Genomic DNA, 57,671 nt, shown 5'->3' with positions numbered 1-57,671 from the left:
GGGCAGCAGCACCGGGGAGGCCCGACAGCACCGGATCCTCAGCAAAGGGAGACAGCCGCACCCTGCCGTCGGCCCCCACCGACCCGGCACGAATCTGTCCGCCATCGCTGTCGGACGCCTCAAAGATGAGCCGGCCACCTTGTCGCGGCCACGCCCGGTGAATGGTCAACTGCCGACCGGCACGGTCAGTCACCGTCTCAGGAATTGTTGTCACCACAGGATGTCCTCCATCAGATCAAGCCGGTCCGCCATGTCCTGCCGCCAGGTAGGGGAACAGGACCGGAACGGGTCACTCAGACGACTGAGTAGGTGAAAAATGGTCCACGCCAACACTTCGGAATCTGTCGCACCAGACGGTCCGGCACTGTACCCATCGAGCATCGCCGCTGTGCGGGGAAGCGACAGGACATCGGTACCGGTCGACAGGGGGAGACTGTGTAGGACTTCCACCGCAGCGAAACTGCCCAAATCGGACGCTCCAGCTCCGTAGGTGCAGCGTTCAAGGTCGGTCAGCCGTATATCGCTGCCGTCGACCAGCACCTGATCCGCTGAGAAATCGCCATGCATGAGCGCTGCCCGTCCCGGACGACGCAACAGCGGTTCCAACCCGGCACGCAAACGCTCCAGCCGACGCGCAAGCTCCGGACACAGCAACGAATTCTCCTCGACCAGGTCCAGCAGCGAACCTGCCGGCGCCCTCCACCGATGAGTACCAAAGGCGGGAGGCTGCGCATGGAGGAGCGCCAACGCCACCCCAGCGGCATACGAGGCTGCCCCTGCGGACCACGGCTCCACGGTGCTGAGATCACCCGAACCGAACCAGCCGAAGTACTGGGCATGGCGGGAGCGGGGGAGCCCCGACGGCTCAACGGCTTCCAGGACGGGCACCCCACTACTGGTCAGCGCCGCCAACAGGTGCCCATCAGCGTGCGGCTTGCCAGTCCCCACCTTGCACACCAACCGGTCACCGTCGTGGCGCAGCTCGAACACCACCCTGCGCTGCGGGTTGTAGTTGAGCACCGTCACCGTACGGTCAGCAAAGATCTGTCCCAACCCCGCCTCGCGAAAAGGTTTGAGCGGTTTATACAGACGATGGTCCAGTTCAATAGGTCCGGCCACCAGGTGATGGTCCGGGTGGTCCGGCACAGCGACGCGTTCAATCTCCAGGCCGCTGGCAGCCGCCCGGCTGTCCGCCTTCTCGAGCTTCACCGCTGCCGCTGGACTGTACGTCGCCAGCCAGCTGATACCGCCGTCGTCCTCCCGCAGCCGCGCGATCGCCGACGTGCCCGGCTTATGCCGCAGCCGGTCGACGTGCACAGGACGACCCAGCAGGCCGCTCAACCGCTCCCTGTCGAAAAACTCGACCAGACCCGGAAGCGTGGGATCCACGGCAGTCACCGGATCAACCGTTGCCGCCCTCACGCGGCACCTCCGGCAGCCTTCTCCGCCAGGTGCGCCTCATCGGCCGCCTGCTGCTGACGCACCCAGGTGGCAAACATCTGATGCTCCATCAGGTCGGATGGGGAGCCATCCAACAGGATCCTGCCGTCCTGCAACCAGACCACCCGATCATGGGTCAACGCCACCGACGCCTCATGGGTGATGGTGATGGTGGTGCGTCCTTCGGTCAGGGTGGCAAGACCCGCCAGCACCTCGGACCGCGACTCCTGGTCCAGCCCCGTGGTCACCTCATCAAGGATCACCACCGGCGAATCCCGCAGCAACGCCCTGGCGATGGTGATGCGCTGGCGCTGCCCACCGGACAACGTGCCACCGCGCTCGCCGACCAGCGTGTCGTAGCCCTCAGGGAACCCCGAGATGAAGGTGTGAGCATTAGCCAACTGGGCAGCGCGCTCCACCTCATCGTCAGACGCGTCAGCCCTGCCGTAGCGAATGTTCTCGCGGATGGTGCCGGTAAACAGCACAGCATCCTGGAGGACCAGGCTGATATTCGACCTCAACGATTCAAGGGTGACATTGCGCAGATCATGGCCATCAACGTGCGCCGACCCGGACACCGGATCCATCATCCTCACCATCAACGACACCAGCGTCGACTTCCCGGAGCCCGACGGCCCCACAATCGCCGTCTTCCGTCCTCCCACCAACGCCAGATTCAGGTTCTTCAGCACCGGCTGACCATCACCGTACGCTGCCGTCATGTTGCGGAATTCGACGTCGCCCCAGGCCTTCCCCAACGACACGGCACCCGGTGCATCGACAATATCCACCCGCTCGTCGAGCAGGTCAGCCACGCGCTCGCCCGACGCCGTCGCCCGGGCAATCCGCCCGGTGTACTTGGCCAGATCGCGCAACGGCTTCATCGAGGTCTTCAGGTACATCAGGAACAACACCAGGTCGCCCGGGGTCATCGCACCCTGCACCACCCGCCATCCGCCGCCCGCCAGCACGACGGCGGTAGCGACGCCGACAATGACGTCGGTCCGACGCTCCAGGGCAGCAGCCAGCCGACGGGACTGCACACCGTCCCTCAGCGTCTTCTGGTTGCTGCTGCCAAACCGGTCCGACAGGGTCTTCTCCAGTCCGTAGGTCTGCACCACCCGAATGGCGCCGAGGCTCTCCTGGGCGGTGTTGGCCAGCGATCCCTCACCCTTACGGGTTTTGCGCGCGGCAACAGTGATCTTCCCGGTGCTGAGCCGCGACAACAGCAGAAAGCTGGCACACGCGATCACCACCACCAGGGCCAGCAGCGGATCCAGCCAGAACATCACCCCGCCCATGACCACCAGCGTGATGCAGTTGGCAATTAACGGCAGTCCGGCACTCACCGCTACTTCCTGAAGCCGGCCGACGTCGCCCACCAGCCGTTGAATGGTGTCACCGGTCCGCGACGACGAGTGATACCGGGTGGACAACGACTGAACATGTTCAAAGACGCGACCCCGTAACTCGGTGGCCACCCGCGACCCGGCGAGGGCGAAAGCCACGGTCGCCAGATAGTTACACAGCGCCCGCATCCCGATGATCACCATCAGGCCTACCCCGCACGCCAGCAGCAACCCTTCGGTGGCTAGCGGACCCGTGCCGGCCAGGTTGGCGCCCAGGCTGCGGGAGATAGCGTCCACCACAAACTTCACCGGCCACGGCTCGAGTACCCGGAAGATGACCTCGAACAGCAACGCCACCACGCCGCCGCTCATCAGCATCCGATGCTTGCGCAGATGCGGTTTGGCGATATTGAGGGTCCGGCGTAGCGGGCTGCGCGCCATCTTCGGCCCGATCGTCGGCAGCGAGGACGGTTTGGGGGTCCTGACGATTTCCGGCGCACTGACAACATCAGGTGCATGGATGATGGGTGGAACGCCGACCGGCTTCGGGGCTGGGGGAGTCTTGGAGATGGTCATGACAGGATCCCTTCGGTGATGCGATCCAGAACGATGTCCCAGCTGTGATGATCGTTGGCCATAGTGCGTGCTGCGTCGGACATCGCTGCCCTGGCGAGCGGGGCTCCGGCCAGATCGTCGATCGCCGCCGCCAGAGCAGCGGGACTTGAGGGCTCCACCAGCAACCCGGTGACGCCGTCGTCAATGATGGACGGCACCTGCCCCACCCGTGACGCCACCACCGGCAACCCTGCGGCACAGTATTCGTAGATCTTCAGCGGCGAAAAATACTGGTCGTTGGCGTCGTCCATCACCGGGTACGGAGCCGTAGCGACGGCACAGCCCGCCAGGGCCGCGGGGATGAGCTCAGGGGTGATGGCGCCAGTGAATTCGACACTGGTCCCACGGGTTGCGGCTAGCTCGCGAAGCCGTGGACCCTCCGGCCCGTCACCGACAATCCTCAACGCCCAGTCAGTCGATGCGGCAGCTTTAGCCTCAATGAGGGTCTCGACGCCGTGCCACGGCTTCAGCGTCCCGACAAACACCACCACCGGGATGCCAGCCGATTCGGGAGTCGGCTGAATCCGATTCACGTTGACGCCGTTGGGCACCACCGCGACCTTTGAGTGATGGTCGTCGGCTACCCGTTCCTTCACCCAGGCGGCCACCGGCTCGGACACGCACACTGTCCGGGCGGCCGCGGCCACCTGGTGCTTCAGCGCGTCCAGTGCAGCGTCCTCCCCGATCAGGGAACGGTGGATCCGCTGCTCATCAATCAGCGGCGCGTTGACCTCAAGGAAACCGGGAATGTCCAGGGCTTTCGTGACGCGCGCCAGAGCGTCGCTGAACAGTGAATAGCGTTCGTAAACCACTGTCGCACCGTCGGCGATGACCCGTTCGGCAAGCGTCACAGCGGCAGCAGCCTGGGCGTGTTCGCGCTCAACACCGTTGCCCTGGGGGATGTGCTGTACCACCACCGGAACATCGGCGAGGTCGGCAGGAATGTCAGTGCCCGGTCGGGTGCAGTAAATGGTCACCTCGGCGCCACGCGCACGCCAACTGCGAATGATCTCCTGCACATGGACCGAGGCACCCTTGGAACCGAACACCGGAACCCCGGGGTCGAGGCAAAGATAGGCAACCCGCATCATGAGAGAGCCCCCGCGTCCGCCAGAACCCGGGCTGTTGGTACGCTCGCGTCGAGTTCCTGCAGCCTGACCGACTGGCGGTGCGAGTCGAAGTTCTGTTCGATCACGCGGCGCGCCGCACGGGCAACTGCCTGCCGATCGAAGGATGACGACGCAACGGTGACCAGGGCGCCGACCAGTTCACTGACCTCGCCACTGCGAACCAGGATGCCCGTCTGCGACCCGTCACCCGGTCCGGCGTCCGGGGCAGACCCGCTGTCAGCATTGGTGATCACCTCGGGAATCCCCGTCACATCACTGGCGATGCACGGCACCCCCATCGCCATCGCCTCCAACAGCACCGTGGGCAGACCGTCGGCGTTGCCGTCCTGCCCCACCACACACGGCGCCGTAAAGACATCGGCCCACCGCAACAGCTCCACCACCTCGGCCTGGGTCCGCGGACCCAGCAGGGTGATGGTCGATCCCAGATGGTGCCGGCCAATCTGTTGGGCCAACTCGTCCTGAAGTTCCCCGCCACCGGCGATCCGGACCTCAACTGCCACCCCGCGGCGCACCAGCTCCGCCACGGCGTCGATTAACAGGCTGAAGCCTTTCTTCTCGACCAGCCGGCCGACCGCTGCAACCCGCAGCACCGGTCCGGGGGCTGCCGGTGCAATGAAGGGAAACCGGTCCAGTTCGAGGCCGTTGTAGACGAGGTGAACCTGGCCCAGCTGATCCGGGAAAAGCCGTTCAAGGTAGGCCAGGTTGAAATCGCTGACCGTCACCACATGATGCGCTGACCCGATGAGGTTCCGCAACACCTCCAGGTCCACCTCCTCATGGAAGATGTCCTTGGCATGGGCGGTGAACGAGAACGGAATCCCGGTCAGGTCTGACGCAATCTTCGCGGTGCGCGCAGCCAAGGACCCAAAATGGGCGTGTACGTGGGTGATGCCCCGCTGGGAAAGGAGGGTTGCGAGTTCAACGCCCTGGTGGACCTCCACCGGGTCCAGTCCGGCGAGGCCGGGGAGCAGTTGGGCAAACCGTTCGCCGAAGTGGGGAATCACGCCGTCGGCGGCAGCCATGATGGCCCAGCCTTCAGCGATTTTGGTCGGCTTGGAGACATACGTGACCGGCGCCTGCACCCGGGCCAGCTCAGGGTGAAACCGCGGGTCGATGGGAGGCCTGAGCGAAAAGATCTCCAGGTCGTCACCGGCTGCTTCGCGGGCCAGGATCTCGGTGACGATGAAGGTCTCGGAAAACCGGGGATAGATCTTCAGGATGTACCCGGTGCGGGAGGGGCTAGACGGCTGCAAGGGTCTGCCAATCGTTGAGGTGGTCGGTGTGGGGGGCGGGAACAGTGAAGCCGAGCAGCTCTGCCGCATAGCCGCCCACCGTCTGGAGGCCGTTCAGGTCCACGTTGACGCGCTGCGACGGTGTCCCCACCACGGTAATGAACCAGTCGGTCAGGACCTGGGGAGTGAGCTGATCGGGATGGCACATATCGGTCAGTTCATGGCGGGCCAACGACTCGGCGCGAATCAGCTGTTCGCGGCGCGGACTGACCCGGGGGACCACCAGTGCCGGGGTGTTGGTGCTCATGATCTCGCACACCGAGTTGTAACCGCCCATCGACACAATCGCTGCGGCTTCCCTCATCTCCGCCAGACCGTCACGCACCATCGAGATCACCCGGGTCCCCGGCGCAGCCGATTGCTCGATCAGTACCCGATCCTCCTTGGGCATCTGGGGTCCGGTGACAATCAGGTGTTCGTAGCCGTGGGGGACTGTTGCCTTGGCTGCGGTCAGCAGAACAGCCTTGCCATCGGAACCGCCGCCGGCCATCGTCAGGATGTAGGGTTTCCCGGTCGATCCGGTCCGACGCCGTGACTGCCGGCCGGCAGCCAGATACCCGGTATACCGGACCATGGGGGCCAGCTTGCCGGGAATCTCGCCCGACTTCACCGGATCGTGAATTGTCGGATCCCCGTAGACCCACAGCTCATCGAAGTATTCGCGCAGGCGATCCAGGTCGCCGAGAGCCTTCCATTCGCGCCGTGCCACCTTGGGAGTATCGAGGATCTCCCGCAGCCCCAACACCACCTTGCAACCAGGGCGTGCCTTCTTCAGCTCAGAGAGGGCGGCGATGAGTTCCTGGTCGACGCCGAACGCGTGACGGTCCACCACCACCAGATGCGGCCGGAACTCCGACAGCACAGCATCCATGATCTGCGCTCGCAGGCGGATGAGTTTGGACTGGTCAATTGCCAGGTTGCGTGGCGCATAGCCGTCGCTGCCCTTGGAAATGCCGGGAAGCACTACCCAGTCCCAGTCGTCGGGGCTATCAAACCGGGTAGCCTGGGATTCGCCGGTCACCAAGAGCCCGGTCACCGTGCGGCCGGTCAGTCCCGGAAGATTCGCTGCCAGGGAGTGCGCCAGCGCCAGGTTCCTGCGGGTATGTCCCAGGCCCTGCGAGTCATGGGAGTACAACACCACCCGGAGCTCTTTCGAAGACTGTTCTGTCGACGGCTGTTCGTTCGACGACAGTTTCCTGCCTGAGTGCTGAGGCGAATGCATTTCCATGACGGTGACCAATCTTTCCCTGCGGTGATGTACCTGCTGCAGGTTCCCTATCTAGTCAGTCACCTATGAGACGTTCGTGAGGCGCTCATGAGAGAGTTCTCATCCAAGGTGATTCGGCCCGGCCTTTTGGCGCGCAAAAACCCGGCCGTCACTATGACTGCCGGGCTCGTGGCGCTGAAGGATCAGCGAAAAAGAATTGGTGCTCTATTGGCGCTGGTATGACAGGCAGTCGGCGGCGTCAGCGCCGGAGCCGATCTTGACATCGGCCTTGCCGCACATGAGATGGTCGTTGAAAACGCACTCGATCCGCTGGCAGGCGCCCACATGAGCCAATACCACCGGCAAGCCACCGGTGGCCGACGTGTCAATGAAGGTGGCGCATGACGCATGGTCCTGACTACCGCCGACGGTGATGGCATAGGCGGTACAACCGTCGTGATTGAAAGAGCAGGAATTTACCGTGCAGTCTGAAACTGTTGCAACCTCGGTGGTCATGATTCCTCCAGTGATAGCCAGTGGGCCGTTGTGGTTTAGATCAACGGTACTGCTGGCGGGAAGAAAATACATCAGGTAAATGCCCTTTGATAGCGCATGATTAATTAGCGCATTTATTGGTGCTCTATTGAATTGACAGCCTATTGCTGAGCCGTGCAGAAGGATGCCAGCTCAGGGCCGGTGACCACCACACCCGGATGTGGACCGGCCGCCACCAGCTTTGGGGTCCAATCGGCTGGCCACAGGCGATCAGTCCCCACCAGCACCACGTTCCCTGCCATCCGACCGCTGACCATCCCCGCATCAGCCAGCAGCGCGACGTCGTCGGCCGCTTCCCGTAACAGCCGAGCCTGGGCGCGGGCAAAGGTCAACGGTGGATCGTCGCCCACATTGACCAGCACGACGCCGCCCGGCGCCGTAAGCGCTGTCAGGGCGCGGTAGAACGCATCCTCGGTGAGATGGGCCGGAGCGTCGGCGCCGGCAAAGACGTCGAGCACCACGGCGTCAAAGGATTCGGGTTCGAAGCGGTCGAGGGCGGCGCGGGCGTCGTCGATCACCAACGAACACCTGGTGCCGGCCGGCAGCGGCAGATGCTCCAGCACAAAGTCCAGCAGCTCGCGTTCCAGCTCCACCGCTACCTGATCCGAGCCCGGCCGTTTCGCCTGCACATACCTGGCCAGGGTCAACGCCCCCGCACCCAGATGAAGGACCCGAATTGGCTTGCCGGCGGGTTTGAAGATATCCAGCACATTGGCAATACGCCGCAGATACTCATAAAAGACGTTGCCCGGGTTTACCAAATCCACGTGCGATTGTTGGGCACCGCCAATACTGAGAATGAAAGCACCGTCGGTGAATGCATCCTCGTCGATTTCAGCGAGCTGGCCGATACCCGCCAGTCGGAGGGTGGGGACCGACCCGTCCTCCTCGGGGCCGACCTCGACGCCCTTCATCTGTCCGGAGCCTCGTTCGCCGCTCACAGCCGGGACCGCAGGGTGGCCAGGCGCTCGGCCGCCTCTTCGAGCACCTCGAACTTCTTGCAGAACGCAAACCTCAGCAGTGAGCTGGTGCGGGCAGCGCCGTCGGGATGGCAAAACACTGCCACCGGGATGGCGGCGACACCCAGCAGCTCAGGCAGCCGTCTGGCCAACGCTGTGGCATCGGAGATTCCCAGCGGTGCCGTATCGACATTCACAAAGTAGGTGCCCTGCGGCGAAAAGACGTCGAATCCCGCAGCCTTCAGGCCTGCACTGAGGATGTCCCGTTTCCGCTGCAGCGTGGCGGCGGTCGATGCGTAGAAGTCATCACCCAGACCCAGCCCGTGGGCAACGGCGCTCTGAAACGGAGTGCCGGAGCTATAGGTAAGGAAGGTTTTGACCGTCCGGACCGCCGAGATGAGTTCCCTGGGGCCGGTGATCCACCCGATCTTCCAGCCGGTGACCGAAAAGGTTTTGCCGGCGGAGGAGATGGTGAGAGTCCGTTCCGCGGCGCCCGGCAGTGTCGCGATAGGTACGTGCGCGACGCCGAACGTCAGGTGCTCGTACACCTCGTCGGTGACGATCACCGCGTCATGCTGGACCGCCAGATCGACGATCTTCTGCAACACCGCCCGCGTAAACACCGTCCCGGTGGGGTTGTGCGGGTTGTTGAGCAGGATGATCCGTGTGTTGGGAGTGACTGCCCGCTCCAGCGCAACAAGGTCGGGCTGGAAATCGGGAGCCGACAACCCCACGGTCGTGTGGGTGGCACCGCTCAGACCGATCACCGCACCGTAGGAGTCATAGAACGGCTCGAAGGTGAGGACCTCATCACCCGGGCCCGCCAGCGCCAGCACCGCCGACGCGATGCCCTCGGTGGCGCCGGTGCTGACGATCGTCTCGGTGTCGGGATCGGGAGTCAGCCCGTAGAACCGTTCCTGGTGGGCAGCGATCGCTTCCCTCAGCACCGGCAGCCCCTGACCGGGCGCATACTGGTTGGCGCCGGCCGCGATGGCTGCCCGGGCAGCGTCAAGGATCTCTGCGGGGCCGTCCTCGTCGGGGAAACCCTGCCCCAGGTTGATCGCGCCATGCCGCGTCGCCAACACGGTGATTTCCTCGAAGATAGTCACGCCCAGCCGCCCGTCGGATGCCAGCAGGTTGGCACCCGACGCCGTCCGTTGCCACGGCGTGGGGGTTGATGCCGTGCCTGTCGCCAGTGAAGAAGTAGGTGAGCTCATGCACTCCAGTATTGCGGTTGTGGCGCCGTGTCGTGGGGACCGGGTGTGCCAAACCGTAGTTCACTGTAGATTCGAAGCATGCGTCGCGCTGTCTGCCCCGGATCCTTTGACCCCATTCACAACGGTCACGTGGAGGTCATTGCCCGCGCCGCAAGCCTCTTCGACGAGGTGATCGTGGCGGTGTCGACCAACCCCGCGAAAAAGTACCGATTCGACCTTGACGAACGCCTCGACAGCGCCCGGGAAACGCTCAGGTATCTCCGGGGTGTGTCGGTGCTGCCGATGAGCGAAGGCCTGCTGGCTGACTTTTGCCGTTCCCAGGGTGCCAACCTCATCGTCAAGGGCCTGCGTTCCAGCCAGGACTTCGACTACGAGCTGCCGATGGCCACCATGAACCGTCAGCTCACCGGCGTCGAAACCGTTTTCATTCCCGCCGAGAACAGTTACACGCACCTGTCGTCGACCCTCCTCAAGGAGGTCGCAGCCCTGGGTGGCGACATTTCTCCCTTTGTTCCCAAGGGCGTGCTGAAACGGCTCAACCGGCCCATCGCCGAGTAGCTGAGGGGCGGGGCTGAAAAAGGCCGATGCAGTAGGGTATTGGCTATGAAAGATAAGACGCGCCTAGCGCCCGAAGATCCCTTTCCCAAGGATCTCGACTCCTTGGCCGACGGCGAAGTGGAAGTGCTGAACAGCAAGGTTCACCGCCAGATCGACGAGGAGTACGTCGAGGAAGGCCAGCCCGACCCGGAGACCGAATTCCGGAAGGAAGAGCTGGACGAAGAACTCGACGAGCGCGACGACGAGGACAACTCGTCCGGCGAGAAGGATTCCGCCGCACACTAACCTCGATCTTTCATGAGGCGGTCTCGTCGGTGTGATCGGGGCTTACTGGCTGCCTGATGGTGTTGATTCTGGCATGTGGGTACGACATTGTTGCCGCTGACCGGTGGCGGTGGTCGGTGATGGTTCCACGTCCATCACGTCGAGACTGCTTTTCCTGCTCGGGGTCGGTCGGCGATGGTGGCTTTTACGGCGGGTCCAGGGCTCTGATGCGGGTGAGGGCTTTGATGAGCAGCGGCGTGTCAGGGGCTCTGGCGGCGAGATGCACGGTCAGGCGTCGGGCGTGCCAGCTGGTCGTCCCGGCGATCTCGAAGATCCTCGCCCGGAGCCTTTTTGGCTCCCAGCGTCTGGCTTTCGTGCCGTGGAGGCCGAGCATCTGTGCCCAGGCCATGATTTCGGCGGCGAGCATGACCAGATGACACCAGAGCGTGTTTCCCGCGAAGGAGTGCAGGGGCAGGTTCGCCAGGCCGGTGTCTTTGGCGTTACGGATCCTGTCCTCGCACCGGGCCCGTAACCGGTGGCGGACCTCGAGGTCCGCGAGCTGGCCATGGTCCTGGTTCGTGGCCAGGGCCGTGTAGCGCATCCCGTCGACATCAGTGATCCTTAATTGCGCGCCGACATGGGGTACTTCCTTGCGGACGATGACCCGCATCCCGGCCGGCCAGGAAGATAGATCCAGCATCCCGGTAATATCGGCGACCCATGCCCCGTCGCGTTCGATCCCGTCACTGTTATAGGCGCGGGTCCACGCGGTCTTCGGGACCTGGGGCAGGACCGCTTCGACGGCCCCGTGGAGCGGGAACCCCACCGAATAGGCGAGGTTCCGGCGTGGGTGGGTGAGCCAGTCAAGGTATTCGTGGGTGCCGCCGGCGGAATCGGTGCGGATCATCACCTTCCGGCCTGACCGGAATCCTGCCGGCAACTGCTTCAGGGCGTCCCTGGTGACCTGGATGTGATCGGAGGCGGTGTTGGATCCGGCGTTCCCCGGGCGGAGTAGTACCGCCAACGGTTCCCCGGTGCCCTCGGCCCCGTGATCCACGAACGCAGCCAGCGGGTGGAAGCCGAAGCCTTTCTTCCAGGTCGGGCGGGCGTCCTCCTTCTCCGAATGCGAGCTCAGCAGCGTCGCGTCCAGATCCACTACCAACGGCGCGTCCCTGCTCACCCCGTGCAACGGTGACTGGTCACCGGCTAAACCCCACACCTGCGCCCTGGCTGCGGAACGGGTCGTGTTGATCGCCGCCAACGCCTTCTTCGGGGCCGTGGTGGATAAGGCCGTTACCAGCCGGCTTACCGTCGGGTCGGAGGCGACGCGGCCGTAAACCTGTGGTTGGGCGCGGAGCCTGTCCACATCGGATAAGCAGTCGCCGCCGGTGGCCAGGGACAAGCCCAGGTCGGTGAGGATCTTCCCCGGATCGTGCACCGCGAAAGGCTTACGCCACAGCGATAAGGCCTCCGACAAGCCCGACCCGATCCCGGACACCCGGACCGTATCCGTCAGGATCAACCCGCCGGCCTGGGACACCACCCCGGTCCCTACCGAATCAACACGGACGGACGGGTAGAAACCGGTAAAGTTACTCACCAGAAAGGTGCTCCTTTTGACGCGGTACAAATGATGCCTAGACAACACCATTTTCCCACGTCAGGAGCACCTTTCGCCGTTCAACGCACCGCTCTGAGACCACCTTCATGAAAGCCCGAGGCTAAGTGTTAACTGAAAGAGGGAGCGGACCTTTGGTCCGCTCCCTCTTTCAGTGAGTCCCGGATGTTACCGGGGTTGGATGGACGCAGACCGGGCCGAATAGGAACCCGTCCCGATCGCATTGAACGCCGCAACTTCAAACCGGTACGTCCCCGCCGGAAGCGTGAACGACCAGGTACGAGCGGCTGACCCGGCTGTCGCTGTGACCGGCGTGCCGGTCGGTGTGACGCCGTCTGCGGACATCCTCAACGCCCTGACCCGGTAGCCCGTGATGGGTGAACCCCCGGTTGCTGTTGGGGCGTTCCAGTTGGCATTGGCCGTCAGTGTTCCGCCCGCAGCACCCTGGGTGGGAGCCAGGATGGCCGGTGTCCCCGGAGGCCCGACAGGTGTCACAGTTGCCGAAGCCGCTGAGAAGGCTCCCGCGCCCAGGAGATTGACCGCCTGGACCCGGAAGTTGTAGCCCACCCCGTTGGACAGCCCTGTCACTACGCGACCCGTTGTTGCAGTTCCGGTGAAGGTCACTGTGCGAATCACCGTGGTGCCGGTCCGCACCTCGACCCGGTACCCGGTGATGGCCGTTCCGCCGTTGGCCGGCGGAGCGGTCCAGGACAGGGTGACCGACGCGTTGCCGCGGACGCCCACCACATTCGTGGGGGCTGCCGGGACCACATTCGGTGTCACCGCTGCTGACAGGGCCGAGTAGGCTCCTGCCCCCGAGGCGTTGACCGCCTGCACCTGGAACCGGTACGCCTGACCGTTGGTCAGCCCGGTCACCACAACACTGGTCGCTGTACCGGCAGCTGGCCGCAAAGCGCCCACCTGTGTCCCGGCGGCATTGACTACCCGCACGTTGTAGCTCGTGGCTCCTGCGACTGCACTCCACCTGACTGTTGCAGACGCATTCCCTGCCGTGGCAGTCCCGATGACCGGAGCCGCCGGGAGGGCAACTCCCGGAACCACCGGTGCCGACGCCGTAGACAGCGCTCCTGCGCCCAACGCGTTGACCGCCTGGACCCTGAAGGTGTAGGCGGTGCCGTTGGTCAGGCCGGTCACAACCCGGCCCGTCGTTGCGGTGCCGGCAAAGGTCACCGTCCGGAGGACGGTGGTGCCGGTCAGCACCTGCACCTGGTATTCGGTGATCGGCGTTCCACCGTTTGCCGGTGGGGCAGTCCAGGACAGGGTAGCCGAGGTGTTTCCGCTGACTCCCACCACATTCGTGGGAGCTGCAGGAACCACATTCGGTGTCACCGCTGTGGAAAGGGCCGAGAGCGGACCTGTTCCCACCGCGTTGATTGCTTCGACCTGGAACCGATACGCCTCGCCGTTAGTCAGCCCGGTGACGACCAGGCTCGTCGCAGCGCCGTCAGCTGGCCGCAAAGCGCCGACCTGTGTTCCGGCTGCGTCAACTACCCGTACATTGAAGCTGGTCACGGTACCTGCCGGCGCCGTCCAGTTGACGGTCGCAGATGCGTCGCCGGCTGTGGCTGTTCCGATCACCGGTGCGGCTGGCCGTCCGGAGTCGGAGAACCGCAGCTCTTCGACATTCCTGACGGTATCCGTGCCGTCCGCCTGGGTGCCACGGGCGTGAACCACTGTGGTGGTCGAACCCGGTGAACCTACCGCGGCTCCCGCCGGGGAGGTGGTCACATCGTAGTTCGCCTCAAGGTCGGAGAACTGTGCAATGTCCACCGAGGTTCCGTTGGCTGGGGTGAGGATCTCCCGTACAGCGAAGATGTTCCCCGGATCAACCACTCCAGCGAAGACATCCTGCTGCAGGGTGGGCCCGGTGAGGTTACCGTTGACATCGCGCAGGTACTGGGAAGCCATGGCGCTTTGGCCCGCTCCCTCCACACCGGCGCTGCCGATTTCCTCTCCCGCTGCGGTGCGGACGCTGAGCCGCACACTGAGGAACGCGTCGCCGTCCAGGAGATCGTCAGCTCCACGACCCTCCAACAGGTCACTTCCGGCGCCGCCGAGCAGAATGTTGCCGGCACCCCAGACTGGCCCTTCCAGCCCCGGACATTCACCCGGGCCGATCACCGAGTTGGCAGCTACATCAGCCAGCGGGGTGGTCAGTGCCGACGCGGGGAGCAGGCTACTGAGTCCATTGATCCGATCAACGCCCGCCTGGTCGAGGACGTCGCAGCCGATGAAGCCGCCGCCGCCCACATCACTGGGGACAATATCGTCGCCACGGATCTTGTCGTTGAATTTCCATCCCGACAAGGCCTCCATCTCGTTGTGTTTGTCCCTCACACCGACCGTCAAGACATCCAGCGCTGGAACAGGAAGGTCAAGGTCCCCGTCCATGGGCTGTGGATCACCCTGGCTGATGGACCAGTCGTAGCCGGCCGCGCCAACGTTCTTCTCGATTCCGGGACCGGCGACGCCGATGTCGTCTCCGCCTTCCATGTCATAGTCATCGTCACCGCCTTGGCCGATGGCGACGTCGTGCCCCGGCTTGTTGTCGTCGGTGAAGAAGAGGTTCGAGCTGTCGCCGATCAGCCCGTCAGGCTGGTCACCGCCCTCCAGCCAGTCGTCGCCGCCGTCGCCAATGCCGCCATCGATGCCTTCGCCGAGGATCAGGAAGTCGTCTCCCTCACCGGCGAAGGTGGTGTTGGCGTTGCCGCCGCCGTTGGTGAAGTCCTTGCCGTCGCCGCCCATGATCAGGTCAAGACCTGGACCGGCGTCGATGGCGTCGTTGCCCGGACCGCCCTTGAGGACGTCGTCGCCAGCGAGGTCGGTGATGGAGTCGTTGCCGGCCCCACCCAGGGCCACATCGGCTCCGTCGCCGCCCTCGATGATGTCCCTCGAGGCGTTGCCCCAGAAGGTGTCGCTGTCATTGCCGCCGAACATCCGATCGGTTCCCGACGTGCCGTTGTAAACGCTCTGGCCGTTGATCCCGGCTGGATCAACAGTGTTGCGTGAACGGTACTTGATGGTCCCGTCCGGCATGCGGATCAGCAGTGCAGCCTCGTCGCATTCGCTGTTCGGATCATCGGCAACGGTATTGCCGAAGGTGGTGAATCCGGCCGGGGTTCCAGCGAGATTTTTCAGTTCAAACTTGCAGTCAGACGTGGCAAACGGATCAGCCTTGAGGCTCTTCGCGTTCGTGTTGCGCATGACCATCTCCGAGAAGGAATTGCCTTCCAGCTGCGTCCGCAGGTTCATGCCGGGTGTCCGAGCGAGGTAGTACAGCCGGTCCCCGTTCTGCAGATCGGTCAATTGGCTTTCGAACACGTAATTGAACGTGCTGCCCAGCAGTCCACCAAAAACGTTCGTCTGTTCGGCCAGTCCACCAATCCACAGATCAACGTTGTCCAGCCCGGTGATCGACGCGGTGCCATTGTTGGCCCATGCCCCCGTGCTGTTCATGAAATCAGCTGCATCCTCTGGAGGTACGTCACCTGCTGCTACGTTGGGGTTGACGATCTCCCGAGCCGCGTTGCGCTTGGCCTTCAGGGTGGTCGCACCGGTAATGGTGGGGTGCAACCCATACGCTGCTACGAAGTTCACCAGGGACTCAGGGTGCTTGATGCTGTCCCCGAAGTCGATCCAGTTGACGTACGGCCGCAACTGGCCGTCATTGGTCTGGGCGTGAATGGTGCGCCGCAGCACGTTGAGCCGGGGGATGCCCTCAGACCGCGCCCGGGTGATGTTGATTGCCGCCAGGTCAAGTGGCAGACCCAGCAGATTGTTCCGGAGGGTGTCGGTGACGAACTCATCGAGCTCGTTGCCCACCTGATCGGACATGCCCATGATCACCGAGCCTGCAGCCTCCTCGGAGGTGAGGTCGCCGGCGGGACCGCCGTCGGTGTAGGCCGGGGGATTAAGGAATCCTTCCAGCAGGGAGATGTCATTTTGGGATCCCGCAATGTCATCTGAGGTACCGAATTCGCCGTCGGGACCTGGCCGGTCCTCGTTTCGGCGGGAAATGGTCTCCGTCAGCATTGAATGACCGAAACGGTAGACCGCGTGGGCAAATTCAGCGGTGACCGCCGGATCCAGTTCGGTCTGGGTGAAGGCGAATGGCTCGAAGGGGTTGATCGCTGGCTGAACCTTGCGGGCAAACTCTTCAAAGACCAGGTGCTGGTACTCCATCTCGGTCACGAAGCGGGCCGCCTGGAACAGCCTTTCACCGTTCCAGCCGTCGGCACCAAGCGCTGTCTTCCACTCGGTCAGGGCTCTGACGCCCGCAGCCGAGGTGTCGGCGGTGAGGGTGTTCTTGATATCGGTGACCATCCGGTCGTGCTCCGAATGGAACACCTGGTGGATGGCGGTCAGGCCAATGTTTTCGTTGACCCTGCCATCACCCGCGGCGAAATGCATGTCGAGGATTTCGTCGTCGTACTGGTTGACGCAGCCAACGGGGAAACCTGGTCGCGCACAGGGCGTCAGCGATGGCGTGACAACGTCATCAGGATCCGGGGTGAAGCCCGGATTAGGGACCGCGTTGTTGGCGATGTCTGTCAGGAACGGGGTTTCGAAGTACCTGACATTTTCGGGAACGGGCACTGGTGATGCGGTGTCGCCTTCCACCAGTCCGGTGAGAGTGACGTACTGCGGCAGTCCGCGGGCTGGACCCGGGATGAACTTGCCGTAGGGATCTGCGGCGATCATCGGGACATCAAGCGCGTCCTTGTCCTCGAGTTGCAGGCCAAGCAGTGTTGCAGCCTGGCTTTTGACTGTGGCCCAGGTGGCCATGCCGTTCTCGGTCGGACCCGCTGGCCCACCCAGCAGCTTGCCCGTCGATACCGGACGTCCATTGGCGTTATTGACGTACTCACGCACGAACACCTGGTGGGAGGCATGGGAGGTGTAGGTCTGGCTCTGGTCAACCCAGGGGGTGTCAGTGTTGAGGGCGTCGCGGATGTCGTCAGCGGTGCCCAGTTGTCCGTCCGGGCCGACCTGGTTCTTGCCCCGTGTCAGGACCATGAACCGCAGGTTCGGGTTCAGGTCGTCGGCAGTGTCGAACTTGTGGTCCGGTCCGGCGATCAAAGGGTCGTCGGCCTTCAGCGGAACAAAGACCGTGCCACCGCCCTTGACCGTCTGGTCAATCCCGTGGTCGAAGAACTGCCCGAAGAGGGTGAACAGCGAGTTGTAGGGCGGGGAGAGTCCCACGTCGGTAGTGACATTCGGAATGAACAGGGTCTGGAAGGACGGGGTGCAGCCGAGGGGGAATGCGTCCACTGCCGGGACGGCCAAGGGGTCCGGATCTGTCGTGCAGGGAGTGACGCCCGTGCTGTTCTGGCTTCTGATGGGTAGTCCTGCCGCAGCGACGGCGGCGGGATTGGTGGAGGTCTGATCAACGATCAGGTTGCTGATGGTGCGCGGCTGCGAATCGAACACGTTGCCTGAGGTCTGTTCGTAGCTGGTTGCCGACGGTGGCCCGCCGAGGGAGCCCGCTTCGGCAGCACCGAACTTGGCTGGCGCCAGCCGTGGGAACACCTCATCAGCTGCACCGAAGGTCTCCTGTCCTGGCTGCAGGTTGTTGCAGGAACCGTCAACTGTCCTCAGCCCGTGGGAGATGAGGGGAGTCGCGATTTGGTTCGGGCCCGTACCCACCAGCGCGCCACACGGGCCTGTTTCGGAGGTGGTGTTGGCTACGTGAGCTTCGGCAATCTTGATCTGCTTGAGGATAAAGGCGAGATCCGAGGGATTCACGGTGAACCCTTGCCCGGTGGGGGCCACCACAGCGGTGGCAGCGGATACCGGGAACAACATGCCCACGGGGAAGAGCAGAGCGGTGGCGATTGCTGCTATTCGTACTGGCAGTCTCTGCCCATAACTGGGTGACTGGGCAGAGTGAAGGGTTCGGTGGACAGCGCCCCGCGCCCCCTGTGCTGACTGACGTCTTTCTGTTGCCGGTTTCCTGCCGAAGATATTCATGACACACGCCCTGGTGCTCGAAGGGATCAAGTGGCCCCATGCTGCTGGACGCGTGCTATGAAAATCTTGTGATTGTTCAGAGGCCGATCGTGACGGCCGCTACCGGGGGTAGAGCGTGACCTCGGTGGACTTGACCACAAAGAACACCCGCATGCCGGGTATCAGGTCGAGGTCCGCCGCCGCGGCAGCGGTGATGTCCGCGCTCAGATGCTCCGCCCGAACGCTCACCAGCTCACCGCGTTGATCCAGGTCACTGACCACCACGGGTACCACATTCCGCGGGCTTCCCGACGGTTCGTCAACAAACACGGACACCGCCCGCGGGCTGAAGACCGCCGCCGCTTCCAGCCCTACGCCGAGCGGCTGGTCGGCTAGTGCCGACACCCGAAGCCCCTCCGCGGTCACCAGACCGCCCTCAACGCTGGTCCCGGTCAGCAGATTCAGACCGGCCAGCCCCGCCCCGAAGGCGCTACGGGGGCGTTCGAGGACGTCGCGGGTGGGTCCAGCCTCCACCACCCCACCGGTCTCGACGATGATCGTCCGGTCGGCGAGCATCAACGCATCGAGCACGTTGTGGGTCACGATGATGGCGCTGCGACCCGTCAGGACCCGCCGTAGCGTCCTCCTCATCGCCGGGGTGACGGCGATGTCCAGGGCGGCCATCGGCTCGTCGAGGAGGAGCAGTCTCGGGTGGGTGGCCAGCGCCCTGGCGACCGCCACCCGCTGCGCCTGGCCGCCGGAGAGCTCGGCCGGCCGACGGTGAGCGAAGTCTTCGGCCTCGACCTCGCGAAGCCAGCGCATCGCCTCGGTACGTGATGCCGCCCGGCCGGCGCCCTGGCTGCGCGGGCCGAAGGCCACATTGTCCAACACGCTCAGGTGGGGGAACAGCAGCGGTTCCTGCGCCAGAAGGGAGACACCCCTGTCGTAGGGCGGACGCCAGGACGTGTGATCGAACAGGACAGTGTCGCCCAGGGTGGCGCTGCCGCCGTCGGGACGCAGCAGGCCCGCAAGCACAGCGAGGAGCGTCGACTTGCCGGCACCGTTGGGGCCCAGGATGGCGACCGTTTCGCCGTCGGCCACCGTGAGCTGAAGGTTCAGCCCGCGGGAGGCCACCCGGACATCAGCGATCAGGCTCACAGTGCACCACCCGGTGTGCGAGACCGGTGGGCCAGGGCAACCACCAACACCGCCACCACCACCAGCACCAGGGACAGTGCGACGGCGGCATCCGGGTCGGTCTCACGCTGCAGGTAGATTTCCAGGGGCAGTGTCCGGGTGGTGCCCTGCAGGCTGCCGGCAAAGGTCAGAGTGGCACCGAACTCTCCCAGCGCACGGGCGAAGGACAGCACCATGCCCGAAATCAGTCCCGGGAGCACCAGGGGGAGGGTGATCCGCCGCAAGACGGTCCCGGGATGGGCTCCGAGGGTCGCGGCCACCGCCTCGTACCTGCTGCCCGCCGAGCGGATGGCACCCTCAAGGCTCAACACCAGGAACGGGAGTGCGACGAAGGTCTGGGCTATCACGACGGCGGTGGTGGAGAAGGCGATGTCGATGCCGAGGACCTGCAGGCTACTGCCCAGCAGGCCCTGCCGTCCGAAGGTGTGCAGCAGGGCGATGCCCCCGACCACCGGGGGCAGTACGAGTGGCAGCAGCACCAGGGCGCGGAGCAGTTGTTGGCCGGGAAAGTCGGTGCGGGCCAACACCAGGGCCATCGGGACCCCGAAGAGCACGCAGAGCGCCGTGCTGACCAGCGAGGTGCGCAGGCTCAGTCCCAATGCCGCCAGCGACGACTCGGACGTGATGAGCGAGAAGAACTGGGGCCAGTTCACCTGCGAAATCATGGCGGCGAGGGGCACCATGACAAAGAGTGCGCCAGCGCCGGCGACCACGAAGACCCACCGGGGGATCCCGTGGCGAATCGATTGAGGTCTTCTGGCGAGACGACCTTGTCGCGGGGACTGATGTGCCGCGTGCTCGCTGTTGGGGTGAGCGCTCATGGGGAGCCGAAACCGGCTTCCGTCAGCACTTCCTGTCCAGCCGGACTCGTCAGCAGGTCGAGGAAGGCGGACGCGAGGTCGGTGTTGCCGTCCGTCACTGCCCCGGCGGGGTAAGTGTTGACGGCGCCGGCTGCCTCGTCGAAGGGGATACCCTCCACATCTCCTTCTTCAGCAGCTGCTTGCACATCGGTGACATAGACCAGCCCGGCATCGGCTTCGCCGGAGCGCACCTTCCCCAGCACATCGGTCACCGAGGACTCCTCGCTGACGGCGTTCACCGTGACCCCCGCCGCTTCCTGTATCTGGGTGGCTGCGGCGCCGCAGGGCACCTGGGGAGCACAGAGCACCACCCTCGTCCCGGGGTCGGCCAGGTCGCTGAACTGCTCAACACCCGCAGGGTTGCCCGCGGGGACGGCGATGATAAGGGTGTTCGTGGCGAAGGGCACCGGGTCGCCGTGGACCAGGCCCTCGTCGACCAGCCGGTCCAGGGTGGCGGTGTCGGCCGACGCGAACACGTCGGCGGGGGCACCAGCAGAGAGCTGGGTGGCGAGATCGGACGAACCGGCGAAGCTCAGCGTGACCGTCACACCGGGGTGTGCTGCCTCGAAGTCATCGGCGAGTTCGGTGAAGGTTGACTGCAGCGATGCTGCGGCGAAGACGGTCAGCGTTTGGTCGTCAGAGGACGTGGAGTCGCAGGCCGTGCCGCAGGCTGTGGCCGACAGCAAAACGGCGATGCCAAATCCGGCCGCCAATTTGCGGGAGGTGCGCGCCATGTCAGGTTTTCCTTCCCGGCGTCTCCACAATCACGGTCGTCGACTTCACCACTGCGACGGCCACCGAACCAGGCTCCAGCCCGAGGTCGCGGACGGCTTCGGCGCTCATCAGCGACACCACGCGATGCGGTCCGCACTGCAGCTCCACCTGGGCCATGACCTTGTCCGACACCACCCGCGTCACCAGGCCAACGAACCGGTTGCGTGCCGAACTGGCCATTCCTGACGGGTCATCAGGGAGCACAGCGCGCTCGCGGGCGAGGTGTGCCAGTTCGAGCCCGTCCACCGTGGTGACTCCGGACTCTGACTTCGCACCGGATAAGGTGCCATCCTCCACCCAGCGGCGTACCGTATCGGTGCTGACCCCAAGATAGTGGGCAGCATCCTTAATCCGTATCTGCGACATAAACTGCACTCTATCGCAGCAGATGCGGCCGTGCAGGGCTTCTTCACTAAATCCTGTTGGCACACACCGGCCGCAGGTGGGTAGCCGCCAACGCTGCGCTTTCCTCGACAAACCGGGGGAGCCAGCCCAGTAGCCCGTGGTCAGGCTCGGAGGGGACCATGATGAGCGTCGACGTTGAGCACTGGCTCAGATTCGTGAAGGCCCGCAGCGCGTGGTAATCCGAGGTCACCACAATCATCGTGTCCCACCCCCGGTCCGCAGCGAGCCGGGCCAGGGCTCTGGCCTCGCCGCGGGTGGTGCGCGGATCCGGCTCAAAGCACACCCGGGATACGTGGGCTGGACGCCTGCATAACTTGTCGGCGTCGACGTTCCCCGGAGTGTCAGTGTTGGACATGACCAGAACCGGTGCGAGTTCGGCCGCCACCAGCTCCTGCCCCACCGGGAGGCGTTCAGAACTGTCACCGGCCAGCACCACGACGGCGTCCGCTTGGACACCCGCCACATAGTCGGCATCGAAAACCGGAGGATTGGTGAACAGGGAGTAGCAGGCAAGAAGCCAGACACACAGAAGGGCGGCCACTGCCGTCACTGATCGCCGCAGCCACGGCCAGAAGGCACTGGTGGCTGGGGGGATCTTCACTGGACAAAGCTTACGGGCAGGCCAGCCAGAGATGGGGGACCAGCAGCGGCCGGAGCGCCGATCCACCCGTTGATACCCGCGTGGCGCGTTTGGAACTGCACCCAATCCGTGGTGAGGTGGGGCATGAGCGGCACTCGCCGTCGTCGTCGGCGTATGCCGCATGCCGGGCCCGCGGGCCCTGGTTTGAGCCGGGCGGGCTTATCAGGCTAAGATGATACGTCGGTCATATGTTCTACAGGAGTTCCCATTAAGAGCGATCTCAGTTCGCCTTTGATATTCAATGTCAAGGACCTCGGGCGCAGCCCGGGCAGCATGCGAACAATCGAAGAACATGTACCCGCACCAAAGGATTTCGGTGTGGTTCTCATTGGTGTTCAGGAAGGTTCCCCTGTGGAACTGGATCTGAGACTTGAGGCAGTACATGAAGGCATTCTGGTATCAGGTACCGCAGACGTCGAGATAGTGGGCGAGTGCGGCCGGTGCCTTGATCCCATCAGGTACGGCAGCAGCATCGATGTGCAAGAGCTTTTCTACTACGACGACGTCGAGTTGTCCGAGGGAGATGAACTTGTTGAAGAGCACCGGGTTGATCGGGATTCAATTGATCTTGAGCCGGTGCTTCGGGACGCAGTGGTAACGTCGCTGCCGTTCCAGCCGGTATGCCGGGAAGACTGTGAGGGTCTGTGTTCTGAATGTGGAGCACGCCTCGCGGATGACCCCGATCATCAGCACGAAATTTTGGATCCCCGTTGGTCCGCCCTTACCGGGCTGACTGGCACTGCAGCGTCAAGCGACGCGGCAACAAGTACAGAGTCTGTCGAGAGAGAAGAGAGTTAGTCGTGGCTGTTCCTAAGCGGAAAATGTCCCGCTCGAATACCCGTGCACGTCGGTCCCAGTGGAAGGCAACTGCCCCCAAACTGGTGAAGACCGTGGAGAACGGCCGCGTTACCTACAGCCTGGCTCACCAGGCCAAGGTAGTAACCGACTCCGCCGGCACTGCACTGTTCCTTGAGTACAAGGGACGCAAAGTAGCCGACGTATAACGACCGCTGCGTGCCTCGGCAACGGGGTTCCCGCAGCGTTCTTATGCGAATGCGTAAGTAAACGTGGCTAATACTGAAGACCTTTTGAAGCGTCTCGGTGTCTCTATTGACGCCGGGACGCTTCGTCTTGCCCTGACGCACCGTTCGTTTGCCTACGAGCAGGGGGGCATCCCCACGAACGAGCGCCTTGAGTTCCTGGGCGATTCGGTGCTGGGGCTTGCTGTCACTGACGCGCTGTACCGCGACAACCCCGACCTGTCCGAGGGTGACCTCGCCAAGCGGCGGTCCGCCGTCGTCAGCACCCGTGCGCTGGCGGGAATAGCACGCGAGCTTGACCTGGGTCAGCATGTCCTGCTGGGTCAGGGGGAGAAGCTCACTGACGGCAAAAACAAGTCGTCAATCCTGGCCGACACCATGGAAGCCGTCATCGGCGCCACCTACCTCAGCAACGGCATCGAGGTCGCCCGCGCCATGGTGATGCGGCTGGTTGCACCACTTCTCGGCAGCGCCGCGGCAATGGGCGCCGGCACCGACTGGAAGACCAGCATCCAGGAGATCGCCGCCGCACGCCGGCTCGGCGTCATCGACTACAAGGTGACCGGCTCCGGACCCGACCACGCCCGCACCTTCGAGGCACTCCTCACCGTGGGTGGGCTGCCGTATGGCTCAGGATCCGGCCCGTCGAAGAAGGAAGCCGAGCAGGAAGCGGCCGCCGCGTCGTGGAAGATGCTGCGGGTCATTGCGGCGGAACCCAAGTCGTCCGCCTACTCGGTGACGGTCCCCGCCGCCGCTTCGTCGGCTGAGGAATTCTCCGAACCCGACCCGGCTACCACAGCTTCCACCGAGTCAGCCTAAGCTTCACCATGCCCGAACTTCCCGAGGTCGAGGTGGTGCGCCGCGGCCTGGCCCGCTGGGTGCTGGGGCGAACCATTGACGACGTCGACATCCTCGACTCCCGGTCCATCCGCCGTCACGGGCTCGGCGCGGAGGACTTCGCCGGCAACCTCGGGGGAGCCCGGGTGCTTGACGTGGTGCGGCGCGGGAAGTTCCTGTGGCTGCCGTTGGCCGCTCCGGATGAGGGCGGTTCCCCCGGGGTGGCCTCCGCTGATTGTGTAGTTCCAGTTGCTCTGATGGCGCACCTGGGGATGAGCGGGCAGTTGCTGGTCAAAGACGCGGGCTCGCCCGAGGAGAAGCACCTCCGGGTCAGGTTGACCCTGTCGGCTGCAGAGGATCCCTCCACCGGACCCTTGCCAGCGGAGCTGCGGTTTGTCGACCAAAGGATTTTTGGCGGCCTCTTTGTGACATCGATGGTGTCGACCGATGATGGCCAGCCGGGTGGGCTGGGCGAGAGCCCGCTGCCTCTGATTCCGGTTGAGGCGTCCCACATTGCCCGCGATCCGCTGGATCCGGCGTTCTCCTTTGACTCCTTCTTCGCGAAGCTGCGGCGGCGCAAGACGGGCATCAAGCGCGCATTGCTCGATCAGGGCCTGATCTCCGGGATCGGCAACATCTACGCCGATGAAGCGCTGTGGGCGGCCAGGGTCCATTACGCCCGACCGACCGACACCATGCGCCGCGCCGACGCGCTGCGGCTGGTGGACGCCAGTCGCGACGTGATGGCACGGGCGCTCGAAGCCGGCGGCACCAGCTTCGACTCGCTCTACGTGAACGTCAATGGAACCTCCGGCTACTTTGAGCGGTCCCTCAACGCCTACGGCAGGGAGGGTGAACCCTGCACCCGCTGTGCCGCGGACCCGTCCTTCCAGGGTTTTTCCCTGATCCGGCGGGAGATGTTTATGAACCGGTCGTCCTTCAGCTGCCCGCGGTGCCAGCCCAGACCCCGCAACGGCCGCTGGTAGACCTGCCCCTGGCCCACCCGGTACCTGCCCCTGACCTTTGGCCCTGCCCCTGCCCTTTGCCCACTGGATGGCCGGATTCGCTGGGCATGTCCGGAACTCTCCACCGAATCGGCCCCTACACTGGGCAAACTCCTCTGAGAATGGCTTGGGCGGCTCCCGCAGCGGGTCTACCGCCCGGGCTCACTTCTCCTCCACCAGAGAGAATTGCCCACTTAGCGCAAGTCACCCTGCTGCGCCCTCCACGGGTGGGTAACCATGGGGCATGGACACCGTGAAAACCCTTCAAAAGCTTGGCGGCGTGGCACGCCGTAAGGAACTAACCCGAGCCGGCCTGGGCAGCGTACACCTCGGGGCTGCCCTGGCCAAAGGTGAGGTGGTAAGCCCCATGCCGGGCGTCTTCGCGCTGCCCGACACCGCGGGGAGCCTCCTCATCGCAACCTGTGCCAAGGCGGAACTCGCATGCATCAGCGCCGCAGCGCACCGAAATCTCTGGATACTGCGTCAGCCCCATATGGTCCATGTGAGCGTCAATCACAGCCGGCCGCTGGGAGAACGATTCGTTGTCCATCGTGCCCAGTCGCCTCTGAGCATGATTGATATCTGCGTGCAATGCGTCAGCTGCCTGCCAGAGCTTGATGCGCTGTGCATTCTGGAGTCGGCTGTGGTGCGGGGGTTTGTAGCACCACGTGAGCTGCTGGCCGCCCTGGCCGGGAAACGTAATGCGCGGGAGCGGGGAGTGGCCCGGCTGATCGATCCCCACTCGCAGTCCATTATCGAGACGGCCGCCCGCTATCACCTCCGACGGGCAGGACTCAACCCCCAGACACAGGTGTACATCAAGGGTGTGGAACCGGACACCTTCCTGGAGCTTGTCCGCCGTGGTCTCCGACGTCCCCGATCCGATGTCAGCACCGAGGGAGGTCATTCAACAGCACACTGCCCCCGTAACCTAAATGTGACAAAACCCCAAACCGAAATGTACAGTAGACGGCACGCCGGGTTCCGTTCAACTCAGCGTCCTCCCGACAGATTGCCTAATTCTGCCGCTGCCGTGAGGTCCGTTCGCATACATCCGGCAGAAGCGGGGGAACCAGTAGTGGTCGTCGAGAGACGGCCTAGGGGTGAAGGCGTGATAGTGCGCCCGGGTGGCTCCCATCCGAATCCGACAGCTAACTTCGCAGGCACTGGGAGAGGCAACATCATGTCCAAGAACCGTTATATCGCGCGCCACCGTGCGACCCCGCCAAGCGCCATGCAGACCGTTTCGAAGGCAGTCAGCTCACACGCTGGCGCTATCGGCCGTCCAGCAGCAGTCGTCGTTGCAGCATCAGGTCTGATGTTGAGCGCCGGACTTCCCGCCAACGCTGCAGGCGAAATCAACGTCCAGGCCGCGCCTGCACCAGTCGCTCAGGCTGCCAGCGCCCCGGCACCCGGCACCTCCAGCCACACCGTTCAGGCGGGAGATACTCTCGGCAGCATCGCCGGCACCTACGGTGTCAGCGTCGAGGCACTCTTCGCCGCCAACGGCCTCGGCTGGGACTCGGTCATCTTCCCAGGTGACGTCATCTCACTGTCCGGTAACGCTGGCCAGGCTACCCAGGTAGCAGCACCAGCAGCACCTGCACCGGCGCCAGCGACTCAGGTAGCTGCACCAGCTGCCCCCGCCGAAACCAGCAACCTGGGCATCACCACCGCCTCCGAGGACATCCAGCCCATCGGCGCGGCGTCCACCGGCGGCCAGGTGTCCAGTGCAGGTATCGCGGGAACCGCGCAGTCGATGGTCGGCTCACCGTACGTCTTCGGTGGCACCAGCTCAACCGCTGGCTGGGACTGCTCGGGCTTCGTCCAGTGGGTCTACGCCCAGCACGGCATCGACCTGCCCCGCACCAGCCAGGCACAGATGGGCGCGCTGACCCCCACCAGCAACCCACAGCCCGGCGACCTCGTCGTCCAAAATGGTGGCGGACACATCGGTATCTACATCGGTGGCGGCCAGATGGTCAGCGCCCTGAACCCAAGCCAGGGCACCCTCGTCCACGCGGTCAGCGCCATGCCACTGGTGGGGTATTACACCCTCTAAGCCCCCAGCCCCGCCTCTGCGGACCGGGAATTAGCAGTGAAGGCACCACCGGAGAGATCCGGTGGTGCCTTCATGCTTTTGCTCAGTTGGAGAGACGTGCGGCGTCGTACCAGCGAAGAACCCGCAATGCCCGGAGGGTGTTCCACCGGCTCGATGTACCAACGGGTTCTTCGAATCGGAAGTGGACCGCCCCGGGGTGAGTGTTCTCCAGCAGCCAACGTCCATTTGTCCGACGCTTGGCGCGCACGTGATCGACTGCCTCGGTCAGCCTCGGATCGGCTGGCCCGCCGCGGAGAGCGAAATAGCTCGTCGCTTTGAGCAGGTCATAGTGCCAGCGCGGAGGGTACGAGAACTCAAGCCATCGGGGGTTCACCACCTCGCCTGTGCGCAACGACCGGAACAGACTGCGTCGAAGCAGATACTCCTCACCCGCGTGGCGGGCCCGGCCGACCTCGTCTGATCCACCGGTGCGACGCTCCCACCTCAGTAAAGCGTCGATCACGTCAAGAGTGCTGGCGAACGATCCCGGCGCCGCAGGCGACTCGGCCCAGCAGTTCCAGCCTCCGTCAGGCAGCTGGTCGGCCAGGAGCCGCTCAACCACCGGACCGACGTCGATGCCGAGATAGGTGCCGATCAGGACAGTGCCGGCATTGATGCAGCAGTCGACCTCCCCGGCGAAGAACGGCACCCCGTCATACTCCCACCGGCAGTTGCGGGCGACCAACTGTGCCGTCTCCCGCATCACCGCGCTGTCCGGCGGAACGCCCAGATGGCACAGGTCCAGCAGCACGGGGTAGGTGGCGGTCCATGGTTGCCTGGGCTGCTCACCTGGCGACCCGGTCTGGTCCGTGGCGGGTGACGGGAACGCCGGCGGCGGCTTGCTGGCGGCCAAGGCCCGCGCGGTACTCTCGGCGAACTCCGCGGTATGTGGAAAGCACGCCCCGTCCGCCCACTGTCCGTCAGGCGCCCGTAGCGCGAGCAGCCGAGCGCCCCACCCCTCATGTTCCACCCGCGCCCGCTCAACGACCACCTCATCCTGCGGGGCGTCGAGGAGGTGGCTGAACACCTGCCAACGGATCGCCGGATCGCCCTTCAGCAGCCACCGCACCACCGGGTCATCCTCGGCCATCGGTGGCGTCTGGGGAACATAGGGATCGTACTTCCTCAGCGAAGTTTCCACCGTCGCACTGTAATCGACGGCAATAGCGCAGTAAAGATACAGCAGTATAGGAGCGCGGGCACAGGATATTCATCCCAACGCCAGAATGGTCGCGGTCACACCACAAGCCAGTGTGGACGAAAGCCACGTCTGTGCCGTTGTGCTTCCCGGTCAGACGGCTCGCCGCTAGGGTGAGCCCATGACACAAACGGATGGCGACGGTGCAGGACCGTCGAACGGAGTGCGGCGGGGAATCACCGAGCCCGCCCATCAGGGCGACGAACTGACCACCACCCTCGGCTTCCTCCAACGCCAACGCGACCTGGTCGCCTGGAAGGTGGGAGGCGCTGACGACGCAGCCCTCCGCGCAGTCGCCACCCCCACCGGGCTCACTCTGCACGGACTGGTCCGCCATCTCGAAAACGTTGAACGGTCCTGGCTGAGGGACGTGTTCGCGGGGGAGCAGGGGCTCACCTTCGACTGGACGGACGAGGATCCCGACGGCGAATTCCACGTCACCCCCGACGTTCCCATGAAACGGCTCCTCCAGGACTATGCGGCCGAAGCGGGCCGCTGCGATGCCGTCATCCAGGCAGCGTCTTCGCTGGACGCGGTATCGTCCCGCGGCGCTTACACCCTCCGATGGATACTGCAGCACCTGATCGAAGAGACCGCGCGCCACCTGGGTCATATCGACGTGCTGCGGGAACAGGCCGATGGTGCGGTGGGCGAAGAGCCGACGGCCGGGAACTAGAAGGCCAGAGGCCTCACGGGAGGAGTGAGCTAGCCCAGATAATGCCGGGCGAGCCGCGCCAGACCCTCATCGATCGACACAGCCGGTGTCCACGCCAGCAGTTCCCTGGTCCGGCGCTGGTCAAACCAGTGAGCAGTGGACAGTTGCTCGGCAAGGAACCGCGTCATCGGCGGCTCACTGTCGATGCCGCCCCGCTGCCAGACCAGCTCAACCAGTGATCCGGCCACCCGCGCCACCCGGCTCGGCACTGCCCAGCGTGGCGGCTGCACCCCACCGGCCCGGCAAATCCCGTCAATCAGCTCGCCGATCGGCCGCGGCTCACCGTTGGTGACCACCACAGCCTGCCCAGCCACCCGGTCCATACCGTGCACCGCCGCGACCAGTGCCGCTGCCGCGTTGTCCACATAGGTGGTATCAACCAGGGCTGTCCCGCCATCCAGGAACGGCAGGCGCCCGGACCGGGCGCGTTCGATCACCCGCTCCACCAACTGGGTATCCCCAGGGCCCCACACGATGTGCGGCCGGACGGCTGCCACCCTAAAGTCTGCGCTGTTGGCGTCCAGCGCCAGCAACTCGGCCCGCGCCTTGGTCTGGGCGTAATGACCCCGTACAAGGTCCGGTGTGGCGGTCGTGGCGCCCTGCCCCACCAGTGACTCACCCACATGCGCCACCGACGGCGACGACACAAAGACGAAGTCCCTGACCCCAGCGGCACGCGCAGCAGAGAGCAGCACCCGGGTGCCCTCCACATTGATGGCCTCGAAGTCAGCTGCAGCACCGGCAAAGGACACCTTCGCCGCAAGGTGGACCACCACGTCCCTGTCCCGTACAGCCCGTTGGACCGCTGCCGGATCGGTGACCGATCCGAGACAGTCCTCGACGCCGGCCAGACCGGACGGCCGACGCTGGAATGTCCGCACCTCATGCCCCTGGGACCGGAAACGGTCCGCCGTCACCCGGCCCAGCATTCCGCTGGCGCCGGTCACGAGAACCTTCACAGCGCGCCTATTTTCCCGCCGGCGAGCACTCCGGCCGCCCACGCCGCCACCCGGGTCCGGTCGATCTTCGCGTTGTGCCGGATATCGGTGGGCAGCGACGGAACCACCAACACCGCGGAAATCTCCATCCCGGCGGACCGGGCAGCGTTCCGCGCAGCAGTGGCCAGGGCAGCAGGGGCCAGCCCGGGTTTGTTGACCTGTGGCAGGGTCTCGACGACGGCGACCACCACTTGGGTGCCGGTAGGGCCGACGCCGACCACCGCGGCGAGCCCGACGGCGTCGACCGTTTCGAGGGCCTGTTCCACTCCGACGGGGGTGACGACTCCGGTGGGCGCCGTGATGATGTGGGGGAGCCTGCCCTCGACCCAGAGGTTGCCGTTGCCGTCGAAATGGCCGACGTCGCCGGTCCGGTGCCACCCCTCAGTGCGTGAGCTGTCGCTTTGGGTGATCCACAGCCGGTGGTACCGCTCCTTCACGTGCGGAGCCTGGATCAGGATTTCTCCGGTGATTCCGGCGTCAGTGGTGGGGGAGCTGCCGGCCACGCCTGATGGTTCAAGGGGACTGACAGCGATCTGCGCACCTGAGACGGCCCTGCCCACGCAGACGCCATTCCCCGCGCCGATCACCTTTCCGGCTGCAGCATCGGCTTCGGCCGAAAGGATCAACCCCAGTTCGATGTCCGTGACGGGCAACGCCTCAGTCATGCCATAGGGCGTGTGCAGCGACGCCGCAGGAAGAATGCCCTGCAGCTCGGTCAGCAACCGTGACGGCACCGGAGCGCCAGCCGAGAGCAGCAGCGGGACGCGGGCCAGCGCGTCCCGATGAGCGGCAGTCAGTTCTCCCCGGGTGGCAAGGATGTTCCGAAGCGCCGCCGGAGACGCGAACACGGCGGTGGCGTTGATGGCGGCTACAGCATCGGCCAGGGCTGCGGCTGAGAGGGTTTTGGGCTTGGTGACGTCCATGGCCGGGGTGATCGATGTTGTCCCCAGCGCCGGACCGAGCAACGCGAACGGCGCGAAACCGGCCACCAGACCGTCGCCGGGTCGGATGCCGAACGTCCGCGCGACGGTATCCCGCATCGCGGCAAGCCGTCGGTGCGTGTACACGACGCCCTTGGCGGGCCCGGTGGAACCGGAGGTGAACAGGATGGCGGCGTCGGCGTCGGGATCCACGACGTCATCCCGGGGATCGGCAGGCTCTCCGGGATCGCCAGCGGCACCCACAGCCCCGGCCGCCCCGGCACGGAGTTCCGTCAGGGAGTGTTCCACCCCCAGCATCTTCCGTTTGGCCGTTGGCAACGCCGAAACACTGATGCGGCGCCCCGGCCAACCGAACAGCCGTGCTGCAGTCAATGCGAGGTCAATGCCGATCAGGAAGTCGGGAACAGTGCCCCGGACCGCCTTGCTCAGGCCCTTCCGGCCCAGGCCGGCGTCGGCGACGATGATGACCGCGCCAATCCGCAGGCACGCGTACAGCAGCACGGTGAGTTCGACACCGGGGGGCACCATCAGACTGATCCTGCTGCCCCGGCGGACACCGATGCCCCGCAGCGCCGCGGCGAGGGACTGCACCTGGGCCTCGAGCTCCTGCCACGACAGTGACCGACCGATCCGGCCGTCAGCGCCCATGTCAGCGACCGCCAACTGGCCCGCGTCAGGCCCCTGCGCCCGCTGGGTCAGTTCATGCTCGAGTGGGGTGAACGACGACGGCGAAGCGGTCTCGGAGGCCGGCGCTGCGGTACCACCCAGCCAGGCGAACAACGGCGTCGCGATATCCCGGTCCTCGCCCACCAGGTGGCTGGCGCCCTCAAACCGGTGGATATCGGCCTGGGGGAGACGCTCCGCGAGGTCGTTGAGGTACGCGTCGGAGAAAATCGGGTCCTCAGGCCCCCACAGCATCAGCGCCGGCACCTTCAAAGTCCGGATGCCCTCGGCAATGCCTCGAAGGGCCGGATAGCTGGGATGGGACGGGTCGGCAGGAATGTCGGCGACGAAATCGGCGATCCCCTGGCGCCGGGCGCCACCGCGGTACGGCAGCAGGAACGCCTTCCGCACCTCCTTCGACAGGGACGGACGGGCCAGCGCGTGGGTGATGTCAAGGAACGCCGACGTGTCCTTGGTGCCCCACCGGTGCACCAACGGGTGCAGCGCCAGCCGCAGCGGGGCGGGAATCTGCCGAGCGGGGTCCTGGTGGATGGCCGTATTGGTGAGTACGACGCCGGACACCAGGTCTCTGCGCCGGTCGGCGAATCCGAGGCTGACCACGCCGCCCCAGTCGTGACCCACCGTGGTGATGGGTGTGGTGATGTCCAACGACTCAACGAAGTCATCCAGGTCAGTCACACGGTCGGCGAGCCTGCGGAACCGTCCGGTCCGTTCGGACAGCCCCATGTTCAGCTGGTCAACGGCGACCACCCGCCAGCCGTGCTTCACACCGGCGGCGAGGAGGGTCCGCCACAGGTAGGACCAGGTGGGATTGCCATGGACACACAGCAGTGTCCCGCGCGCCGGTTCGGTGAGTTGGGAGCCGTTGTCGAGGTAGTGCCAGCTGTTGGTGGTTCCCTCAGGGTCTACTGCAGCTGTGGAAGGGACGTCTCGGTAGGCCGGCCACGACGGGTCGACGCCGGGAAGTGCTACCACGCAATCTCCAGCATCGCGGTGTTCAAGCCTGAGCCCACGCCCATGCAGAGCACCCGGTCACCCGAGGTGAGCGTCTGCGCTTCGGCGGCGAGGGTCATCGGCAGGGACGCGGGGCCCACGTTGCCCCACTTCTGGAAAGTCATCGGCACGCGGGACGGATCAAGGTCAATGGCCTCAACAATGGCGTTGGTGTGGGTGCTGCTTACCTGATGGGTGATGTAGCGGTCCATCGACGTCCAGTCCCACTCCTGTTGCGCTTCGTTCCAGGCATCGACCACCAGCTCAAGGCCGCCGTCGAGCAAGCCCTGGGCGTCCGTGTACATGCCGTCCATGCCGCCGATACACAGCTCGTGGTGCTCGGTGCCGGCACGCGCCACGCCGCCCAGCACGCGGTGGGCGCCCGGGTGGGCATCGGCCGGGCCCAGCACTGCGGCGGCAGCCCCCGAACCGAGGGTGAGGGTGGCGAACTCCTGTAGGAAACTGGCCCGGGTCGCGTCAGGCTGGTTGAGGCGGCGCAGCGTGGCTTCCTGGGTGGCCTGGGAATCCTCACCATTGACCACCATCGCGTACTGGATCTGCCCGGCTTCGATCATGTTCGCGGCCAGGGTGATTCCGTTGACGAATCCGAGGCAGGCGTTGGCGACGTCGAAGTTCATCGCCGACGACGGCAGCCCCAGCCCGTTGTGGATTTTCACTGCAACCGAGGGTTCCAGGTTGGTGCGGGTCACCGACGTGTTGATGAGAAGGCCGATCTGGGATGCCCCGATACCCGAGGAAGCCAGCGCTTTTGCTCCCGCTTCGATGGCGGCGTCGTCAAACCGGGTACCCGGAGCCCACCATCGGCGTTCAGTGATACCAGCCACCCGCTGTAGCAGGCCGCTGGAGAGTCGCAGGCGCTTGAGCGCCGGAGCCAAAACACGGTCGAACTCGTTGGAGGTGACGATGACCGGAGCCTCAACACTTTCCACGCCAAGCAGCGCCGTGTTGTGGTGTCGGAAGTTGAAATTGCCGGTCAAATTTTCTTCCTTGTCGACTGGTCAGTGCGCCTCGATAACCTGCGCTGGATGGCCTCTGGGGCACTCGGACGCACAAACGAATCTCACGATTCGTTATAAAGCCTACTTCCTGTAGCTTTCCCCAGCCCGCGTTGACGCTTAATTACGCGGTGCGTGAACCCACACAATGCTGCTGAACAGGCCCTCCACGCAGTAGATTGGGGGAAAACCCATCACCTTCTGGAGCCTAAGAGACCCTGTGCATCTGAAAAGTCTAACCGTGCGCGGCTTCAAGTCCTTCGCGTCCGCCACGACGTTCGACTTCGAGCCGGGCGTCACCGCCGTGGTGGGTCCCAACGGGTCCGGTAAATCCAACGTGGTGGACGCTCTGGCCTGGGTGATGGGCGAGCAGGGCGCAAAGACTCTCCGCGGCGGCAAAATGGAGGATGTCATCTTCGCCGGGACCTCGGGCCGGCCGCCCCTCGGTAGGGCCCAGGTGTCGCTGACCATCGACAACGCCGACGGCGCCCTCCCCATCGAGTACGCGGAGGTGACCATCTCCCGCACCCTGTTCCGCACGGGTGGTTCGGAGTACGCGATCAACGGCAGCACCTGCCGGCTCCTCGACATCCAGGAACTACTCTCGGACTCCGGGTTGGGTCGGGAAATGCACGTGATTGTCGGGCAGGGCCAACTGGATAAGGTGCTGCACGCCACCCCCGAGGACCGCCGCGGGTTCATCGAGGAGGCGGCCGGGATCCTCAAACACCGGCGCCGCCGCGAAAAGACCGTCCGCAAACTCGACGCCATGCAGGCCAATCTCACCCGTCTCACCGACCTGACCGGTGAAATCCGCCGCCAGCTCACCCCGCTGGGAAAGCAGGCCGACGTCGCCCGCCGCGCCAAGACCGTCCAATTCGATGTCAGGGACGCCCGGGCACGGCTGATGGCCGATGACCTGGTGCAGCTGATGAACTCCTTCGACCGCGACGTCGCCGATGAGACGGCCCTGAAGGAACGCCGCGCCGACGTCGAGCAGATCCTCGCCGGCGGACGGTCCCGGCAAGCCGACCTTGAACGGTTCGCCGCCGAGGCCACCCCACGGCTCAACGTCGCACGTGACACCTGGTACCAGCTCGCCAACACCCGTGAACGGTTCAGGTCGCTGGGCAGCCTCGCCGAGGAACGTCGGCGGCTCCTCGGCGATAGTGCCGACGACGGCGCCTCCCGGACGGGCGGCAGGACCCCCGATGAGCTGGACCAGCAGGCTGCCCGCGTCCGTGCTGAGGAAGCTGCGCTGAAAGACCACGTGGAGGAACGGCGCGAGGCGCTGGAGACGGCCGTCGAACTGCGGGGGGACGCGGAGGACGCCGCGGCGGTCGAGGACACGCGGCTCACCGGGTTGCTGCGTGCTGCGGCGGATCGACGTGAGGGACTGGCGAAGCTCACCGGCCAGGTGGGTGCTGCCCGGTCACGGGTGGAGTCTGCCGAGGCCGAACTGGGCCGGCTGCGCGCCTCGGTGGCCGACGTCGACGTGCGCCGTGCCGCCGCCCAGCAGGAATTCGCGGCACTCGAGGTGCAGGTGGCGGGCGTCGAGGAGGGTGAGGAGAACCTTGACGAACAGTACGAAACCGCCAGCCGAGCGCTGGAGGCAGTGCAGGCGGAAATCGAGGAGCTGACGAATCAGGAGCGCGCCGCCGACCGGGAACGGGAGTCACTGCAGGCACGCCGCGATGCGCTGAAGACCGGACTGCAGCGCAGGGACGGCAGCCAGGCGGTGCTCGACGCCGGGCTGGAGGGGGTCCTCCCCGCCGTCACCAACCTGATGACCGTGCAACCGGGGTATGAGACGGCGATCGCCGCCGCCCTCGGCCCGGCAGCGGACGCCGTCGCCGTCGAGGATTTACGGGCGGCCGAGCGGGTGCTGCGTCGGGTCCTTGACGACGACGCCGGCCAGGTCACGCTCCTCATTGCCGGAGGGCCGGGCGGGGATGAGCAGACCACCGGGTCAGGAGTGGCAGCGGCAGAGGTACCCAATGGTGCCCTGCTCGCCGCGGACCTGGTCCGCTGCGATGACAGGCTCGCCGGCGTCGTCGCGGGGTTGCTGACCGACCGGGTGGTGGTCGAAGGCCTCGCTGAGGCGTTTGCCGTGGTGGAGGCGCAGCCCCGGCTGACGGCCGTCACCCGCGACGGCCAGGTGATCACCGTCGCGTCGGTGCGGGGTGGCTCCGCCGGCGAACCGGGGGTCCTGGAGGTGCAGGCAGCGGTGGACGAGACCACCGAGCGGTTAGACGCCGCGGCCAACCGGAGGGAACGCGCCCGGTTCGAGATCGCCGCCGCCGCGGCACGGCTCCACGAGACCCAGACCGCGGCCGACAGTGCCCTGGAACAACTCCACGATTCGGATGCCCGCCTCGCGGCGGTCGCAGAGAAGCTGGGGCAGCTGGGATCGGTGGTGCGGTCCGCAGCAGGAGAGACCGAACGCCTGACCCGGCTGGCAGATGCCGCAGTCGCCAACCTCGCCGCCGAGGAGGACCGGCTCCACGAGGTCACAGGGCGGCTTGCCGCCGCCCAGGAGGCGCCTACGGAGACCGAGCCGTCCACCGAGCACCGCGACCTGCTGGCCCTCGGGGCTGCCCAGGCGCGGCAGGCCGAGATGGAAGTCCGGTTGTCCCTGCGCAGCGCAGAGGAACAACTCAGGGCCATTGCCAACCGTGCCCAGTCGCTGGAACGGGCAGCGGTTGCCGAACGGCAGGCACGGGTCCAGGCTGCCGAGCGGGCAAAAATCCGCCGCCTGCAGGCCAAGCGGGCCGCCGCCGTCGGGCACGCGGTCCACAGTGCGCTCACCTACCTGGACGTGTCGGTGGACCGGGCGGCGCGTCGCCGGGACGCCGCCGAGGAGCGGCGGGCCCAGTGGGACGCCGAGCTGGCTGAGGTTCGCACCGCCAACGACAGGCTCCTCGCCGAGCTGGCCGAGCTGACCGATTCGGTCCACCGCGACGAACTGGCGCGCACCCAGCAGCGGGCCAGGATCGAAACGCTGGAGAACCGCTCGATCGACGAGCTCGGATTCACCGCTGACCATCTGATCGCCGAGTATGGTCCCGACCTGCCGGTGCCGGTGCCCGCAGCGGCCGCCGACAAATGGGCTGAGCTCAGGGCACCCGTGGACGAGGCCGGAAATCCGGTGCCCACCGGGGTGCCGTACGTGCGGGAGGTCCAGGAGAAGCGGTTGAAGCGCGCGGAGAAGGATCTCGCGTCGCTGGGCCGGGTCAACCCGTTGGCACTTGAGGAGTTCGCCGCCCTGGAGGAACGCCACCAGTTCCTGAGCACCCAACTGGAGGACCTGAAGGCGACCCGCAAGGACCTGCTGGACATCATCCGGGAGGTGGACGAACGGGTGGAGCAGGTCTTCACCGCCGCGTACCGGGACACCGCTGTCCAGTTTGAGCGGGTGTTTGGCCGACTGTTCCCGGGAGGCGAGGGCAGGCTGGTCCTGACCGACCCTGACAACATGCTCACCACCGGGATTGAGGTGGAGGCACGCCCGGCGGGGAAGAGGATCAAGCGCCTCTCGCTCCTGTCGGGGGGTGAGCGCTCGCTGACCGCCGTCGCACTGCTCGTGGCCATTTTCAAAGCCCGACCCTCGCCGTTCTATGTGATGGACGAAGTGGAGGCGGCCCTCGATGACACCAACCTCGGCCGGCTCATCACCATCTTCGAGGAGCTCCGCGAATCCAGCCAGCTCATCGTCATCACGCACCAGAAACGGACCATGGAGGTGGCCGACGCGCTGTACGGCGTCACGATGAGGGGCGACGGCGTCTCAACGGTGATCAGCCAGCGGCTGGTCGACGTTTAAGGGCTCTGCTCAGCCGAGCCCGCCTTCTCGGGCAGCGTCTCACGGGCGCCCAGCCAGACCAGGAACGCCGCGAACGCGACGACGCCGGTCAGGGCGAATGCCCACCCGAAGGACAGGGCGTCGACGATCAGGCCGGCAAGGATCGGGCCGATAATGGCACCGGTGTCAGCGCTCATCTGGAACGCGGCAAGCACCTTGCCGCCGCTGCGCTGGTTGCCGATCACATCAGCAATCACCGCCTGCTGGGCAGGGTTGAGCAGTCCGGCTCCGAGGCCGGCGATGACCGAGACAGCAAGGAACATCACCAGGTCGGTGGTGAACCCGAGCCCTGCCATTGCCAGCCCGTTGACGGCCAACCCGGTCAGGACCATGGGTTTGCGGCCCAGCCGGTCGGCCAGCCTGCCGGAGAAGGTGAGCGCCAGGGCAGTGCCGATGGCAAAGAACGTCAGTGCTATGCCCGCGGCCTCCGGGCCCTCGTCCAGGACCGCAACAACAAAGAGGGGTACCAGGGCCATTCTGACCCCGAACGAGGACCAGCCGTTGGAGAACCCCGAGGCGAGTGCCGCCCGATACGCGGAATCCCCGAGGGCTTCGCGGACCGACAGGCCGGGGAGCGGCGCCACGTTGGCTGCCTTGTCCCGGAGGGCCGAATCCCGCAGCTTGATGAACACCACGGCCGCCGCGACGATCAAGGCGCCGGCGTACACCAGGAAGGGCACCCGCAGCCCGAACACGGCCAGCAGTCCGCCGATCAGCGGACCGAAAATACTCCCGAGCAGGAACGCCGACGCGTACGAGCCCGATACCCTGCCCCGCAGTCCCGGCGGCGCCAACCGGACGATCAGGCCCATCGCCGACACCGTGAACAGGGTGGAACCGATCCCGCCCAGCCCCCGGAAGATCAGCAGCTGCCAGTAGTCGGCGGCAAACGCGCAAGCGCCCGTCGACAGTGCCACAATCAGGAGCCCCGACACGTAGACCGGCCGCTCACCGAGCCGTTCAACGAGTTTGCCGCCCGCGGGCGCGAAGACCAGGCGGGTGAAGGCGAACGCGCTGACAATGATCGCCGACGCGGTCACGCCCAGATCGAGGCGGGCGACAATCGGCGGCAGATCGAAGCTTTGGGCGAACTGCGGCAGGACCGGTGCCACCAGCCCGAAACCGATGGCAATGACGAAGGCCGCAGCAATCAGGACCCAGATTTCCTGGGGGATCTTGATGCGTTCTGCGGGTTCGACGGCGGCAGTGCCGGTGGCGGGGGAGCGTCTGAGGCTGAACATGATGAGGATAGTCTTTCACCAGTTTCCTCCGGGCCGTGCCAGAGGCGTATGAGAAGCTAGATCTGTGAACGAGACGACGCTCCAGATAGTAATTTACGTAGCCATTTCCCTCGCGGTGATCGGCTCGCTAGCCGTGTTCCTGCTGAAGGGACGCAGAACGCCCCCGGGGACCTACACCACTACCCGCGACGACGACGACCGCGTGACCGGTGGAACTCCGGGAACCTCTACAGACACGTTGGAGCGGCCGACCGGCCCAGCGCCCGACGTCGTCGTTCCGGATGATCTCCGCGACCTGGACGAGACCACCACCGGCACCCAAACCGTTCCCGTGGAGACGCCCGACGAGGTGCAGGGCCGCCTGGCGCGCCTCCGCGCCCGGCTGATCCGGTCGAACAACGCACTCGGCAAGGGCCTCCTCGCCCTGCTGTCCCGCGACAACATCGACGAAGACGTGTGGGATGAGATCGAAGAAACCCTTCTGCTCGCCGATCTGGGCACCGAACCGACCATGGAACTGGTGGACGCGCTCAAGGCCCGGGTGAAGGTTGCGGGCAGCCGCAGCCCCGCCGAGGTCAAGGCCATGCTGCGCGAGGAACTGATCAAGCTGGTCGATCCCACGATGGACCGGTCCCTTGCCACCGACCGGCACGCCGACCGTCCTGCCGTGGTGCTGGTGGTGGGCGTCAACGGCGTGGGGAAGACCACGACGGTGGGCAAGCTGGCCCGCGTCCTCGTTGCCGATGACAAGGACGTCCTGCTGGGCGCTGCGGACACGTTCCGTGCCGCGGCCGCCGAGCAGCTGGCCACCTGGGGCCAGCGGGTCGGAGTGCCGACCGTGCGGTCCGACGTCGACGGCGCCGACCCGGCGTCGGTCGCGTTCGAGGCTGTGAAGGCAGGCATCGACGGCGAAGTGGATGTGGTCATGATCGACACCGCCGGCCGGCTCCAGAACAAGGTGGGCCTGATGGACGAGCTCGGCAAGGTGAAACGGGTCATCGAGAAGCTTGCCACCGTCGATGAGGTGCTGCTGGTGCTGGACGCCACCACCGGCCAGAACGGCCTCAACCAGGCACGGGTGTTCGCTGAGGTTGTCAACGTGACCGGCATTGTCCTCACCAAGCTCGACGGCACCGCGAAGGGCGGCATCGTCGTCGCCATCCAGCGCAGCCTCGGGGTTCCGGTGAAGCTGGTGGGCCTCGGCGAAGGCGCCGACGACCTCGCACTCTTCGAGGCCGAAACCTTCGTGGACGCACTGCTAAACTAGCGGGTCACACAAAAGCGGCGCCCCACGATGTCTCGTGGGGCGCCGCTTTTGTGTGGAGCTAGAAGGTGAAGTGGAACACCGACACGGTGCCCGCCGTCACCGGCAGCTGCACCGACTCCGCGCCCGGGACGAACCCGGGGATCGCTGGCCGGTCGGCGGCCGGGATGGGTGCACCGAACTGGCCGTCGATCACCGTTGAGTCCTCGGCACCGTAGGACGGCCCGGCAAGCTGGGTCATCGAGCTGGTCCGGGCGCCGGCTGGCAACTGCACGGTGACATCGGTCTGCGCAGCAACCTCGGGGTTGTTCTCGTTGACCAGGACAACACTCATGCTGCCGTCTTCATGCTTGACCACGTAGCTGTACGCCAGTCCGCCACCCTCAGCGGTGTTCTTCAGGAACGCTCCGGGTGGAAGCTCAGCAACCATGGAGAGGCCGTAGTAGTTGGCCCGCTCGTTGAAGGTCGCATCCGGCTGCAGGTAGGCGCCGCCCGAGCAGATGGACGACATGGGTGGACCACCCTCGCAGGTCAGCAACGAGCTGTGGAAGCTCAGCCGGGGAATGCCGATCTGCGCTGCGCTCAGCGCATAGTCGACGCTCCACAGCGCTGATGCATGGGTCTTGGTGGTTTCGTTTGACCCGGGGCAGGCCGAGATCCCGGTTTCGGGGATCCAGGTTTCCAGTCCGGCTTCCTTCGCCGGGGCGAGCGCTGCGCGGCGGTAGTCTTCGGCGCGGTCGTGGATTGCCGAAGCCATCAGGTTCTCCATGATGGGTTCGCCCAACGGATCGTTGGATCCGTCGCACTGCGACAGCGGGTAGTGGTGGAACGAGAGGATCTTCTCCTGCTGCAGGTCCGCCTGGGTGAACGGTTCCCACCAGGCTTCCGCGTACGTGCCCGGGCCAACAATCCGCACCTCTGGCGCAACCTCATACATGGCGTCCGCGTAGGCCTTCAGCTCGTCCAGGTAATCGGGGATTCCCCAGTCGGAAGGCCGGAGACCGTTGGTGGGGTAGCCGTTGGGTTCGTTGCCGATGGTGATTCCCACCAGCCGGTCACCGAAAATGTTGGCGGCGTGTTTGGTCATATCAGCGGCGCGCTCGGGATCGTAGTTGCCCATGTCCACGGTCAGGCTGATCGTGGCGTCTGCCGCTTCCAGGAGAGTGTTGACCCGCTCCAGGTCGGCCGGACCGGCAGCACGCACCGGATGCGCCTTGTCCCCCTCAAGGTTGCCCGGAATTGCTTCGTTCGATGAGGTCCAGAAGAACCGGCGGTCCACGGCGTTGCCGCCGAAGCGGAGCATCGGGCGTCCCAGACCGGACAGGCTCGCGACGATTTCCGGATTGTCGCCGGACATCCGCGGATCCGCCAGATCGGTGGCTTCCAGTGACAGGCCAATGAGGTTGGACGGCAGCTCGGTGCCGGTCGGTTCATCGGTCACGCTGATGGTCATCGGCTCGACGGCGTCCAGCGGTGAACCGGCCGGTGGGCCAGCCTGCTCGTAGAACACGGTGGGGGCCGGCGGGAGCGGCTCGGCCGGCGTCGGAGTCGGCGTGGGTGTGGGGGAGGGTGCGGGAGTGGTCTCGACAGGTGCGGCGCTGGTGGTCGCGGGCGACGACGGCGGTGTCGCCGCTGGATCGTCATCCTGGACCAGGGCAGTGATGCCCACGCCGGCGCCGATCAGGACCACAACGGTCGCCAGGCCAGCAGCGACCATCACCTTGGGGCTGGGCCGGGTGCGCCGGGCAGCGGCGTGCCCGGTCTCCTCCGGTAACGGATCAGGCGCGGGGCTATCAGGGTATTCGGACATTATTCTCCATCGTTGTCAGCTCTAAGCCAGTCTAACCAGCCCGCAGCCTCCTTCCTTCTCTACCCCCGGCGGGGTCTCCAGTCCAGTGACCCGGGCCGAATTGAGGGCCAGTTCACCTGCCCGAAACATAGCTGTCACGCAGTCTTTACCGCAGTGAGAGTTCTGTAACCTCCCGGCAATCAATTCGTTCACGGCACGGAAACACGGCCCGGGCAGACTTGCACTTGCGGGATCTCCCCGCCACTCGCGAGAGGATGTGACGATGGATCTGACAGCAGGTCACGTCTGGGTAATGATTTCGGCCGCCATGGTGCTTTTGATGACACCAGGGTTGGCATTCTTCTACGGCGGCATGACGCGCGCCAAGGCCGCACTGAACATGATGATGATGAGTTTCATCGCCGTCGGTCTGGTCGGCATTGTCTGGGTTCTCTGGGGGTACTCCATGACAGGGGGCGACGGCGTCGCCCAGCTTTTCGGTAATCCCTTCGCCTCCTTCGGCCTCGAAGGCCTGATCGGCACCGAGGACATGATCGGGGCCGGCTACGGGGTCACCTTCGCCATTATCACCGTCGCGCTCATCAGCGGCGCCATCGCCGACCGCGCCAAGTTCGGCGCCTGGTCACTCTTCGTCCCCATCTGGGTCACCGTCGTCTACTGCCCCCTGGCCTTCATGGTCTGGGGCGGCGGACTCCTCAGCGCCGACGGCGCAATCGGCGGCGCAGTGGGTGAAGCCATCGACTTCGCTGGTGGCACGGTAGTCCACATCAGCGCGGGTGTTGCAGCACTGGTGTTGGCCATCATCCTCGGCAAGCGGCAGGGCTTCGGCAAGGATCCTGCACAGCGCCCCCACAATGTCCCCCTGGTCATGCTCGGCGCAGCACTGCTGTGGTTCGGCTGGTTCGGATTCAACGGCGGCGCCGCAGGCACTGCCGAAGAAGCCGGTCTGATCTGGGTCAACACCATGGTTGCCCCAGCCGCCGCAATGGTCGGCTGGCTGGTACTTGAACGCTTCCGTGACGGACGGCCCACCTCCCTGGGCGCTGCCTCGGGTATCGTCGCCGGCCTTGTTGCTATTACCCCCGCCTGCGCCAACGTCAGCCCCATCGGCGCCATCGGCCTCGGTCTGGTCGCCGGTGCACTGTGTGCCCTCGCCGTCGGCCTCAAGTACAAGCTCGGCTTCGACGATTCGCTCGACGTCGTCGCCGTCCACCTGGTGGCCGGCACCCTCGGCACCATCGCCCTCGGATTCATCGCCATGCCTGTTGACGGCGAAGGCGGAGGACTCTTCTACGGCGGTGGCGGCGGCCAGCTCCTGGCCCAGGTCGTTTCCGTCCTGGTAGCCATCACCCTGTCCGCAGTCATGACAGCCATCATCGGTCTCGGTATCCACAAGACCATCGGATTCCGCGTCACCGCTGACAACGAGGTATCCGGCGTCGACCTCTCGGAGCACGCAGAGACGGCCTATGAATTCGGCGGCCTCGGCGTCGGCGGACAGTTCCATCCCACCAACAATGTTGCAGCAACCGAGAGTACTTCGGAAAAGGTGAACTCATGAAGCTGGTAACAGCAATCGTCCGCCCGGATAAGCTCGACGGCGTCCGCGGAGCCCTGGAAACCTACGGGGTACAGGGCCTCACGGTCAGCGGGGCAAGCGGCTACGGAAGACAGCGCGGCCACACCGAGGTGTATCGCGGCGCTGAATACACTGTCGATCTGCTCCAGAAAATCCGCGTCGAGGTCCTCGTCGCAGACGCCTGGGTCACTGACATTGTTGACGTCCTGGTCTCAACTGCCAACACCGGTCGGGCCGGTGACGGGAAGGTCTGGGTGATCCCGGTGGAGGACGCCGTCCGCGTCCGCACCGGGGAACGCGGCGACGCCGCACTCTAAGCCCACCACACCGGTTGAAGTCACCCTTTACCTCCGGGGTCACCGCCGACCAGCGGGTATCCGGAGGTGAAGGGTGACTTCGGCGGTTAAGGACCCGGCTACTTCTCCCAGGTGGCTGGCCCCGACGACCCGGCGGGATATTCGTCCAGCGGCACCTCGTTGGCAGCCCAGGCGTCGAGCACCGGATCCACGATCCGCCAGCAGTCTTCAGCGGTGTCCCCCCGAACGGACAGGGTGGGGTCGCCGGTCAGCACCCCTTCGAGGACTTCACCGTAGGGCAGCAGTTCCGAGGCGTTGAGCTCGGTCTCAAGGACCGCACGGTCCAGGGAGAAGATGTTCCCCGGGCCGTTGACATCAATCTCGAGTTGCAGCGTCTCGGGTCCGAATCCGATTCGCAGCCGGGTGGGCATGTCCTGTCCGGTGAAACCGGTGGGCAGGTGGCTCACCGGTTTGAATGTGACGAGCGCTTCCTTGCGTTTCCCGCCGAGCGCTTTCCCGGACCGGAGGATGAACGGCACGCCGGCCCACCGCGCATTGTTGATCGAGACGGTGATCTCGGCGAGCGTTTCAGTCTTGCGGGTGGGGTCAACGCCGGCCTCGGCAGCGTAATCAGGAATGCTCCGTCCGCCGATGCTGCCGGCCGTGTACCGGGCGCGCCGGGTGCTGTGGGCAAAGTCGGAGTCAACCTCGCTGGCACGCAGCACGGCGCCGATCCCGTCCCTGAGGTCGCGCTCGTGCAGGCTCACGGGCGATTCCATGGCCAGGATGGCCACGGCGTGCAGCAGATGGCTCTGGATCATGTCACGGAGGGCGCCGGCGCCGTCGTAATAGCGGGCTCGATCCTCCAGGGCCAGATCTTCGTCGTACACCACCTCCACCCGATCGATGTGGAGGTTGTTCCAGACCGGCTCGAGCAGGCGGTTGGCAAACCGGAGGCCAAGGATGTTCAGCACCGTGGCTTTACCCAGGAAGTGATCCACCCGGTGGATGTGATCCTCGGGAACCAGGCGGGTCAGCGTCTCATTGAGCCGGAACGCCGCCGCCTGATCGGTGCCGAACGGCTTTTCCATCACCAGCCGGGTGCCGGCGGGCAGGTCGCTGGGGGAGAGCAGCTCGCACGCCTTCTCGCTGATCGCCGGCGGCAACGCGAAGTACAGGGCTACCGGACCCGGCAGCGTGGCGACGAGCCGGGCCAGCGCTCCGGGTGCTGTCACGTCAAGCTGCCGGTATTCGCTCGTGGTCCTGAGCTTGTCGAGCGCCGCCCGGCCGTCGTCGTCGGCGTCCTCGGCCGCTGCGGCGAAGGAGTCCGTGAGCCGCGTCGCCCACCGTTCGGCGGTCCAGTCATCGGAGCCGGCACCCACCAGGTGGAGGCCATCGGCGCGGCCGTGCCGCACCAGCCGGGCGAGCCCGGGCAGCAATAGCCTGCCGGTCAGATCACCCGACGCGCCGAGGATGAGCAGCGTTGCCACCTCCTGATCGGGGGAGAGCGACGTGTGGTCCTGGACTGAATTTGTATGCGTTTCCACAGCACCACCCTGCCACCTCGCCCCCGGGATGTCCCGCAAGCCGCCAGCTGCCCCAGTTGGTACCCTTGATAGCAGATCCATCATCCATCGAGGAAAGCAGTTCACGGCACGTGTTCAATTCACTCTCTGACCGGTTGACAGAAACTTTCAAGAACCTCCGTGGGAAAGGCCGGCTCTCCGAAGCCGACGTCGACGCCACAGTTCGCGAGATCCGTCGCGCCCTGCTCGACGCCGACGTCGCGGTCACGGTGGTCCGCGAATTCACCGCCAAGGTCAAGGAACGCGCGTTGGGGCTTGAGGTCTCGCAGGCGCTGAATCCGGGCCAGCAGGTTGTCAAGATCGTCAACGAGGAGCTCGTCGGCATCCTTGGTGGCGAAACCCGCCGGATCCGTCTCGCCAAGAATCCGCCGACCGTCATCATGCTGGCCGGTCTTCAGGGTGCGGGTAAGACCACCCTTGCCGGGAAGCTGGCCAAGTGGCTCAAGGGCCAGGGCCACAGCCCACTCCTCGTCGCGTGTGACCTGCAACGCCCCAACGCCGTCAAGCAGCTGCAGGTCAATGGTGAGCGTGCCGGAGTGCCGGTCTTCGCACCGCACCCGGGCGTCAGCTCCGAATTTGAAACCGCCACCGGCGACCCCGTCTCCGTTGCCCGGGCCGGTGTTGCCGAGGCACGCAGCAAGCTGTACGACGTCGTCATCGTTGATACCGCTGGCCGGCTGGGCATTGACGCCGAGCTGATGCAGCAGGCGTCCGATATCCGCGATGCCGTCAACCCGGACGAAGTGCTGTTCGTGATTGACGCGATGATCGGCCAGGACGCCGTCAACACGGCGCAGGCCTTCAACGAGGGCGTCAACTTCACCGGCGTCGTCCTGACCAAGCTCGACGGCGACGCCCGCGGTGGTGCGGCGCTCTCGGTGGCTTCGGTCACCGGAAAGCCGGTCATGTTCGCGTCGACCGGTGAGGGCCTGAACGACTTCGAGCTGTTCCACCCCGACCGGATGGCCTCACGCATCCTAGACATGGGTGACATCCTCACGCTGATCGAGCAGGCGGAGAAGTCCTGGGACAAGGACGAAGCCGCGCGGATGGCGCAGAAGTTCTCCGACCAGGAGGACTTCACGCTCGACGACTTCCTGGCGCAGATGCAGCAGATCCGCAACATGGGCTCCATGAAGAAGATGCTCATGATGATGCCCGGCGCCGCCGGGATGCGCGAACAGCTGGAAAACTTCGATGAGCGTGAAATTGACCGCGTTGAGGCGATCGTGCGGTCCATGACCAAGCATGAGCGGGTAGCACCGAAGATCATCAACGGGTCGCGCCGCGCCAGGATCGCCCGCGGTTCGGGCGTCCACGTCTCGGAGGTCAACGGCCTGCTGGAGCGTTTCGGCCAGGCGCAGAAGATGATGAAGAAGATGGCGTCCGGCGGGGGAATTCCGGGGATGCCTGGTATGGCAGGGCCCGGCGGGTTCAACGGTGGGGCGCGCAAGGGCAAGGCTGTGGCCAAGGGGAAGAAGAAGGCGAAGTCGGGCAACCCGGCGAAGGCTGCCCAGGAACGGGTCGACGCCGAGGCCCGGCGCAACCGGCCATCGGTTCCGTCCGGAGCAGCCTTCGGCGCGCAAAACGACTTCGACCCGTCGTCCCTCAACCTCCCGAAGGGCTTCGACAAGTTCCTCGGCAAGTAGCCCGCCCCTGGATCGAGTCACGCGGGGTCGCCCCAAAAACACCCCGGGGTGAGTCAACAGAAATGACCACTTTTCAGCGCGAAAACCGTCATTAGTGTTGACTCATCCATCACGGAAACCCTAAGAACGGCGCAATGACCCAGGAACGACTCGTGTTTGTGCACGGCAGCGGGAGCTTTGGCGCCGCCGCGTGGCCAACCCAGCACGCCCTGGCGAGTAGCTACGACTGCCTCTTCCTGCGCCGCCACGGATTCGAGGCCGGAGCTGACCCGCTGCCCACCAATTTTGTCGAGGATCAGCGGATTGTCATCGATGCCCTCGGCGACGGCGGGCATCTGGTGACGCATTCGCAGGGCGCTATTTCGGCGATGATGGCGGCCGTCGACCGGCCCGACCTGGTCCGGTCGCTGGTGCTCGTCGAGCCCGCTTGCCTGTCCCTCACCGCCGACCTGCCAGCCACCGCCGCTCACCGGGCACTGGTTAGTCCGTTGTATGACCGCCGGGATTCCCTGTCGGATGAAGCGTTCCTGCAGGAGTTCGTGCGCCTCGTGTTTTCCACCGACGCGCGTCAACCGGCCACCTCCGAGGCCCGCCGCGCGGCGCGCCGGATGAGACTGCAGTCGCCGCCGTGGGAGGCCCCACTGGATATCGTCCCCGGAGTTCCGACCTTGATCGTGACCGGTGGCTGGGAGCCGCTCTACGAGGAGATCGCCGACTACCTGGTGGTCACCGGCGCACAGCACGTCGTCGCCCCAGGCGGCCACCGACCGCAAGACACTCCCGAAGGGGACACGTTGCTGCGCGACTTCATCAGTGCGCACGCAATTCCGGTTGACTGAAACACATCCTCCGACTGACACGCCCATCATGGTGGGCAATCCGGGCACCGGACGTCAGCCTGGACTGCGGTGAGCGGCATATCGGCCCGAGATGTCGGGATTCCCACCTGCAGGCTGCGGGCCCCAGCACCCGCCCCTACACTTGACCGCATGATCAGCATCCGCGACGCCGAGCCGCTGGATATTGCCTTCATGCCAGCAATCGAGACGGCGGCTGACTCACTGCTCACCTCTATTGACGGCGCACCCCTGCCGGTGTCGCTACCCGCCGGAGCCTCGCGGACCGAGCTGGCACGCTCGCTCAAACTGCTGGTTGCCGGGCGTCCCTGTGTCGGGTTCGCCCGCCTGGAGGAGCTCGACGGCGGCGCCCACCTTGAGCAACTGGCCGTCCTCCCGCATCGCGCAGGCCAGGGGATCGGCAGAGCCCTGGTCGAAGCCGCAAAGGACTGGGCCCGGTTACAGGGCTACACCTCGATGACCCTGACGACTTTCGCCAATGTACTGTTCAATGCGCCGTTCTATGCGAGCTGCGGATTCGGGCAGGTCACTGACCTGTCCCCGGCGCTGCTGGAGGTGCGACTGCATGAAGAAGCCATCGGGCTCGACCTGATCGGCCAGCGCGTCGTCATGCGCGCAGCGCTGTCGCCGTCAGCAAGTGCCCGCCGCCACCAGGCGGGAATAACTTGAAGCTTCAAGTAGTTGACTCTGATAACGCGTCAGCCAAAGGAGAACCCCGTGACGAACCCCCAGGATCTTTTGCCCAATGACCTGTCGATGGGCACCGTACTGCTCAAGGTCGGCGACCTGCCCAAGATGTCCGACTACTACCAACGTGCCCTTGGACTCGAAGTCATCGAGGAAACCAGCGAGGGCGTCAACCTCGGACGAGCAAACACGCCGCTGATCCAGCTCGCCCCGGCCGAAGGCCTCCAGCTTCCCGCCCAGGGCGAAGCCGGACTGTTCCACACCGCGCTCCTCTTTGACGACCGGTCAGCGTTGGCCGCCACCGTCGCCGCTACGGCCCAGTACGACGCCGGTCTGTACGTGGGCAGCGCCGACCATTTGGTCAGCGAGGCGTTCTACTTCACCGACCCGGAGGGCAACGGGATTGAGCTCTACTTCGACAAGCCCCGCGAGTCCTGGCAGTGGAGCGCCGACACCACCGGAAAGACTCCAGGCAAGTCCGTTGTCATGGACAGCCTCCGGCTTCCAGCCGATGACTACCTGCGGGACCACCTGACCCAGGAAGCGGTGACAGCCCGGAAAATGGCGGCCGCCGTCGTCGGGCACGTCCACCTGCAGGTCGGGGATGTCGAAACGGCCGGCACGTTCTATGTGGACACACTCGGCTTCGAACGCACCGCCGGCTGGCACGGCCAAGCCCTGTTTGTCTCGGCCGGGGGATACCACCACCACATGGCCATGAACGTGTGGAACAGTCGCGGCGCCGGACGCCGCAAAGACACGCTGGGCCTGGGTGAAGTACTCATTCGCGTACCCGCTGAAGACCACGTCGGTGCGCTGGCCGACCGCCTGAAGGTCGCTGGCATCGACAACCACCACACCGGCAGCGAACTACGCTTCAACGACCCGTGGAACAACAAAATACGCGTGGCCGTCAGCTAGCGTGGCGTGATTCGTGCTGGAGTCAGGGATCTGGCACAATAGACCTGTACTCGATCCGGGCAGCCCCTCTCTCTGCGCGCGCATCTTGTCCTTTTGAACCCTCAGAGGTGGCCCGCCCCACGGGAGCACTGAGTAGGGTTCACCCCTTTAGATCATCAAGGAGTGACCACAACAGTGGCCGTAAAGATTCGCCTGAAGCGCATGGGTAAAATCCGCGCACCTTTCTACCGTGTCGTCGTCATGGATGCACGCGCCAAGCGTGATGGCCGTGCCCTCGAGGAGATCGGTAAGTACAACCCCACCGAGGAGCCCTCGTTCATCGAGATCAAGTCGGACCGCGCGCAGTACTGGCTCGGAGTTGGCGCACAGCCAACCGAGCAGGTTGCCGTGCTGCTCAAGATCACCGGTGACTGGCAGAAGTTCAAGGGACTCGAAGGCCAGGAGGGAACCCTGAAGACCAAGGCTCCCAAGGAAACCTTCGTCGCCCCTGAAAAGGGTTCGGTAATCGTTCCTGAAGCCATCACCCCCAAGGCCAAGAAGTCCGACGCCGAGGCACCAGCCGAAGCCGAGGCGGAAACCGCCGAGGCCAAGTAAATTGCTGGCAGAAGCGCTGGAACATCTCGTCCGGGGAATCGTCGACAGTCCTGATGATGTCAAGGTTTCCCTGAAGAACAACCGCCGTGGGGAAACCCTCGAGGTGCGGGTTCATCAGGACGATCTGGGTCGCGTCATTGGCCGGCAGGGCCGCACAGCCCGCGCACTGCGCACCGTTGTGTCAGCCCTCGCCGATGGCGAACCGGTACGCGTGGACGTCGTCGATACGGACCGCCGCCGAGGCTAACAGCGCTTCAGCACACTGCTTCACCGCAGCATTCATTAGGTTTGGCCCCGCACCGGATAATGGTGGAGGGGCCAAATTTATGCCCACCTACCCCAGGAGTGTCAGATGGAAGTACAGGTTGCCAGGATCGGCAAGCCCCACGGTATTCGCGGCGAGGTCACCGTGCAGCTGTTCACCGACGCGCCGGAGGACAGGTTTGAGCCCGGAGCCATCTTTCGCGCCGAACCGGCGACCCTCGGCCCGCTGACGATCAGCGGCGCCCGCTGGAACAAGGACATCCTCATCCTCGGCTTCGACGGGTACGCCGACCGTAATGCCGCCGAAACCCTCCGCGGAGCCAAGCTCTTCATCGATAGCGATGAGGCCGAGGATGACGACGACGACGCCTGGTACGAGCACGAGTTGGTGGGCCTTGAGGCGCGGGTCGGCAGCGACGTCGTCGGCAAGGTCAGCGGACTTCGCACCCTCGAGGTGCAGGATCTGCTGATCGTCGAAACCTCAGCCGGTCACGAGACGCTGGTCCCCTTTGTCAACGAGATTGTGCCCGAGGTCAATGTGGCGGGCGGCTACGTGCTGCTCACCCCACCGGCGGGCCTGTTCGAACTGAACCTGCCGGGCTCCAACCAGGCGGGCCCGGACGATGGAGAGGTCAGCGACCTCGACGACGACGCCCCCGCCGCTGGCGCGTCAGCCCCGGCCGACTCGGCCACCGATGCCGCAGCCAGCACCGAGGGCAGCGGACGCTAGGTGCGCATCGACGTCGTCAGTATCTTCCCGGAGTATCTGGCTGCCCTCGACCTGTCCCTCATCGGCAAGGCACGGCAGGATGGGTTGCTCGATCTGCGGGTTCATGACCTGCGCAGTTTCACCACCGACCGCCACCGCACCGTCGATGACACCCCTTACGGTGGTGGCGCCGGCATGGTGATGAAGCCTGAACCGTGGGCGCTGGCGCTGCAGTCAGTGATCGACGGGTCGCCGGCCGAGGGCCGCCCGGTGCTGATTGTGCCATCCCCGGCGGGAGCGGTGTTCACTCAGCAGATGGCCCACGACCTAGCTGAGGAACCACACCTCGCCTTCGCGTGTGGCAGGTATGAAGGGATCGATGAACGGGTCATCGAGTGGGCCGGTGACCAGTTCGATGTCCGGCCGGTGAGCCTGGGCGACTACGTCCTCAACGGCGGCGAGGTTGCCGTGCTCGCGATGGTGGAGGCTGTGGGCCGGTTGCTGCCCGGGGTGGTGGGTAATCCTGAGTCACTCGTCGAAGAGTCCCACTCCGATGGACTGCTGGAGTATCCGGTCTACACCAAGCCGTCCGACTGGCGTGGCCGCGGCATCCCCGAGGTTCTGCTCAGCGGCAACCACGCGCGGATCGCCCAGTTCCGGCGCGATGAACAGTTCCGCCGCACCGCCCAGCGCCGGCCGGACCTGCTGGAGGGGCTGCCGACCGAGACGTTGAGCAAAGCGGACCTGGCGGCACTAGCGAAGCTGGGATACGTCGTCGTCGACGGCGGGCTGACCCGCCAACCGGTGAACGCCCCGGAAAGCGTTGACTGAGCCAGCCGATCCATATGGCATAATTGAACTTTGTGTCTACTGGGTTGTTCCCTGCCACAGGGGGAGAACTACTGACAGGCTGACACGCCGGCGGCCCACCTAAGGGTTTGCTGGTCTCCTAATTTTCGGCGGACATTGCCTAGGCCTTGACCGTTGTGACCAACGTGAATGACCTGTGGCGTTCACCAGGAGCAACATCCATGCATATTCTTGACTCCGTCGACGCAGCATCACTGCGTACCGACATTCCCGCATTCCGCGCCGGTGACAACCTCAAGGTGCACGTCAACATCATTGAAGGCAAGAACACCCGTGTTCAGATCTTCCAGGGCTTTGTTGTTGGCCGCCAGGGCGACGGGCTTCGCGAAACCTTCACCGTCCGCAAGGTCAGCTTCGGTGTTGGCGTGGAGCGTACCTTCCCGGTTCACTCCCCAGTCCTCGACAAGATCGAGGTCGTCTCACGCGGCGACGTTCGCCGCGCGAAGCTGTACTACATGCGCGATCTGCGCGGCAAGGCCGCCAAGATCAAGGAAAAGCGCGAACCCAAGACCGCCAAGTAACACCCCTTTTTGAACCGCACCATGCCTGGATCAGATCGTCCCAGGCACGCTGCGGGTGCACAACCGGAACGCCGGCCCTTTCGGGGCTGGCGTTTTGTGCTGTCCGCCCTCCTTATTGCAGTGGTGCTGGCCTCGGTTCTGAGGGCGACGGTAGCGGACATCTACTACATTCCCTCCGAATCGATGCAGCCGCTTCTTGAGGAAGGGGACCGGGTTCTGGTTTCCCGGATCGACGGGGAACCGCAGCGCGGAGATGTCATCGTCTTCGACGGCCGGGGGTCCTTCGACCCGATCAGTGGAGGCGGGACTGCCGAAATCTTCGGCACCATCGGTCACTGGCTGGGCGTCTCCGGCAGCGACACCGTCTACGTCAAGCGGGTGCTCGGCGTTGGCGGCGACACGGTGTCCTGCTGCAGCACGCCGGGCGGGCCGGTCGAGGTGAACGGGAACCCGCTCGAGGAGCCCTACGTTTTCCCCTCGGACGCACCCAGCGACCAACAGTTCGAGGTGGAGGTCCCACAGGGTAAATTGTGGGTGATGGGTGACCACCGTTCCGCCTCATTCGACTCGCGGTCGCTGCTGGGGGCACCGGGTGGGGGACTGGTCTCTACCGACCGGGTCCTCGGGCGGGCCGTGCACACGATCTGGCCGCTCTCACGATACGGCCCCATTGAACGTTTCACCGATTGACCGACCACCAACTTGAGGTAGTGACCAGCAGATGGCAACGAGCATCCCCGGCAAGCCCAACGACGACGCTGACGCCCGTCCGGATGCCACCCGCGCTTCGTCGGGCACCCACCGTCGCGGCTCCTCGAAAAAGAAGAAGGCGGACGACGGCGCCCGCGGCCTGGGTGGCTGGCTCAAAGAAATTCTCATCATTGTGGGCATCGCGATCCTGCTGTCCTTCCTCATCAAGACCTTCCTGTTCAGGGCGTTCTTTATCCCGTCAGGCTCAATGGAGAACACCCTCGAGATTGACGACCGCATCTTCGTCAATCAGCTCGTTCCCGCCCCGTTCGATCTGCAGCGCGGCGACGTCGTCGTCTTCCAGGACACGGAAGGCTGGCTGCCCGCACCGCCGCCCGGTACGGGGCCCGGCTCCAACTGGGTCAAAGACGGGATCATTTTCGTCGGACTCCTCCCGGACGATACCCAGCAGCATCTGGTGAAGCGCGTCATCGGGATGGCCGGTGACCGGGTGGTGTGCTGCGACGACGACGGGCGGATCACCGTGAACGGCGAACCACTTGAGGAGCCGTACCTCTTCCCCGGTGCGAGCCCCTCCGACACCGAGTTCGACGTAACAGTTCCTGAAGGAAAAATCTGGGTGATGGGCGATCATCGCAACGCCTCAGCTGACTCGCGGGCCAACATGGACAAGCCGAACTCCGGGTTCATCGACGTCGAAGACATCGAGGGGAAAGCGGCGGTCATCGCCTGGCCGCTGGACCGGGCAGGGTTCCTCGGCAACTATCCTGACGTTTTCGATAGCGTTCCTGCACCATCCGCTGCACCGGACGAGACGGCTCCTTCGTCGCGATGAAGTCAGCCGCTCCGACCCTCCGCTTTGAACGGTCCTTCCTCGAGGCTGGCCACCGGTACCTGGCCGGATGCGACGAGGTGGGCAGGGGGGCCCTTGCCGGCCCGGTCTCGGTGGGACTCGTGGTGATTGATCTGAGCGCCGTGAAAGGGCTCAGGGGAGTCCGCGACAGCAAGCTGCTGTCGCCGGCGGACCGGGTGAAGCTGGTGCCAAGAATCCAGAAGTGGGCGCTGGCCTACGGCGTGGGGCATGCGACCGCGGCCGAGATCGACGACGTCGGACTGATGCGTGCACTGCAGCTGGCGGGAAACCGCGCCTGGGCGCAGGTTATTGTCACTGCCCGGCCCGATGCTGTGATCCTTGACGGCAACGACGACTGGCTGTCGCCGCGTGAGCAAGCCGCCCTGTTCGACGCCGAGACTCTGGAAACCGGGAGTCTCGACGTTGACGCGCTGGACACGGAAATCTTTACGGGATGTGATGTCCCCGTCCACACCCGGATCAAGGCCGATCTGCAATGCCTGAGCGTGGCAGCAGCCAGCGTGCTGGCCAAGGTGGAGCGGGACGCCATGATGGTCTCGTACGCGGCCGATCATCCCCAGTACGGTTGGGAGATCAACAAGGGGTACGCCACCGTTGGTCACCGTGCGGCGATCGACGGACTGGGCCCCACCGGCTTGCACCGCACCACATGGCGGTTGGGGACCAGGGACAGAATCAGCGTGCCGCCGATGGAAATTGGGGGATGATGGGGACATGAGCGCTGAGGATCTTGAGAACTATGAAACCGACATGGAGCTGCAGCTCTACCGTGAGTACCGCGACGTCGTCGGGCTGTTCAGCTACGTGGTGGAAACCGAACGCCGCTTCTACCTGGCCAACCATGTCGACCTGCAGGCACGGTCGGCCGACGGCGAGATCTACTTCGATCTGACACTCCAGGACGCGTGGGTGTGGGATGTCTACCGCACGGCGCGGTTCGTGAAGAACGTCAGGGTGATCACCTTCAAGGACGTCAACGTCGAGGAACTGACCAAGTCAGACGACATCGCCCTGCCCAAAGACGGCCCGCTCGGGAACTGAACCGGTTTCTGGGGAGGGGTGCAGGGCCACCCCGCCCTTAGCTTCCCTCCACCACGAACGCTTGGCCAACCGCCAGCGTCGGGGATAGCGACGACGTCGTCAACCTGGTCGTGCTGGGAGTAACTGGTCGCCGGCTTGTCTGCGCCACCCTGTCCCCGGAGATCGGGGGCGAAAATCCGAAACCTGTTGACGTTCATTTCAGGGTCCGCTAACGTACAACCGTATGGTTGTAGGTGAGTTATCCGACGTCGAAGTGGACCGCCTGTTTCAGGCATTAGCTGACGCTACCCGGAGGGACATTGTCGCCCGGGCGCTGGTCAGTGACTATTCAGTGTCCGGTTTGGCTGCCCACTACGCCATGAGTTTCGCCGCAGTGCAAAAGCATGTGGCAGTTCTGGAACGCGCCTCCCTGGTGACAAAAGAGAAGCGCGGAAGGGAGCAGATTGTGCGGGTTCATCTCGATGGCTTGAGACGGGCACGGCGGCTGCTCGAGGAGTACGAGACGATCTGGCGGCACCGCGTCGACCGGATTTCCGCCATCCTGGCTGAGGAAGAAGGGACATCACCATCATGACCGTTATCAGTTCACACAAAGACCTTGAGGCATTGACCCTCACCATCATTGCCGAGTTTGAAACGAGCGCCGAGCGGCTCTGGCAGGTCTGGGCGGACCCGCGACAACTCGAACGCTGGTGGGGGCCACCCACCTGGCCGGCAACCTTCGACAGCCACGACTTCGTGCCGGGCGGGAAGGCTGGGTATTTCATGACCGGCCCCAACGGGGAGACAAGCCGCGGTTGGTGGAAGTTCACCGCCATCAACGAGCCGACTCATCTTGAGTTCGATGATGGCTTCGCCGATGACAACGGGAACCCGGTGGACGAGCTGGGAACCACCCATGGGGCAGTCACCTTCGAGGCCATCGACGGCGGAACCCGGATGACCACGGTGTCGAGTTTCGAAAGCCTGGATCAGCTGGAAAAGATGATCGCCATGGGAATGGAAGAAGGCATCAAGGAAGCGATGGGTCAGATCGACTCCGTCCTGGAGCGTTCGCCGGTCTAAGGCGATCCAACCTCGATCGCTGCCGGTCGTCTATCTCTGCCGGGCAGTCGTCAGCGGCACCCGTCCTGCACAGGACGGGTGCCGCTGGCTTTTCCCACATAACCGATAGATCACAACACCTCCGGCGCCACCCGTAGCAGGCTGGAACCGGAGGTGTTGTGATGTTGGCGAAAGACAGGCTGGGCCGCAGGGGAGAGGCGCTGGCGGCAGCGTATCTTGAGGCTGCTGGGGTGCACCTGGTGGATCACAATTGGCGGTGCCCGCTCGGTGAGATCGATCTGGTGGCCATTGATGGCTCCACCCTGGTGATCATTGAGGTGAAGACCCGCTCTTCACTGGATTTTGGGCACCCGCTGGAGGGCATCAGTGCGGCGAAGCTGCAGCGGCTCCATCTGCTGGCAGCTCAATGGGCCCTGGCCCATGACCTGCGTTTCCCCGAGGTACGGGTGGATGCTGTGGCAGTGGTCGACGACGGTACCGGCAGTCCACAGATCGAGTACCTGCGGGCGGTGTCCTGATGCCGCTGGGACGCACCTACGCCGTGTCGCTGGTTGGACTCAACGGCTACATCGTCGAGGTGGAAGCCGACATCGGGCAAACCCTTCCCGCCTTCGTCATCCTGGGACTCCCCGACGCGTCCCTGAATGAGGCCCGTGAACGGATCAGGGCCGCCGCCCGCAACGCTGGACTTCCCCTGAGCCGCCGGAAAATCACAGTGAACCTGATCCCCGCGTCCCTGCACAAAAAGGGCTCGGGTTTCGATTTGGCTATCGTGATGGCAGCACTGGCGGCCGCCGGGGATGTCCGCGGCTGCGCGGACACGGTCTTCATTGCTGAGGTGGGCCTCGACGGTCGGCTCCGGCCAGTCAGCGGCGTGCTGCCCGCCGTCATGGCCGGGGTCAAGGCTGGGTACACGCGGTTTGTCGTGTCCGCCGGCAATTACGGCGAGGCGGCCCTCGTCCCGCAGGCTGAGGTAAAGGGTTTCGCCAGCCTGGCCGAGGTGTTCCTGGCCTTCGGGGCTGACGCCACCCAAGTGAGGCTCCCCGAGCCCATCGTGGACCCGGTGCTGCCGCCGCCGCCCGCTTCGCTCCCAGTCCGGACACCGCTCAAGGACATGGCTGACATTGCCGGCCAATCCCTGGCCCGCTTCGCCGTCGAAATCGCGGCGGCAGGTGCCCACCACATGATGATGGTGGGCCCGCCCGGCGCCGGAAAAACGATGCTGGTTGAACGGATGCCCGGCATTCTCCCCGACCTCAACGATGAGGAGGCAATGGAGGTGACAGCCATCCATTCGCTGGGACGGGTCCTCTCCTGTCGGGGGTTGCAGCGGCGTCCGCCCTTTGAAAGCCCCCACCACACGGCGTCGACCGCCTCAATCATCGGCGGGGGAAGCGGCATCCCACGCCCCGGCGCGGCCTCACGCGCTCACCGGGGTGTCCTCTTCCTTGACGAGGCACCCGAATACCAGCGCGGTGTCCTTGAGGCGTTGCGAGAACCGCTGGAAAGTGGAGAGCTGGTGCTGCATCGCTCCGCCGGCACAGCCTCCTACCCTGCCCGGTTTCAGCTCGTGCTGGCATTGAACCCCTGTCCCTGCGGGCTCGCCAGCGGGAAGGGAATTGATTGCGTGTGCACAGCAGAACAGCGTCGCCGATATTTCAACCGCCTGTCCCAACCGCTGCTCGACCGG

General features: G+C 65.0%; 53 protein-coding genes and 1 riboswitch (2 of these 54 only partly in view). Of the genes, 29 read left to right on the top strand and 24 right to left on the bottom strand.

Annotated features, from left to right (window positions below; genetic code table 11):
- From IWX62_RS07205 to IWX62_RS07165, 9 genes are all read right to left on the bottom strand, one after another.
- A protein-coding gene (locus IWX62_RS07205; RefSeq protein ID WP_196840679.1) for a phosphotransferase crosses the window boundary here: on the bottom strand, positions 1-217 show its 5' portion. Its footprint begins 899 nt before the window's first position; only the first 217 of its 1,116 coding nucleotides appear in the window; its start codon is at positions 215-217; its stop codon lies beyond the left edge, outside the window.
- Positions 211-1,422 carry a phosphotransferase gene (locus IWX62_RS07200; RefSeq protein ID WP_196840678.1) on the bottom strand — a complete coding sequence of 404 codons (1,212 nt, stop codon included), beginning with the start codon at positions 1,420-1,422 and terminating at the stop codon, positions 211-213. Before IWX62_RS07200 ends, IWX62_RS07205 begins: the two co-directional genes overlap by 7 nt.
- Positions 1,419-3,365, bottom strand: a complete 1,947-nt coding sequence (locus IWX62_RS07195; RefSeq protein ID WP_333483257.1) for an ABC transporter ATP-binding protein — start codon at positions 3,363-3,365, stop codon at positions 1,419-1,421. The genes IWX62_RS07200 and IWX62_RS07195 overlap by 4 nt, the downstream gene beginning before the upstream one ends.
- Positions 3,362-4,495, bottom strand: a complete 1,134-nt coding sequence (locus IWX62_RS07190) for a glycosyltransferase family 4 protein (protein WP_196840677.1) — start codon at positions 4,493-4,495, stop codon at positions 3,362-3,364. Before IWX62_RS07190 ends, IWX62_RS07195 begins: the two co-directional genes overlap by 4 nt.
- Positions 4,492-5,790 (bottom strand): glycosyltransferase family 4 protein, encoded by a 1,299-nt coding sequence (locus IWX62_RS07185; RefSeq protein ID WP_333483256.1) that lies wholly within the window; start codon positions 5,788-5,790, stop codon positions 4,492-4,494. The genes IWX62_RS07190 and IWX62_RS07185 overlap by 4 nt, the downstream gene beginning before the upstream one ends.
- Positions 5,777-7,051 carry a glycosyltransferase family protein gene (locus tag IWX62_RS07180; protein WP_196840675.1) on the bottom strand — a complete coding sequence of 425 codons (1,275 nt, stop codon included), beginning with the start codon at positions 7,049-7,051 and terminating at the stop codon, positions 5,777-5,779. Before IWX62_RS07180 ends, IWX62_RS07185 begins: the two co-directional genes overlap by 14 nt.
- A 210-nt stretch (positions 7,052-7,261) precedes the next feature.
- Positions 7,262-7,552, bottom strand: coding sequence for a DUF1540 domain-containing protein (locus IWX62_RS07175; protein WP_196840674.1), 291 nt, complete (start codon positions 7,550-7,552; stop codon positions 7,262-7,264).
- Positions 7,553-7,692: 140 nt separating this feature from the next.
- The gene (locus IWX62_RS07170) at positions 7,693-8,505 is read right to left on the bottom strand and encodes a fused MFS/spermidine synthase (RefSeq protein WP_196840702.1); all 813 of its coding nucleotides are present in this window, start codon (positions 8,503-8,505) and stop codon (positions 7,693-7,695) included.
- A gap of 23 nt (positions 8,506-8,528) precedes the next feature.
- Entirely contained in the window at positions 8,529-9,767 is a 1,239-nt protein-coding gene (locus tag IWX62_RS07165; protein WP_196840673.1) for an aminotransferase class I/II-fold pyridoxal phosphate-dependent enzyme, read from the bottom strand.
- Positions 9,768-9,845: 78 nt separating this feature from the next.
- Here IWX62_RS07165 and coaD point away from each other — a divergent pair, with 78 nt between their 5' ends.
- Positions 9,846-10,325: a pantetheine-phosphate adenylyltransferase gene (gene coaD, locus IWX62_RS07160; protein ID WP_196840672.1), complete on the top strand. Its 480-nt coding sequence runs from the start codon at positions 9,846-9,848 to the stop codon at positions 10,323-10,325.
- A gap of 45 nt (positions 10,326-10,370) precedes the next feature.
- Positions 10,371-10,610 carry a hypothetical protein gene (locus IWX62_RS07155; protein WP_196840671.1) on the top strand — a complete coding sequence of 80 codons (240 nt, stop codon included), beginning with the start codon at positions 10,371-10,373 and terminating at the stop codon, positions 10,608-10,610.
- A 184-nt stretch (positions 10,611-10,794) separates the two neighbouring features.
- On the opposite strand, the gene IWX62_RS07150 is transcribed toward IWX62_RS07155, so the two are convergent.
- The 7 genes from IWX62_RS07150 to IWX62_RS07120 form a co-directional block, all read right to left on the bottom strand.
- Positions 10,795-12,189, bottom strand: a complete 1,395-nt coding sequence (locus tag IWX62_RS07150) for an IS1380 family transposase (RefSeq protein WP_196840670.1) — start codon at positions 12,187-12,189, stop codon at positions 10,795-10,797.
- Between the two features lie 186 nt (positions 12,190-12,375).
- Positions 12,376-17,973, bottom strand: a complete 5,598-nt coding sequence (locus IWX62_RS07145) for a peroxidase family protein (protein ID WP_333483254.1) — start codon at positions 17,971-17,973, stop codon at positions 12,376-12,378.
- A 324-nt stretch (positions 17,974-18,297) separates the two neighbouring features.
- Positions 18,298-19,335, bottom strand: a complete 1,038-nt coding sequence (locus tag IWX62_RS07140) for a sulfate/molybdate ABC transporter ATP-binding protein (RefSeq protein ID WP_196840668.1) — start codon at positions 19,333-19,335, stop codon at positions 18,298-18,300.
- Positions 19,332-20,195 carry an ABC transporter permease gene (locus tag IWX62_RS07135; protein WP_196840667.1) on the bottom strand — a complete coding sequence of 288 codons (864 nt, stop codon included), beginning with the start codon at positions 20,193-20,195 and terminating at the stop codon, positions 19,332-19,334. Before IWX62_RS07135 ends, IWX62_RS07140 begins: the two co-directional genes overlap by 4 nt.
- The gene (modA, locus tag IWX62_RS07130; RefSeq protein ID WP_196840666.1) at positions 20,192-20,968 is read right to left on the bottom strand and encodes a molybdate ABC transporter substrate-binding protein; all 777 of its coding nucleotides are present in this window, start codon (positions 20,966-20,968) and stop codon (positions 20,192-20,194) included. Before modA ends, IWX62_RS07135 begins: the two co-directional genes overlap by 4 nt.
- Position 20,969: 1 nt before the next feature.
- Positions 20,970-21,374 carry a TOBE domain-containing protein gene (locus tag IWX62_RS07125; protein WP_196840665.1) on the bottom strand — a complete coding sequence of 135 codons (405 nt, stop codon included), beginning with the start codon at positions 21,372-21,374 and terminating at the stop codon, positions 20,970-20,972.
- A 46-nt stretch (positions 21,375-21,420) separates the two neighbouring features.
- A complete protein-coding gene (locus IWX62_RS07120; RefSeq protein ID WP_333483253.1) occupies positions 21,421-22,014 on the bottom strand; it encodes a YdcF family protein in 594 nt (197 codons plus the stop codon).
- Between the two features lie 270 nt (positions 22,015-22,284).
- On the opposite strand from IWX62_RS07120, the gene IWX62_RS07115 reads away from it, so the two are divergent.
- From IWX62_RS07115 to mutM, 4 genes are all read left to right on the top strand, one after another.
- On the top strand, positions 22,285-22,851 hold the full coding sequence (locus tag IWX62_RS07115; RefSeq protein WP_196840663.1) for a YceD family protein: 567 nt from the start codon (positions 22,285-22,287) through the stop codon (positions 22,849-22,851).
- 2 nt (positions 22,852-22,853) lie between these two features.
- Positions 22,854-23,057 carry a 50S ribosomal protein L32 gene (gene rpmF, locus IWX62_RS07110; protein ID WP_024476178.1) on the top strand — a complete coding sequence of 68 codons (204 nt, stop codon included), beginning with the start codon at positions 22,854-22,856 and terminating at the stop codon, positions 23,055-23,057.
- Positions 23,058-23,120: 63 nt separating this feature from the next.
- On the top strand, positions 23,121-23,912 hold the full coding sequence (rnc, locus tag IWX62_RS07105; protein WP_196840662.1) for a ribonuclease III: 792 nt from the start codon (positions 23,121-23,123) through the stop codon (positions 23,910-23,912).
- 8 nt (positions 23,913-23,920) lie between these two features.
- Positions 23,921-24,916 (top strand): bifunctional DNA-formamidopyrimidine glycosylase/DNA-(apurinic or apyrimidinic site) lyase, encoded by a 996-nt coding sequence (mutM, locus tag IWX62_RS07100; protein ID WP_196840661.1) that lies wholly within the window; start codon positions 23,921-23,923, stop codon positions 24,914-24,916.
- Positions 24,917-25,232: 316 nt separating this feature from the next.
- Here the strand turns inward: mutM and IWX62_RS07095 are convergent, their stop codons facing one another.
- Positions 25,233-25,841: a hypothetical protein gene (locus IWX62_RS07095; protein WP_196840660.1), complete on the bottom strand. Its 609-nt coding sequence runs from the start codon at positions 25,839-25,841 to the stop codon at positions 25,233-25,235.
- Positions 25,842-25,953: 112 nt separating this feature from the next.
- Positions 25,954-26,114, top strand: a riboswitch (cyclic di-AMP (ydaO/yuaA leader).
- A 3-nt stretch (positions 26,115-26,117) separates the two neighbouring features.
- Here IWX62_RS07095 and IWX62_RS07090 point away from each other — a divergent pair.
- Positions 26,118-26,996: an NlpC/P60 family protein gene (locus IWX62_RS07090; RefSeq protein ID WP_196840659.1), complete on the top strand. Its 879-nt coding sequence runs from the start codon at positions 26,118-26,120 to the stop codon at positions 26,994-26,996.
- A gap of 82 nt (positions 26,997-27,078) precedes the next feature.
- Here the strand turns inward: IWX62_RS07090 and IWX62_RS07085 are convergent, their stop codons facing one another.
- Positions 27,079-28,176 carry a hypothetical protein gene (locus IWX62_RS07085; RefSeq protein WP_333483252.1) on the bottom strand — a complete coding sequence of 366 codons (1,098 nt, stop codon included), beginning with the start codon at positions 28,174-28,176 and terminating at the stop codon, positions 27,079-27,081.
- Positions 28,177-28,354: 178 nt separating this feature from the next.
- Between IWX62_RS07085 and IWX62_RS07080 the strand changes: the two genes are divergently transcribed.
- Positions 28,355-28,909: a DinB family protein gene (locus IWX62_RS07080; protein WP_196840658.1), complete on the top strand. Its 555-nt coding sequence runs from the start codon at positions 28,355-28,357 to the stop codon at positions 28,907-28,909.
- A 29-nt stretch (positions 28,910-28,938) separates the two neighbouring features.
- On the opposite strand, the gene IWX62_RS07075 is transcribed toward IWX62_RS07080, so the two are convergent.
- The 3 genes from IWX62_RS07075 to IWX62_RS07065 are packed head-to-tail and all read right to left on the bottom strand — an operon-like array spanning position 28,939 to position 33,562.
- A complete protein-coding gene (locus IWX62_RS07075; protein WP_196840657.1) occupies positions 28,939-29,907 on the bottom strand; it encodes an NAD-dependent epimerase/dehydratase family protein in 969 nt (322 codons plus the stop codon).
- Positions 29,904-32,546 carry an alpha/beta fold hydrolase gene (locus IWX62_RS07070; RefSeq protein ID WP_196840656.1) on the bottom strand — a complete coding sequence of 881 codons (2,643 nt, stop codon included), beginning with the start codon at positions 32,544-32,546 and terminating at the stop codon, positions 29,904-29,906. Before IWX62_RS07070 ends, IWX62_RS07075 begins: the two co-directional genes overlap by 4 nt.
- Positions 32,540-33,562 carry a 3-oxoacyl-ACP synthase III gene (locus IWX62_RS07065; RefSeq protein ID WP_196840655.1) on the bottom strand — a complete coding sequence of 341 codons (1,023 nt, stop codon included), beginning with the start codon at positions 33,560-33,562 and terminating at the stop codon, positions 32,540-32,542. The genes IWX62_RS07070 and IWX62_RS07065 overlap by 7 nt, the downstream gene beginning before the upstream one ends.
- Before the next feature lie 238 nt (positions 33,563-33,800).
- Here IWX62_RS07065 and smc point away from each other — a divergent pair, with 238 nt between their 5' ends.
- Positions 33,801-37,403 (top strand): chromosome segregation protein SMC, encoded by a 3,603-nt coding sequence (smc, locus tag IWX62_RS07060; protein ID WP_196840654.1) that lies wholly within the window; start codon positions 33,801-33,803, stop codon positions 37,401-37,403.
- On the opposite strand, the gene IWX62_RS07055 is transcribed toward smc, so the two are convergent.
- Entirely contained in the window at positions 37,400-38,683 is a 1,284-nt protein-coding gene (locus IWX62_RS07055) for an MFS transporter (RefSeq protein WP_196840653.1), read from the bottom strand. The two genes, smc and IWX62_RS07055, sit on opposite strands and share 4 nt — an antisense overlap.
- Before the next feature lie 64 nt (positions 38,684-38,747).
- Between IWX62_RS07055 and ftsY the strand changes: the two genes are divergently transcribed.
- Positions 38,748-39,950 (top strand): signal recognition particle-docking protein FtsY, encoded by a 1,203-nt coding sequence (gene ftsY / locus IWX62_RS07050; RefSeq protein WP_196840652.1) that lies wholly within the window; start codon positions 38,748-38,750, stop codon positions 39,948-39,950.
- Positions 39,951-40,008: 58 nt separating this feature from the next.
- Here ftsY and IWX62_RS07045 read toward each other — a convergent pair whose 3' ends face one another.
- Positions 40,009-41,757: a hypothetical protein gene (locus IWX62_RS07045; protein ID WP_196840651.1), complete on the bottom strand. Its 1,749-nt coding sequence runs from the start codon at positions 41,755-41,757 to the stop codon at positions 40,009-40,011.
- A gap of 262 nt (positions 41,758-42,019) precedes the next feature.
- Between IWX62_RS07045 and IWX62_RS07040 the strand changes: the two genes are divergently transcribed.
- Together IWX62_RS07040 and IWX62_RS07035 are read left to right on the top strand one after the other, a co-directional pair.
- Positions 42,020-43,318, top strand: coding sequence for an ammonium transporter (locus IWX62_RS07040; RefSeq protein WP_196840650.1), 1,299 nt, complete (start codon positions 42,020-42,022; stop codon positions 43,316-43,318).
- Positions 43,315-43,653, top strand: coding sequence for a P-II family nitrogen regulator (locus IWX62_RS07035; RefSeq protein ID WP_019482927.1), 339 nt, complete (start codon positions 43,315-43,317; stop codon positions 43,651-43,653). Before IWX62_RS07040 ends, IWX62_RS07035 begins: the two co-directional genes overlap by 4 nt.
- 98 nt (positions 43,654-43,751) lie before the next feature.
- Here IWX62_RS07035 and IWX62_RS07030 read toward each other — a convergent pair whose 3' ends face one another.
- The gene (locus IWX62_RS07030) at positions 43,752-45,122 is read right to left on the bottom strand and encodes a glucose-6-phosphate dehydrogenase (protein WP_442859244.1); all 1,371 of its coding nucleotides are present in this window, start codon (positions 45,120-45,122) and stop codon (positions 43,752-43,754) included.
- Between the two features lie 167 nt (positions 45,123-45,289).
- Between IWX62_RS07030 and ffh the strand changes: the two genes are divergently transcribed.
- The 17 genes from ffh to IWX62_RS06945 all read left to right on the top strand — a co-directional run.
- Entirely contained in the window at positions 45,290-46,867 is a 1,578-nt protein-coding gene (gene ffh, locus IWX62_RS07025; protein WP_196840649.1) for a signal recognition particle protein, read from the top strand.
- A 134-nt stretch (positions 46,868-47,001) separates the two neighbouring features.
- Positions 47,002-47,706 (top strand): alpha/beta fold hydrolase, encoded by a 705-nt coding sequence (locus IWX62_RS07020; RefSeq protein WP_196840648.1) that lies wholly within the window; start codon positions 47,002-47,004, stop codon positions 47,704-47,706.
- A 150-nt stretch (positions 47,707-47,856) separates the two neighbouring features.
- Positions 47,857-48,393, top strand: coding sequence for a GNAT family N-acetyltransferase (locus tag IWX62_RS07015; RefSeq protein WP_196840647.1), 537 nt, complete (start codon positions 47,857-47,859; stop codon positions 48,391-48,393).
- A gap of 87 nt (positions 48,394-48,480) precedes the next feature.
- Entirely contained in the window at positions 48,481-49,332 is an 852-nt protein-coding gene (locus IWX62_RS07010; RefSeq protein WP_196840699.1) for a VOC family protein, read from the top strand.
- A gap of 174 nt (positions 49,333-49,506) precedes the next feature.
- Complete coding sequence (gene rpsP / locus IWX62_RS07005) at positions 49,507-49,926, top strand: 30S ribosomal protein S16 (protein ID WP_196840698.1); 420 nt, start codon at positions 49,507-49,509, stop codon at positions 49,924-49,926.
- A 1-nt stretch (position 49,927) separates the two neighbouring features.
- Positions 49,928-50,173 (top strand): RNA-binding protein, encoded by a 246-nt coding sequence (locus tag IWX62_RS07000; protein ID WP_019482920.1) that lies wholly within the window; start codon positions 49,928-49,930, stop codon positions 50,171-50,173.
- Positions 50,174-50,278: 105 nt separating this feature from the next.
- Positions 50,279-50,920, top strand: a complete 642-nt coding sequence (rimM, locus tag IWX62_RS06995; RefSeq protein WP_196840646.1) for a ribosome maturation factor RimM — start codon at positions 50,279-50,281, stop codon at positions 50,918-50,920.
- Entirely contained in the window at positions 50,921-51,730 is an 810-nt protein-coding gene (trmD, locus tag IWX62_RS06990; protein WP_196840645.1) for a tRNA (guanosine(37)-N1)-methyltransferase TrmD, read from the top strand.
- 200 nt (positions 51,731-51,930) lie between these two features.
- The gene (gene rplS / locus IWX62_RS06985) at positions 51,931-52,290 is read left to right on the top strand and encodes a 50S ribosomal protein L19 (RefSeq protein ID WP_196840644.1); all 360 of its coding nucleotides are present in this window, start codon (positions 51,931-51,933) and stop codon (positions 52,288-52,290) included.
- A 21-nt stretch (positions 52,291-52,311) separates the two neighbouring features.
- The gene (gene lepB, locus IWX62_RS06980) at positions 52,312-52,980 is read left to right on the top strand and encodes a signal peptidase I (RefSeq protein WP_196840643.1); all 669 of its coding nucleotides are present in this window, start codon (positions 52,312-52,314) and stop codon (positions 52,978-52,980) included.
- A gap of 31 nt (positions 52,981-53,011) precedes the next feature.
- Positions 53,012-53,836: a signal peptidase I gene (gene lepB, locus IWX62_RS06975; RefSeq protein ID WP_196840642.1), complete on the top strand. Its 825-nt coding sequence runs from the start codon at positions 53,012-53,014 to the stop codon at positions 53,834-53,836.
- Entirely contained in the window at positions 53,833-54,582 is a 750-nt protein-coding gene (locus IWX62_RS06970) for a ribonuclease HII (protein WP_196840641.1), read from the top strand. The genes lepB (IWX62_RS06975) and IWX62_RS06970 overlap by 4 nt, the downstream gene beginning before the upstream one ends.
- 7 nt (positions 54,583-54,589) lie before the next feature.
- On the top strand, positions 54,590-54,916 hold the full coding sequence (locus IWX62_RS06965; protein ID WP_019482913.1) for a DUF2469 domain-containing protein: 327 nt from the start codon (positions 54,590-54,592) through the stop codon (positions 54,914-54,916).
- Between the two features lie 223 nt (positions 54,917-55,139).
- Entirely contained in the window at positions 55,140-55,490 is a 351-nt protein-coding gene (locus tag IWX62_RS06960) for an ArsR/SmtB family transcription factor (protein ID WP_196840640.1), read from the top strand.
- On the top strand, positions 55,487-55,981 hold the full coding sequence (locus IWX62_RS06955; protein WP_196840639.1) for an SRPBCC family protein: 495 nt from the start codon (positions 55,487-55,489) through the stop codon (positions 55,979-55,981). The genes IWX62_RS06960 and IWX62_RS06955 overlap by 4 nt, the downstream gene beginning before the upstream one ends.
- 161 nt (positions 55,982-56,142) lie before the next feature.
- The gene (locus IWX62_RS06950) at positions 56,143-56,499 is read left to right on the top strand and encodes a YraN family protein (RefSeq protein ID WP_196840638.1); all 357 of its coding nucleotides are present in this window, start codon (positions 56,143-56,145) and stop codon (positions 56,497-56,499) included.
- Positions 56,499-57,671, top strand: partial view of a YifB family Mg chelatase-like AAA ATPase gene (locus tag IWX62_RS06945; protein WP_196840637.1) — the 5' portion only. The gene runs 372 nt beyond the window's last position; the window shows 1,173 of its 1,545 coding nt (coding positions 1-1,173); it begins with the start codon at positions 56,499-56,501; the stop codon falls past the right edge of the window. The genes IWX62_RS06950 and IWX62_RS06945 overlap by 1 nt, the downstream gene beginning before the upstream one ends.

Source organism: Arthrobacter sp. CAN_A1, assembly GCF_015751665.1.
Classification (GTDB): Bacteria; Actinomycetota; Actinomycetes; order Actinomycetales; family Micrococcaceae; genus Arthrobacter_D.
This window is presented reverse-complemented; position numbering and strand designations above follow the sequence as displayed.

Bases quoted from the DNA above. Each gene is read 5' to 3' on its own strand.
- IWX62_RS07175 (WP_196840674.1), bottom strand. From the start codon at position 7,552: ATGACCACCGAGGTTGCAACAGTTTCAGACTGCACGGTAAATTCCTGC.
- IWX62_RS07195 (WP_333483257.1), bottom strand. From the start codon at position 3,365: ATGACCATCTCCAAGACTCCCCCAGCCCCGAAGCCGGTCGGCGTTCCA.
- lepB (WP_196840643.1), top strand. From the start codon at position 52,312: ATGCCTGGATCAGATCGTCCCAGGCACGCTGCGGGTGCACAACCGGAA.
- IWX62_RS07095 (WP_196840660.1), bottom strand. From the start codon at position 25,841: ATGACCTCCCTCGGTGCTGACATCGGATCGGGGACGTCGGAGACCACG.
- IWX62_RS07090 (WP_196840659.1), top strand. From the start codon at position 26,118: ATGTCCAAGAACCGTTATATCGCGCGCCACCGTGCGACCCCGCCAAGC.
- modA (WP_196840666.1), bottom strand. From the start codon at position 20,968: ATGGCGCGCACCTCCCGCAAATTGGCGGCCGGATTTGGCATCGCCGTT.
- IWX62_RS07155 (WP_196840671.1), top strand. From the start codon at position 10,371: ATGAAAGATAAGACGCGCCTAGCGCCCGAAGATCCCTTTCCCAAGGAT.
- IWX62_RS07125 (WP_196840665.1), bottom strand. From the start codon at position 21,374: ATGTCGCAGATACGGATTAAGGATGCTGCCCACTATCTTGGGGTCAGC.
- IWX62_RS07180 (WP_196840675.1), bottom strand. From the start codon at position 7,051: ATGCATTCGCCTCAGCACTCAGGCAGGAAACTGTCGTCGAACGAACAG.
- rimM (WP_196840646.1), top strand. From the start codon at position 50,279: ATGGAAGTACAGGTTGCCAGGATCGGCAAGCCCCACGGTATTCGCGGC.
- IWX62_RS07080 (WP_196840658.1), top strand. From the start codon at position 28,355: ATGACACAAACGGATGGCGACGGTGCAGGACCGTCGAACGGAGTGCGG.
- IWX62_RS07020 (WP_196840648.1), top strand. From the start codon at position 47,002: ATGACCCAGGAACGACTCGTGTTTGTGCACGGCAGCGGGAGCTTTGGC.
- IWX62_RS07010 (WP_196840699.1), top strand. From the start codon at position 48,481: ATGGGCACCGTACTGCTCAAGGTCGGCGACCTGCCCAAGATGTCCGAC.
- IWX62_RS07055 (WP_196840653.1), bottom strand. From the start codon at position 38,683: ATGTTCAGCCTCAGACGCTCCCCCGCCACCGGCACTGCCGCCGTCGAA.
- IWX62_RS07135 (WP_196840667.1), bottom strand. From the start codon at position 20,195: ATGAGCGCTCACCCCAACAGCGAGCACGCGGCACATCAGTCCCCGCGA.
- IWX62_RS07040 (WP_196840650.1), top strand. From the start codon at position 42,020: ATGGATCTGACAGCAGGTCACGTCTGGGTAATGATTTCGGCCGCCATG.
- rplS (WP_196840644.1), top strand. From the start codon at position 51,931: ATGCATATTCTTGACTCCGTCGACGCAGCATCACTGCGTACCGACATT.
- IWX62_RS06950 (WP_196840638.1), top strand. From the start codon at position 56,143: ATGTTGGCGAAAGACAGGCTGGGCCGCAGGGGAGAGGCGCTGGCGGCA.
- IWX62_RS06960 (WP_196840640.1), top strand. From the start codon at position 55,140: ATGGTTGTAGGTGAGTTATCCGACGTCGAAGTGGACCGCCTGTTTCAG.
- coaD (WP_196840672.1), top strand. From the start codon at position 9,846: ATGCGTCGCGCTGTCTGCCCCGGATCCTTTGACCCCATTCACAACGGT.
- IWX62_RS07165 (WP_196840673.1), bottom strand. From the start codon at position 9,767: ATGAGCTCACCTACTTCTTCACTGGCGACAGGCACGGCATCAACCCCC.
- mutM (WP_196840661.1), top strand. From the start codon at position 23,921: ATGCCCGAACTTCCCGAGGTCGAGGTGGTGCGCCGCGGCCTGGCCCGC.
- IWX62_RS06965 (WP_019482913.1), top strand. From the start codon at position 54,590: ATGAGCGCTGAGGATCTTGAGAACTATGAAACCGACATGGAGCTGCAG.
- lepB (WP_196840642.1), top strand. From the start codon at position 53,012: ATGGCAACGAGCATCCCCGGCAAGCCCAACGACGACGCTGACGCCCGT.
- IWX62_RS06955 (WP_196840639.1), top strand. From the start codon at position 55,487: ATGACCGTTATCAGTTCACACAAAGACCTTGAGGCATTGACCCTCACC.
- IWX62_RS07190 (WP_196840677.1), bottom strand. From the start codon at position 4,495: ATGATGCGGGTTGCCTATCTTTGCCTCGACCCCGGGGTTCCGGTGTTC.
- IWX62_RS07015 (WP_196840647.1), top strand. From the start codon at position 47,857: ATGATCAGCATCCGCGACGCCGAGCCGCTGGATATTGCCTTCATGCCA.
- IWX62_RS07035 (WP_019482927.1), top strand. From the start codon at position 43,315: ATGAAGCTGGTAACAGCAATCGTCCGCCCGGATAAGCTCGACGGCGTC.
- IWX62_RS07045 (WP_196840651.1), bottom strand. From the start codon at position 41,757: ATGTCCGAATACCCTGATAGCCCCGCGCCTGATCCGTTACCGGAGGAG.
- IWX62_RS06970 (WP_196840641.1), top strand. From the start codon at position 53,833: ATGAAGTCAGCCGCTCCGACCCTCCGCTTTGAACGGTCCTTCCTCGAG.
- IWX62_RS07170 (WP_196840702.1), bottom strand. From the start codon at position 8,505: ATGAAGGGCGTCGAGGTCGGCCCCGAGGAGGACGGGTCGGTCCCCACC.